At 42.1% G+C, this 57671-nt stretch carries 54 protein-coding genes, 4 tRNA genes and 2 rRNA genes (2 of these 60 only partly in view); 57 read left to right on the plus strand and 3 right to left on the minus strand.

The window, feature by feature from the left end:
* The 14 genes from ACCB35_RS00185 to rsmI form a co-directional block, all read left to right on the plus strand.
* Nucleotides 1–12: transfer RNA gene (locus ACCB35_RS00185), tRNA-Ile, on the plus strand (it extends 65 nt beyond the left edge of the window).
* Nucleotides 13–26: 14 nt separating this feature from the next.
* Nucleotides 27–102, plus strand: a tRNA-Ala gene (locus ACCB35_RS00190).
* Nucleotides 103–260: 158 nt separating this feature from the next.
* Nucleotides 261–3195: ribosomal RNA gene (locus ACCB35_RS00195) — 23S ribosomal RNA — on the plus strand.
* Nucleotides 3196–3295: 100 nt separating this feature from the next.
* A 5S ribosomal RNA gene (rrf, locus tag ACCB35_RS00200) occupies nucleotides 3296–3412 on the plus strand.
* Between the two features lie 715 nt (nucleotides 3413–4127).
* Entirely contained in the window at nucleotides 4128–4328 is a 201-nt protein-coding gene (locus ACCB35_RS00205) for a sigma factor G inhibitor Gin (protein ID WP_044340649.1), read from the plus strand.
* A gap of 153 nt (nucleotides 4329–4481) precedes the next feature.
* Entirely contained in the window at nucleotides 4482–5897 is a 1416-nt protein-coding gene (locus ACCB35_RS00210) for an aminotransferase class I/II-fold pyridoxal phosphate-dependent enzyme (protein WP_374055357.1), read from the plus strand.
* Nucleotides 5898–5915: 18 nt separating this feature from the next.
* Nucleotides 5916–6554, plus strand: a complete 639-nt coding sequence (gene tmk / locus ACCB35_RS00215) for a dTMP kinase (protein WP_044340647.1) — start codon at nucleotides 5916–5918, stop codon at nucleotides 6552–6554.
* Between the two features lie 175 nt (nucleotides 6555–6729).
* Nucleotides 6730–7059: a cyclic-di-AMP receptor gene (locus tag ACCB35_RS00220; protein WP_044340646.1), complete on the plus strand. Its 330-nt coding sequence runs from the start codon at nucleotides 6730–6732 to the stop codon at nucleotides 7057–7059.
* Nucleotides 7060–7074: 15 nt separating this feature from the next.
* Nucleotides 7075–7515 (plus strand): YaaR family protein, encoded by a 441-nt coding sequence (locus tag ACCB35_RS00225; RefSeq protein WP_374055358.1) that lies wholly within the window; start codon nucleotides 7075–7077, stop codon nucleotides 7513–7515.
* A 17-nt stretch (nucleotides 7516–7532) separates the two neighbouring features.
* Nucleotides 7533–8516 carry a DNA polymerase III subunit delta' gene (holB, locus tag ACCB35_RS00230; protein WP_044340644.1) on the plus strand — a complete coding sequence of 328 codons (984 nt, stop codon included), beginning with the start codon at nucleotides 7533–7535 and terminating at the stop codon, nucleotides 8514–8516.
* A gap of 7 nt (nucleotides 8517–8523) precedes the next feature.
* Entirely contained in the window at nucleotides 8524–9351 is an 828-nt protein-coding gene (locus ACCB35_RS00235) for a stage 0 sporulation family protein (protein ID WP_044340643.1), read from the plus strand.
* 14 nt (nucleotides 9352–9365) lie between these two features.
* Nucleotides 9366–9740, plus strand: coding sequence for a DNA replication initiation control protein YabA (yabA, locus tag ACCB35_RS00240; protein WP_299746420.1), 375 nt, complete (start codon nucleotides 9366–9368; stop codon nucleotides 9738–9740).
* Between the two features lie 425 nt (nucleotides 9741–10165).
* Nucleotides 10166–10921, plus strand: coding sequence for a tRNA1(Val) (adenine(37)-N6)-methyltransferase (locus tag ACCB35_RS00245; protein WP_374055359.1), 756 nt, complete (start codon nucleotides 10166–10168; stop codon nucleotides 10919–10921).
* 24 nt (nucleotides 10922–10945) lie between these two features.
* A complete protein-coding gene (gene rsmI, locus ACCB35_RS00250) occupies nucleotides 10946–11818 on the plus strand; it encodes a 16S rRNA (cytidine(1402)-2'-O)-methyltransferase (RefSeq protein WP_374055360.1) in 873 nt (290 codons plus the stop codon).
* A gap of 82 nt (nucleotides 11819–11900) precedes the next feature.
* Here rsmI and ACCB35_RS00255 read toward each other — a convergent pair whose 3' ends face one another.
* On the minus strand, nucleotides 11901–12182 hold the full coding sequence (locus ACCB35_RS00255) for an AbrB/MazE/SpoVT family DNA-binding domain-containing protein (RefSeq protein ID WP_044340639.1): 282 nt from the start codon (nucleotides 12180–12182) through the stop codon (nucleotides 11901–11903).
* A gap of 489 nt (nucleotides 12183–12671) precedes the next feature.
* On the opposite strand from ACCB35_RS00255, the gene metG reads away from it, so the two are divergent.
* The 27 genes from metG to ACCB35_RS00390 all read left to right on the plus strand — a co-directional run bounded on the left by metG (nucleotide 12672) and on the right by ACCB35_RS00390 (nucleotide 39689).
* Nucleotides 12672–14630, plus strand: coding sequence for a methionine--tRNA ligase (gene metG / locus ACCB35_RS00260; protein WP_374055361.1), 1959 nt, complete (start codon nucleotides 12672–12674; stop codon nucleotides 14628–14630).
* A 318-nt stretch (nucleotides 14631–14948) separates the two neighbouring features.
* Complete coding sequence (locus ACCB35_RS00265; protein ID WP_044340637.1) at nucleotides 14949–15716, plus strand: TatD family hydrolase; 768 nt, start codon at nucleotides 14949–14951, stop codon at nucleotides 15714–15716.
* 251 nt (nucleotides 15717–15967) lie between these two features.
* Nucleotides 15968–17200 (plus strand): G5 and 3D domain-containing protein, encoded by a 1233-nt coding sequence (locus ACCB35_RS00270; RefSeq protein ID WP_253275576.1) that lies wholly within the window; start codon nucleotides 15968–15970, stop codon nucleotides 17198–17200.
* Nucleotides 17201–17319: 119 nt separating this feature from the next.
* Nucleotides 17320–17880: a ribonuclease M5 gene (gene rnmV, locus ACCB35_RS00275; RefSeq protein ID WP_374055362.1), complete on the plus strand. Its 561-nt coding sequence runs from the start codon at nucleotides 17320–17322 to the stop codon at nucleotides 17878–17880.
* Nucleotides 17873–18751, plus strand: a complete 879-nt coding sequence (rsmA, locus tag ACCB35_RS00280) for a 16S rRNA (adenine(1518)-N(6)/adenine(1519)-N(6))-dimethyltransferase RsmA (RefSeq protein WP_374055363.1) — start codon at nucleotides 17873–17875, stop codon at nucleotides 18749–18751. Before rnmV ends, rsmA begins: the two co-directional genes overlap by 8 nt.
* Before the next feature lie 357 nt (nucleotides 18752–19108).
* Nucleotides 19109–20002, plus strand: coding sequence for a sporulation peptidase YabG (gene yabG / locus ACCB35_RS00285; RefSeq protein ID WP_374055364.1), 894 nt, complete (start codon nucleotides 19109–19111; stop codon nucleotides 20000–20002).
* Nucleotides 20003–20694: 692 nt separating this feature from the next.
* Nucleotides 20695–20964, plus strand: coding sequence for a biofilm formation stimulator Veg (veg, locus tag ACCB35_RS00290; RefSeq protein ID WP_032085220.1), 270 nt, complete (start codon nucleotides 20695–20697; stop codon nucleotides 20962–20964).
* 129 nt (nucleotides 20965–21093) lie between these two features.
* Nucleotides 21094–21276, plus strand: a complete 183-nt coding sequence (locus tag ACCB35_RS00295; protein ID WP_044340633.1) for an alpha/beta-type small acid-soluble spore protein — start codon at nucleotides 21094–21096, stop codon at nucleotides 21274–21276.
* A 232-nt stretch (nucleotides 21277–21508) separates the two neighbouring features.
* A complete protein-coding gene (gene ispE, locus ACCB35_RS00300) occupies nucleotides 21509–22363 on the plus strand; it encodes a 4-(cytidine 5'-diphospho)-2-C-methyl-D-erythritol kinase (protein ID WP_374055365.1) in 855 nt (284 codons plus the stop codon).
* A 71-nt stretch (nucleotides 22364–22434) separates the two neighbouring features.
* Nucleotides 22435–23271 carry a pur operon repressor gene (purR, locus tag ACCB35_RS00305; protein ID WP_044340631.1) on the plus strand — a complete coding sequence of 279 codons (837 nt, stop codon included), beginning with the start codon at nucleotides 22435–22437 and terminating at the stop codon, nucleotides 23269–23271.
* Between the two features lie 15 nt (nucleotides 23272–23286).
* Nucleotides 23287–23661: a RidA family protein gene (locus ACCB35_RS00310; protein WP_044340630.1), complete on the plus strand. Its 375-nt coding sequence runs from the start codon at nucleotides 23287–23289 to the stop codon at nucleotides 23659–23661.
* A gap of 171 nt (nucleotides 23662–23832) precedes the next feature.
* Nucleotides 23833–24126 carry a septation regulator SpoVG gene (gene spoVG / locus ACCB35_RS00315; protein WP_032085215.1) on the plus strand — a complete coding sequence of 98 codons (294 nt, stop codon included), beginning with the start codon at nucleotides 23833–23835 and terminating at the stop codon, nucleotides 24124–24126.
* 715 nt (nucleotides 24127–24841) lie between these two features.
* Nucleotides 24842–26215 (plus strand): bifunctional UDP-N-acetylglucosamine diphosphorylase/glucosamine-1-phosphate N-acetyltransferase GlmU, encoded by a 1374-nt coding sequence (glmU, locus tag ACCB35_RS00320; protein WP_374055366.1) that lies wholly within the window; start codon nucleotides 24842–24844, stop codon nucleotides 26213–26215.
* A gap of 13 nt (nucleotides 26216–26228) precedes the next feature.
* Nucleotides 26229–27188 (plus strand): ribose-phosphate diphosphokinase, encoded by a 960-nt coding sequence (locus ACCB35_RS00325; RefSeq protein ID WP_044340628.1) that lies wholly within the window; start codon nucleotides 26229–26231, stop codon nucleotides 27186–27188.
* Between the two features lie 222 nt (nucleotides 27189–27410).
* A complete protein-coding gene (locus tag ACCB35_RS00330) occupies nucleotides 27411–28064 on the plus strand; it encodes a 50S ribosomal protein L25/general stress protein Ctc (RefSeq protein WP_374055367.1) in 654 nt (217 codons plus the stop codon).
* An 84-nt stretch (nucleotides 28065–28148) separates the two neighbouring features.
* The gene (pth, locus tag ACCB35_RS00335) at nucleotides 28149–28706 is read left to right on the plus strand and encodes an aminoacyl-tRNA hydrolase (protein ID WP_044340626.1); all 558 of its coding nucleotides are present in this window, start codon (nucleotides 28149–28151) and stop codon (nucleotides 28704–28706) included.
* Between the two features lie 134 nt (nucleotides 28707–28840).
* Entirely contained in the window at nucleotides 28841–29071 is a 231-nt protein-coding gene (locus ACCB35_RS00340) for an anti-sigma-F factor Fin family protein (RefSeq protein ID WP_044340625.1), read from the plus strand.
* Nucleotides 29072–29153: 82 nt separating this feature from the next.
* Nucleotides 29154–32684: a transcription-repair coupling factor gene (gene mfd / locus ACCB35_RS00345; RefSeq protein WP_374055368.1), complete on the plus strand. Its 3531-nt coding sequence runs from the start codon at nucleotides 29154–29156 to the stop codon at nucleotides 32682–32684.
* A 306-nt stretch (nucleotides 32685–32990) separates the two neighbouring features.
* The gene (spoVT, locus tag ACCB35_RS00350) at nucleotides 32991–33527 is read left to right on the plus strand and encodes a stage V sporulation protein T (protein WP_044340623.1); all 537 of its coding nucleotides are present in this window, start codon (nucleotides 32991–32993) and stop codon (nucleotides 33525–33527) included.
* A 175-nt stretch (nucleotides 33528–33702) separates the two neighbouring features.
* Nucleotides 33703–35322 carry an oligosaccharide flippase family protein gene (locus ACCB35_RS00355; RefSeq protein ID WP_374055369.1) on the plus strand — a complete coding sequence of 540 codons (1620 nt, stop codon included), beginning with the start codon at nucleotides 33703–33705 and terminating at the stop codon, nucleotides 35320–35322.
* 13 nt (nucleotides 35323–35335) lie between these two features.
* Entirely contained in the window at nucleotides 35336–36796 is a 1461-nt protein-coding gene (mazG, locus tag ACCB35_RS00360) for a nucleoside triphosphate pyrophosphohydrolase (protein ID WP_374055370.1), read from the plus strand.
* Nucleotides 36797–36818: 22 nt separating this feature from the next.
* The gene (locus tag ACCB35_RS00365; RefSeq protein WP_044340650.1) at nucleotides 36819–37088 is read left to right on the plus strand and encodes an RNA-binding S4 domain-containing protein; all 270 of its coding nucleotides are present in this window, start codon (nucleotides 36819–36821) and stop codon (nucleotides 37086–37088) included.
* An 86-nt stretch (nucleotides 37089–37174) separates the two neighbouring features.
* On the plus strand, nucleotides 37175–37477 hold the full coding sequence (gene yabP / locus ACCB35_RS00370; RefSeq protein ID WP_044340620.1) for a sporulation protein YabP: 303 nt from the start codon (nucleotides 37175–37177) through the stop codon (nucleotides 37475–37477).
* Nucleotides 37474–38127, plus strand: a complete 654-nt coding sequence (gene yabQ / locus ACCB35_RS00375; RefSeq protein WP_374055371.1) for a spore cortex biosynthesis protein YabQ — start codon at nucleotides 37474–37476, stop codon at nucleotides 38125–38127. The genes yabP and yabQ overlap by 4 nt, the downstream gene beginning before the upstream one ends.
* A gap of 44 nt (nucleotides 38128–38171) precedes the next feature.
* Nucleotides 38172–38561, plus strand: coding sequence for a septum formation initiator family protein (locus ACCB35_RS00380; RefSeq protein ID WP_044340618.1), 390 nt, complete (start codon nucleotides 38172–38174; stop codon nucleotides 38559–38561).
* A gap of 74 nt (nucleotides 38562–38635) precedes the next feature.
* Nucleotides 38636–39064 carry a S1 domain-containing RNA-binding protein gene (locus tag ACCB35_RS00385; RefSeq protein WP_044340617.1) on the plus strand — a complete coding sequence of 143 codons (429 nt, stop codon included), beginning with the start codon at nucleotides 38636–38638 and terminating at the stop codon, nucleotides 39062–39064.
* 154 nt (nucleotides 39065–39218) lie between these two features.
* On the plus strand, nucleotides 39219–39689 hold the full coding sequence (locus ACCB35_RS00390; RefSeq protein WP_374055372.1) for a DinB family protein: 471 nt from the start codon (nucleotides 39219–39221) through the stop codon (nucleotides 39687–39689).
* A gap of 55 nt (nucleotides 39690–39744) precedes the next feature.
* On the opposite strand, the gene ACCB35_RS00395 is transcribed toward ACCB35_RS00390, so the two are convergent.
* Both ACCB35_RS00395 and ACCB35_RS00400 read right to left on the minus strand, forming a co-directional pair.
* Nucleotides 39745–39816: transfer RNA gene (locus tag ACCB35_RS00395), tRNA-Glu, on the minus strand.
* A gap of 8 nt (nucleotides 39817–39824) precedes the next feature.
* A tRNA-Met gene (locus ACCB35_RS00400) sits at nucleotides 39825–39901 on the minus strand.
* A 288-nt stretch (nucleotides 39902–40189) separates the two neighbouring features.
* Between ACCB35_RS00400 and spoIIE the strand changes: the two genes are divergently transcribed.
* The 16 genes from spoIIE to folK all read left to right on the plus strand — a co-directional run.
* The gene (gene spoIIE, locus ACCB35_RS00405; RefSeq protein ID WP_374055373.1) at nucleotides 40190–42682 is read left to right on the plus strand and encodes a stage II sporulation protein E; all 2493 of its coding nucleotides are present in this window, start codon (nucleotides 40190–40192) and stop codon (nucleotides 42680–42682) included.
* A gap of 95 nt (nucleotides 42683–42777) precedes the next feature.
* Nucleotides 42778–43518, plus strand: a complete 741-nt coding sequence (locus tag ACCB35_RS00410) for a VWA domain-containing protein (protein ID WP_374055374.1) — start codon at nucleotides 42778–42780, stop codon at nucleotides 43516–43518.
* On the plus strand, nucleotides 43487–44494 hold the full coding sequence (locus ACCB35_RS00415; protein ID WP_374055375.1) for a protein kinase family protein: 1008 nt from the start codon (nucleotides 43487–43489) through the stop codon (nucleotides 44492–44494). Before ACCB35_RS00410 ends, ACCB35_RS00415 begins: the two co-directional genes overlap by 32 nt.
* Nucleotides 44495–44562: 68 nt before the next feature.
* Nucleotides 44563–45969 carry a tRNA lysidine(34) synthetase TilS gene (tilS, locus tag ACCB35_RS00420; protein ID WP_374055376.1) on the plus strand — a complete coding sequence of 469 codons (1407 nt, stop codon included), beginning with the start codon at nucleotides 44563–44565 and terminating at the stop codon, nucleotides 45967–45969.
* A gap of 3 nt (nucleotides 45970–45972) precedes the next feature.
* Nucleotides 45973–46521, plus strand: coding sequence for a hypoxanthine phosphoribosyltransferase (gene hpt, locus ACCB35_RS00425; RefSeq protein ID WP_224945544.1), 549 nt, complete (start codon nucleotides 45973–45975; stop codon nucleotides 46519–46521).
* 103 nt (nucleotides 46522–46624) lie between these two features.
* A complete protein-coding gene (gene ftsH, locus ACCB35_RS00430) occupies nucleotides 46625–48586 on the plus strand; it encodes an ATP-dependent zinc metalloprotease FtsH (protein ID WP_374055377.1) in 1962 nt (653 codons plus the stop codon).
* An 866-nt stretch (nucleotides 48587–49452) separates the two neighbouring features.
* A complete protein-coding gene (locus ACCB35_RS00435; RefSeq protein ID WP_172655809.1) occupies nucleotides 49453–50220 on the plus strand; it encodes a type III pantothenate kinase in 768 nt (255 codons plus the stop codon).
* 19 nt (nucleotides 50221–50239) lie between these two features.
* Nucleotides 50240–51121, plus strand: coding sequence for an Hsp33 family molecular chaperone HslO (gene hslO, locus ACCB35_RS00440; protein WP_374055378.1), 882 nt, complete (start codon nucleotides 50240–50242; stop codon nucleotides 51119–51121).
* A 16-nt stretch (nucleotides 51122–51137) separates the two neighbouring features.
* Nucleotides 51138–52028 carry a peptidyl-prolyl cis-trans isomerase gene (locus tag ACCB35_RS00445; RefSeq protein ID WP_374055379.1) on the plus strand — a complete coding sequence of 297 codons (891 nt, stop codon included), beginning with the start codon at nucleotides 51138–51140 and terminating at the stop codon, nucleotides 52026–52028.
* 307 nt (nucleotides 52029–52335) lie between these two features.
* Nucleotides 52336–53265 (plus strand): cysteine synthase A, encoded by a 930-nt coding sequence (gene cysK, locus ACCB35_RS00450; protein WP_374055380.1) that lies wholly within the window; start codon nucleotides 52336–52338, stop codon nucleotides 53263–53265.
* A gap of 203 nt (nucleotides 53266–53468) precedes the next feature.
* On the plus strand, nucleotides 53469–54872 hold the full coding sequence (gene pabB, locus ACCB35_RS00455) for an aminodeoxychorismate synthase, component I (RefSeq protein WP_374055381.1): 1404 nt from the start codon (nucleotides 53469–53471) through the stop codon (nucleotides 54870–54872).
* Nucleotides 54869–55456: an aminodeoxychorismate/anthranilate synthase component II gene (gene pabA / locus ACCB35_RS00460; RefSeq protein ID WP_374055382.1), complete on the plus strand. Its 588-nt coding sequence runs from the start codon at nucleotides 54869–54871 to the stop codon at nucleotides 55454–55456. The genes pabB and pabA overlap by 4 nt, the downstream gene beginning before the upstream one ends.
* On the plus strand, nucleotides 55457–56314 hold the full coding sequence (gene pabC / locus ACCB35_RS00465) for an aminodeoxychorismate lyase (protein WP_374055383.1): 858 nt from the start codon (nucleotides 55457–55459) through the stop codon (nucleotides 56312–56314).
* Between the two features lie 15 nt (nucleotides 56315–56329).
* Nucleotides 56330–57151: a dihydropteroate synthase gene (gene folP / locus ACCB35_RS00470; protein ID WP_374055384.1), complete on the plus strand. Its 822-nt coding sequence runs from the start codon at nucleotides 56330–56332 to the stop codon at nucleotides 57149–57151.
* The gene (gene folB, locus ACCB35_RS00475) at nucleotides 57144–57503 is read left to right on the plus strand and encodes a dihydroneopterin aldolase (RefSeq protein ID WP_044340601.1); all 360 of its coding nucleotides are present in this window, start codon (nucleotides 57144–57146) and stop codon (nucleotides 57501–57503) included. The genes folP and folB overlap by 8 nt, the downstream gene beginning before the upstream one ends.
* Before the next feature lies 1 nt (nucleotide 57504).
* Nucleotides 57505–57671: the beginning of a 2-amino-4-hydroxy-6-hydroxymethyldihydropteridine diphosphokinase gene (gene folK / locus ACCB35_RS00480; protein WP_374055385.1), read on the plus strand. It continues 358 nt past the right edge of the window; the window shows 167 of its 525 coding nt (coding positions 1–167); it begins with the start codon at nucleotides 57505–57507; its stop codon lies off the right edge, out of view.

A 57671-nucleotide genomic window follows, 5' to 3' on the forward strand; every position in this document is an offset into this window, starting at 1 on the left:
TTAGGCCCACCATATTCTCGATACAAGGGGCCTTAGCTCAGCTGGGAGAGCGCCTGCTTTGCACGCAGGAGGTCAGCGGTTCGATCCCGCTAGGCTCCACCAAGGTTTTTTACGAAGCGTCAGCGAAGTAAAATAACCATCCATATAATCTCTTTTGAGATTATGGTTGTTCTTTGAAAACTAGATAAAGATAAATTGATAGTCAAGAAATTACCGAGTATCGCCATTTTAGGTTTTAAACCTGATGTAACAACCAATTCGGTTAAGTTATGAAGGGCGCACGGTGGATGCCTTGGCACTAGGAGCCGACGAAGGACGGGACTAACACCGATATGCTTTGGGGAGCTGTAAGTGAGCTTTGATCCAGAGATTTCCGAATGGGGGAACCCATTGTTCGTAATGGAACAATATCCTTACTTGAATACATAGAGTATGGAAGGCAGACCCAGGGAACTGAAACATCTAAGTACCTGGAGGAAGAGAAAGCAATTGCGATTCCCTGAGTAGCGGCGAGCGAAACGGGATGTAGCCCAAACCAAGAGGCTTGCCTCTTGGGGTTGTAGGACACTCTATACGGAGTTACAAAGGAATGAAGTAGACGAAGAAGTCTGGAAAGGCTCGTCAAAGAAGGTAACAACCCTGTAGTTGAAACTTCATTCCCTCTTGAGTGGATCCTGAGTACGGCGGGACACGTGAAATCCCGTCGGAAGCTGGGAGGACCATCTCCCAAGGCTAAATACTCCCTAGTGACCGATAGTGAACCAGTACCGTGAGGGAAAGGTGAAAAGCACCCCGGAAGGGGAGTGAAATAGAACCTGAAACCGTGTGCCTACAAGTAGTCAGAGCCCGTTAACGGGTGATGGCGTGCCTTTTGTAGAATGAACCGGCGAGTTACGATCCCATGCAAGGTTAAGTCGATGAGACGGAGCCGCAGCGAAAGCGAGTCTGAATAGGGCGAATGAGTATGTGGTCGTAGACCCGAAACCAGGTGATCTACCCATGTCCAGGATGAAGTTCAGGTAACACTGAATGGAGGTCCGAACCCACGCACGTTGAAAAGTGCGGGGATGAGGTGTGGGTAGCGGAGAAATTCCAATCGAACTTGGAGATAGCTGGTTCTCTCCGAAATAGCTTTAGGGCTAGCCTCATGTGTAAGAGTCTTGGAGGTAGAGCACTGTTTGGACTAGGGGCCCTCATCGGGTTACCGAATTCAGACAAACTCCGAATGCCAAAGACTTATCCATGGGAGTCAGACTGCGAGTGATAAGATCCGTAGTCGAAAGGGAAACAGCCCAGACCACCAGCTAAGGTCCCAAAGTATACGTTAAGTGGAAAAGGATGTGGAGTTGCTTAGACAACCAGGATGTTGGCTTAGAAGCAGCCACCATTTAAAGAGTGCGTAATAGCTCACTGGTCGAGTGACTCTGCGCCGAAAATGTACCGGGGCTAAACGTATCACCGAAGCTGTGGATTGACACCTCTAGGTGTCAGTGGTAGGAGAGCGTTCTAAGGACTGCGAAGCTAGACCGTAAGGACTGGTGGAGTGCTTAGAAGTGAGAATGCCGGTATGAGTAGCGAAAGATGGGTGAGAATCCCATCCACCGAATGCCTAAGGTTTCCTGAGGAAGGCTCGTCCGCTCAGGGTTAGTCGGGACCTAAGTCGAGGCCGATAGGCGTAGACGATGGACAACAGGTTGATATTCCTGTACCACCTCTTTTCCGTTTGAGCAATGGGGGGACGCAGGAGGATAGGGTAAGCGCACTGCTGGATATGTGCGTCTAAGCAGTTAGGCTGATGATGAGGCAAATCCCATCATCGTGAAGGCTGAGCTGTGATAGCGAGCGAATTATAGTAGCGAAGTTCCTGATTCCACACTGCCAAGAAAAGCCTCTAGCGAGGAAAAAGGTGCCCGTACCGCAAACCGACACAGGTAGGCGAGGAGAGAATCCTAAGGTGAGCGAGAGAACTCTCGTTAAGGAACTCGGCAAAATGACCCCGTAACTTCGGGAGAAGGGGTGCTCTGGTAGGGTGCAAGCCCGAGAGAGCCGCAGTGAATAGGCCCAGGCGACTGTTTAGCAAAAACACAGGTCTCTGCGAAGCCGTAAGGCGAAGTATAGGGGCTGACGCCTGCCCGGTGCTGGAAGGTTAAGAGGAGTGCTTAGCGCAAGCGAAGGTGCGAATCGAAGCCCCAGTAAACGGCGGCCGTAACTATAACGGTCCTAAGGTAGCGAAATTCCTTGTCGGGTAAGTTCCGACCCGCACGAAAGGCGTAACGATCTGGGCACTGTCTCAACGAGAGACTCGGTGAAATTATAGTACCTGTGAAGATGCAGGTTACCCGCGACAGGACGGAAAGACCCCGTGGAGCTTTACTGTAGCCTGATATTGAATTTTGGTACAGCTTGTACAGGATAGGTAGGAGCCTTGGAAGCCGGAGCGCCAGCTTCGGTGGAGGCATCGGTGGGATACTACCCTGGCTGTATTGAAATTCTAACCCGCGCCCCTTATCGGGGTGGGAGACAGTGTCAGGTGGGCAGTTTGACTGGGGCGGTCGCCTCCTAAAGAGTAACGGAGGCGCCCAAAGGTTCCCTCAGAATGGTTGGAAATCATTCGCAGAGTGTAAAGGCACAAGGGAGCTTGACTGCGAGACCTACAAGTCGAGCAGGGACGAAAGTCGGGCTTAGTGATCCGGTGGTTCCGCATGGAAGGGCCATCGCTCAACGGATAAAAGCTACCCCGGGGATAACAGGCTTATCTCCCCCAAGAGTCCACATCGACGGGGAGGTTTGGCACCTCGATGTCGGCTCATCGCATCCTGGGGCTGTAGTCGGTCCCAAGGGTTGGGCTGTTCGCCCATTAAAGCGGTACGCGAGCTGGGTTCAGAACGTCGTGAGACAGTTCGGTCCCTATCCGTCGTGGGCGCAGGAAATTTGAGAGGAGCTGTCCTTAGTACGAGAGGACCGGGATGGACGCACCGCTGGTGTACCAGTTGTCTTGCCAAAGGCATCGCTGGGTAGCTATGTGCGGAAGGGATAAGTGCTGAAAGCATCTAAGCATGAAGCCCCCCTCGAGATGAGATTTCCCATCACGTATGTGAGTAAGATCCCTAGAAGATGACTAGGTAGATAGGTCAGAGATGGAAGCATGGCGACATGTGGAGTTGACTGATACTAATCGATCGAGGACTTAACCACAAAGAGTCATTTTTAAATGAACAACATTGGTCGATATTCGGCTTTCTTGACATCAATTCTTTATCTAGTTTTGAAGGAACAACCCTTCAATTGAATATTGTCTGGTGATAATGGCGAAGAGGTCACACCCGTTCCCATGCCGAACACGGAAGTTAAGCTCTTCAGCGCCGATGGTAGTTGGGGGATCTCCCCCTGTGAGAGTAGGACGTCGCCAGGCAAATGTGAAAAGAGTAGCTCTTAGGAGTTACTCTTTTTTGTGTATTAAGTTCTGAGTTCGAGGATTGAACATCAATCCTCTATACAGCTGGGCAGAAAATCTAATTCAGCGGGTATTCACTATGAATAATTAGGTGATAACTGGTGAACGACGCATAAAACGGAAAAACGACGCATAAAACGGAAAAACGACGCATAAAACGGAAAAATGACGCAAAAAAGGCCGAAAACGACGCATAAAATAAAAAATTGACGCAATAACCATCCAAAACGACGCAATTATAACAAATCAAGTCAAAGCCATACCTAAATAAAAGGTAATAGCAGCAATAAAAAGAGGGGGATTGACCAGGTTTGGTCACATTTTTACAAAAAAACAACCTATTTTATAAGCTTCAAAGCTTTCTATCCAACAAAACCAAACATACCACATCCCCTACCCAACCACATTAATGATTAACTTGCCAAATCCCAAACAATGAAAGTTACTAATCCATATCCACTCTTCTTTTGAACTAACTTAGCCCCATACCATTTCCCACTTAAATCTCCCCAGTATCTTTTTCCACAATCTTTTTTATAGAGACATACACAGACTGGGCGATTGTAACATAAGATAAATTACACTTGATTATTCTGTCAGTTCGAAAGTTTGAAATGGTGTATACAATTTGAGGTTTTGAGGCAGAATAGGTTGTATGGAGGTGGAGAGCCCTATGTTAAATCCGGAGCGTAAGGCGGCTTTAGAAGAGTGTATCGTTTGTCACGTTGAAAAGGAAATCGGAATCCATCTATACACATCGTTTATCTGCACAGAGTGTGAGAAAGAAATGGTTCAGACAGAAACGAATGATCCTTTGTATAAAACGTTTGTTCAAAGATTAAAAAAAGTGAATACTCCTCAAATCTATTCATAACCAGGAAGTATACTTGGTTATGATTTTTTTTGATATTAATAGTTTACGTGCAAAGCTTACGTACACCAATAAGTTTTCCTCGTTTCCTCACGCATGGAACTGCACGGTTGTGTTACGATATGAATGAATATTTGTTTTGAGGAGATTTAGAGAATGAAACGAGATCAAACGAGAACCCCTCTTATTGAAGCGATAGAGAAGCACCGGTCTGCCAAGCCGATTTCTTTTCATGTGCCAGGTCATAAAAATGGTTTATTGATGAAAGGCGATCCATTTTATCAATCTGATGTTACTGAGTTAAGCGGATTGGATGATTTGCATGATCCACATCAGGCGATACTTGAAGCTGAGGACTTGTTGTCGGATGTATATGGGACGTTGAAAAGTTATTTTTTAGTGAATGGGAGTACAGTAGGGAATATTGCTGCAGTTCTTGCTTCATGTTCTCCGGGAGATCCCGTTTTCGTTCAAAGGAATTGTCATAAGTCGGTAATGAACGGAATCAAACTTGCGAAGGCTGTGCCTATATTAATAGAAACAGAATGGAACAACGAGGGCACTGCTCTTGGTATTCGTCCCGACGCTTTGAAGGAAGCATTGAAGGCATTTCCTGATGTGAAGGCATGTGTTCTGACCTATCCGACTTATTATGGGTTCACTTTTAATATCGAAAAGATAATCGAAGAATTACATAAACATGATGTGACGTGTATCATTGATGAGGCACATGGAGCTCATTTTACATTGGGTACACCTTTTCCGAAGTCTGCAATTGAATGCGGAGCAGATATTGTCGTCCATTCGGCTCATAAAATGCTCCCTGCCCTGACGATGGGTTCTTATTTGCATATATCAAGTTCCAGAGTGAGTGAACGTAAGGTAAAAGAGTATTTAACTATGCTACAATCAAGTAGTCCATCGTATCCAATTATGGCATCCCTTGATTATGCCAGATCCTATGTTGGAACTTTTACTAAAGGGGATGTGGATCAGAATATTAAAGTGGTCAATGAGTTTGTACAGGCATTAGAGGGGATTCATCCTCAGCTAATTGTATACCGGGCTCATGACCCACTCAAGCTTGTCGTTCAGTTAGAGGGAAGGACAGGGTATTTTCTTCAACAGTTATTAGAGACAGAAGGGATATTCTCAGAGCTTGCAGATCCAGATTATATACTAATGATTCTTCCTTTATTGAAAAAAAATCTTTCGTTTCCTTATAAGGAAGCAATCAGTCGAATACGTAGGGCATTAGGGAATGAACCGATAATAGAAAAGATAACGAATCATGAATCAAATCGATCAAATAGCAATGAGTATTTTACTACCCTGGCATTAAGCTTTGAAGATATGGAGGAGAAAGATGAACTTCTCGTTGCCCTTGAGGAGGCAGAAGGAGAAATTTCTGCAGGAATGGTCACTCCTTATCCACCGGGAATTCCTCTGTTGATTCCAGGAGAACGAATCACCTCTCATGCCATTGAGCGTTTAACAGAGTATGTAAAGAATCAGGCGAATATACAAGGTCATCACCGTTTAGATGAAAACCGTGTGTTTGTGTACCGATAAGCAAGTGGAGGGAAAGATATGTCAAAAGGATTGTTTATTACAGTTGAAGGTCCTGAGGGAGCCGGAAAATCAACGATATTAACTGAGTTATATAATCAATTAGTACAAGACGGCTTCGATGTCATTCAGACGAGGGAGCCTGGAGGCATTTCGATTGCTGAACAGATTAGAGAAGTGATACTAAATACAAAGAACACGGAAATGGATAAACGGACGGAAGCTCTTTTGTATGCTGCAGCGAGACGACAGCATTTGGTGGAAAAAGTGATTCCCGCACTTGATGAAGGAAAGATTGTGATTTGTGACCGTTTTATTGATAGTTCTCTTGCGTATCAAGGGAATGCGCGTGGAATCGGTATGGAAGAAGTCATGAACATCAATCAATTTGCGATTGAGGATAAGATGCCTGATCTAACCCTGTATTTTGATATTGATCCTGAAGAAGGCTTAAAGAGAATCGCGAAACATAATGGAAGAGAAGTGAACCGGCTCGATCTCGAGTCCGTAGACTTTCATGAAAGCGTTCAGGAAGGGTATCAGAAGCTGGTTAAACAATACCCTGATCGAATTCAAATCATAGATGCAAGCAAAAGTAAAGAAGCTGTGTTTTCTGATGCTTACAAAATCGTAACGAATTACCTGAACAAGTCTTCATAGCTCTCTTTTATGCTGCACAATGGTAAAACAACATAGATTGAAAGGCAGAGGCTGACTCTTAAGCAAAAATTGGTGCTAAGAAGTCTGCCTCTTTTTTATACGAAGCGTGTATGCCAGGGCTGTTCAATGATATAATAGAAGGAAGTAAATGGCTTTAAAACGGAGGAATTGATTTATGAAGGTAATTATGGCAGTTGTTCAAGATAAAGATAGCAATCGTTTGTCTAATGCCCTGATGGAACATAATTTTCGTTCGACGAAATTAGCAAGTACAGGCGGGTTTTTGAAGTCTGGAAATACCACGTTCATTATTGGTACAGAAGATATTCGTGTAGATAAAGCGTTACAGGTTATTAAAGAAAACTGTCAGTCACGGGATCAGATGGTGGCTCCTGTATCCCCTATGGGTGGAAATGCAGATTCTTACGTGCCTTACCCTGTGGAAGTAGCCGTTGGAGGAGCGACCGTATTCGTACTTCCTGTAGAGCAATTCCATCAGTTTTAAAGTGAGGTTCAATCTATGAAAATCAACCAGGACCATCGGGTGTCCTTAGATAAAGTAGCAAAAGACCAAAAATCTAACGGGACAGGTCAAGTTAAATTCGGTCAGCTTATTTACAAGCATGATCAGAAAATGCAGATGGACCAGCTCAATAAACTGCTTGTCACAATACAGGACACTGGCAGTCGTTTAGCCAAAGCAAGATCCTTTAAAGATCTTGCTAAATATAAAACATTGGTCAGGAAATTTGTCCGTGAGGCCGTAGATTTCGGGATGGATTTGAAGCAATCTCATACGTGGAATCAGCATGGTGAGGGCAGAAAGCTAAATATAGTAGAAACCATCGATCAACAGCTTGTTGAACTGACGGAAGATGTATTGGATAAAGAAAAGAACTCCATTGATATACTGGGGAAAATCGGTGAAATAAAGGGATTGCTTATTAATCTTTATATGTAAGAGAGTGATGTTAAGACATGTTGTTTGAAGAAATACAACCATTTCAGCCCGTCGTCCTTCAGATGCTTCAAAATAGTATCGTGAAGGATCGTGTCGCTCATGCTTATTTATTCGAGGGTGAAAAAGGGACACGCAAGAAAGAAATGAGCATCCTGTTTGCGAAGGCATTGCTATGTGTAAACCGCGTAGATGGAAAGGCCTGTGAAAGCTGTTCGAACTGCAAAAGGATTAATCATGGGAATCATCCGGATCTTCACGTCGTTGAGCCTGACGGTCTTTCGATCAAGAAGGATCAGATTAAAAGTTTACAAGAAGAATTTTCGAAAACCGGTGTAGAATCCAAGAAGAAAATCTACATTATCGTTCATGGAGATAAGATGACGGCCAATGCGGCTAATAGCCTACTAAAGTTTCTTGAAGAACCATTAGCCGATACAACGGCGATTCTTATCACAGAAAATATTCATCGGATTTTGCCCACCATTCTTTCCAGGTGCCAGACGATATCCTTTAAACCGTTGCCGAAAGAACAGCTGACAAAACAATTATTGGAAGAGGGGGTTCAGCCTCATTTAGCAACCCTTGCATCCAACTTGACGAACCATTATGAGGAAGCTGTAGAAATATGTCAAAATGAGTGGTTTGCACAAGCAAGAATAATAGTGTTAAAATTATATGAAGTCCTCCAGAAAAGTCCCTTCCAAGCAATGGTCAAAATACAAGAGGATTTTGTACAGCACTTCAAAGAAAAAGATCAAGTCGATCGAGCATTAGATCTTTTACTTCTAATATATAAAGACTTACTTCATATCCAGTTAGGAAAAGAAGAACAGCTCGTGTACCCGGACCAAAAGGAAAACTGGAAATCAAACGCACTTCAAGTATCCACAAATCGTCTTTCTACTAATATGACGGCGATACTTGAAGCAAAACGCAAGTTAAACGCCAATATGAATTCGCAGCTGCTAGTAGAACAGCTTATGCTAAAACTGCAGGGGTGATGGTCCTTTGTACGATGTTGTAGGAGTACGCTTTAAAAAAGCGGGTAAAATCTATTATTTCGATCCGGGTGAATTGGATATTCACAAAGATTGCTATGTGATCGTTGAAACCGTCCGCGGAGTCGAATTTGGAAAAGTAGTCGTAGAGAGAAAGCAAGTAGGAGAAAACGATGTTGTGCTTCCATTGAAAAAAGTGATTCGTATCGCTGATCAAAAAGATCGTTTAATCGTAGATGAGAATAAATCATCTGCAACGGAAGCCTACAATGTATGTTGTGATAAAATTAATCAGCATCAATTAGATATGAAATTGGTAGATGTAGAATATACATTTGATCGAAATAAAGTCATATTCTATTTTACGGCTGATGGACGAGTTGATTTCCGAGAGCTGGTAAAAGATCTAGCTTCCATTTTCCGTACGCGCATAGAACTTCGTCAGATTGGCGTTCGAGACGAAGCGAAAATGCTAGGTGGTATTGGTCCTTGTGGCCGCATGCTATGTTGTTCAACCTTTTTAGGGGATTTTGAACCGGTATCCATTAAGATGGCGAAGGATCAGAATCTATCCCTTAATCCAACGAAGATTTCAGGTTTATGTGGTCGATTAATGTGCTGTCTGAAATACGAGAACGATGAGTATGAAGCAGCAAAAGAAGAATTACCTGATATCGGAGAAGTGATTAAGACACCTCATGGAAAAGGTAAAGTGGTAGGTCTTAATATTCTGGAACGTATTCTTCAAGTGGAAATTAAAGAAGAAGAGCGGGTTCTGGAATTCACATTAGATGAAATTATGAACGCGGGTGCCGTATCATTCCAAGCCACAGAGTAACGGGGTGTAGTGTCGTGGATAAAAAAGAGTTCTTTGATTCAGTCAGTAACATGGAACAACAAATTGGTCATCTATATCATCAATTAGGTGAGCTCAAACAATGCCTAGCTGAAATGCTAGAAGAGAATAACTCTCTGAAGCTTGAAAATGAGCATTTGCGCCGCAGACTGGAACAAACAGAGAACTCACCAAAAAAGGTACAAACAAACAGCGATGCGGGTACAACGAGTGAGTCAGACTTAGAAGATAAAACACTGGATATTGGAGAAGGGTATGACAACCTTGCTCGATTATACCAGGAAGGATTTCATATTTGTAATATACACTTCGGAAGTCCCCGGAAGGATGAAGATTGCTTATTCTGTCTTTCTTTCTTAAACAAGAAATAAGAACACTTCATTCTTCTGAAAAGAATACAGATTAGAAAGGACTGATCCATATGTAGTGGGATTGGTCCTTTTTAATCGAAAAGCGTAAGCGGCTCGTTCAGGCCCGACAAGCATAAGATGAAATGGCCAGAAAGGCGCTTTTTGCCTTTTTGGCCAATTTAGCTTATGACCTCGAGGGACTAGCCGCCGGAGCTGGACAAATCGAAAAGCGTAGGGGCTTTGCCCAGGGGCGACAAGCATAAGACGAGTCTGCCGGAAAGGCGTATTTGGCCTTTTTGGCAGAATGGGCTTATGACCTCGAGCCCCTAAGCCCTGGAGCTGGACAAATCGAAAAGCGTAGGGGCTTTGCCCAGGGGCGACAATAGTCCCCCCCATTTAAAAACTTTAGAAACTACATATAATAGAAGAAAAAGTGGAGGAAAGGCATGGTCGAGTTAAAAGAAGATGAACGCTTAGATTATTTATTGGCTGAAAATATGAGGATCATTCAAAGTCCATCTGTTTTCTCCTTTTCAACAGATGCTGTCCTATTGGCCCATTTCAGCTATTTACCGATTCACAAAGGGAAAGTGGTTGATCTATGTTCCGGTAACGGCATCATCCCCTTATTACTAAGTGCGAGAACCAATGTGGACATCACAGGTGTGGAGATCCAGGAACGATTATTTGATATGGCACAAAGAAGTATCGAGTATAATGATCGTCAAAATCAAATATCGATGAAGCTCGGGGATGTGAAGGAGATCGATCGGCTGCTTCATCATTCACATTATGATGTCGTAACCTGTAATCCTCCATACTTTAATACTCCTCCCGGTGATAAAAGAAACGTAAACGAGCACTATGCGATTGCCCGTCATGAAATCTTATGTTCTCTTGAGGATACCATTAAAGCTTCAAGCTATCTCCTGAAGCAAGGAGGAAAAGCTTCCTTCGTCCATCGTCCAGGCCGATTGATGGACATCCTATCGTTAATGAGGAAGCATCGTCTCGAGCCGAAAAGGCTGCGCTTTGTATATCCGAAGCCAGGAAGAGAAGCCAACACCATTTTAATAGAAGGAATAAAAGATGGGAAACCAGACCTAAAAATTCTTCCTCCCCTTTATGTGTATGATGAACATAACAAATATTCACAGGAAGTATATGATATGCTGTTTGGAAAGAATGATGATAAGGACTAACGAAATGAGAAGGTGAGCTATTCAATGAACCAACAAAAAAGCTTTCAAGATAGTGACAAAGGAAGCTTGTATCTTGTTCCTACACCGATCGGGAATTTAGAGGATATGACGTTTCGCGCCATTCGAATGATGAAGGAAGCGACAGTGATCGCAGCTGAAGATACAAGAAACACGAAAAAGTTATGTAATTACTTTGAAATTGATACGCCTATCATTAGTTATCATGAGCATAACAAAGAAACGAGCGGGCCGAAGCTGATTGAACGAATGGAAAGAGGCGAGCTCGTTGCCCTTGTCAGTGATGCAGGAATGCCATCGATCTCAGATCCTGGTTACGAACTGGTAAAAGAAGCAATCGATCACGAAATTGCTGTCATTCCATTGCCGGGGGCGAACGCCGCTCTCACGGCTCTGATCGCTTCAGGTTTAAGTCCCCAGCCATTTTATTTCTATGGATTTTTACATAGAGGTAAAAAAGACAAAAGAGCTGAGCTTGAAACACTAAAATCGTTGGAAGATACATTTATCCTGTATGAATCACCGCACAGATTAAAAGAAACATTAAAAGAATTATATGCGGCTTTAGGAAATAGACATATTGTCATCTGTCGTGAGCTCACGAAGAAGTTCGAGGAATTCATCCGTGGATCCCTGGAAGAAGTAATGGAATGGGCAAACGATGGAGAAGTACGAGGCGAATTCTGCTTATTGATTGAAGGAGCAGGTCCGTTGGAAAAAGAAGAGGAAGACGTCTGGTGGAGCAGCTTCTCACTTCAAGAGCATGTTCAATACTATGTAAATGAAAAGAGCCTGTCCTCTAAGGAGGCAATCAAACAAGTTTCTAAAGAACGATCCCTTCCAAAACGGGAAGTATATCAAGCTTATCATGTTGAATAAAAAGATTCAGGGATGCAAAATCAATAAATAAAAAAAGGACTGAGTCTAAGTCGACTCAGTCCTTTGATATATCAACAACAAATTATTTCGTTTGTAGTGAATCCTGGATTTCTTTTAGTAATTGGTCTGCACCTTCACGGCTAAGAACCAATTTACCGTTAGCAAGCTTGATGTTGTCATCAGAAACTTCACCAGTGATCTGGCAAGTCATGCTTGGCTTATATTTCTTTAAAATGATTCTTTCGTCATCTACATAGATTTCTAGTGCATCTTTCTCAGCAATACCTAATGTACGACGTAATTCGATTGGAATAACGACACGACCTAATTCATCAACTTTTCTTACAATACCTGTAGACTTCATTTGAAAATCTCCTCCAAAAATAAATATTTATATCTCTATCTAGTTCGTCAATATTCGACAAATTTCTTTTGATGTTTCTATCATACCAACGAATAGGAATATCGTCAATAATTATATCTGTAAATTTTTAAGAAAAAATGGATAAAAAAGTGCTGTTTTAATAAGCTTTACGCTTTGTTGTAAAAAAATGTATTACCAATTGAATATTATTGTAATGAAAGTAATAAAGAAGAGAAATGTCGAATTATCTTTATGACATCCATCTATTCGACAAAATAAGACAAAAACCCACACTTGTTTCGACAAAACCAATATTCAACATTGTTTAGTTGCAGAAACCCTATATTTTAGGTATATTTTGATGAGATAAGAGGTTAAGATGATAGGTAAGGCGCAGATAATGGATGTACGTAACAATTATGCCACTATAAACCATACGGATGCCCTTATGGCTTTATGGGGGTAGATAAAAAAGAGGAGGAACAGAAAGTGGAAGAAAAGTTGAACACCTTCTATATTACAACACCGATTTATTATCCAAGTGGAAATTTACATATTGGACATGCATACACCACAGTAGCTGGAGATGCGATGGCCCGTTATAAGAGAATGCGTGGATTCGATGTTATGTACCTGACAGGAACGGACGAGCATGGACAGAAAATTCAACGTAAAGCTCAGGAAGAAGGGATTACTCCTCAGGCATATGTGGACGGGATCGTTAGTGGAATTAAAGATTTATGGGGGAAATTGGATATTTCTTATGATGACTTTATCCGTACTACAGAGAAGCGTCATAAGGATATCGTGGAAAAGATCTTCCATCAGCTTGTCGAACAAGGTGATATTTATTTGGACCAGTATGAAGGTTGGTATTGTACACCATGTGAATCCTTCTTTACTGAGCGTCAACTAGAAAACGGGAACTGTCCTGATTGCGGCAGACCCGTTGAAAAAGTGAAGGAAGAATCGTACTTCTTCAAAATGAGCAAATATGCTGACCGCCTCCTTGCTTACTATGAAGAAAACCCTGAGTTCATTCAGCCTGAATCCCGTAAGAATGAGATGGTGAATAACTTCATCAAGCCTGGTTTAGAAGACTTGGCTGTTTCAAGAACAACCTTCGACTGGGGAGTGAAAGTACCGGGAGATCCCAAGCATGTCATTTACGTATGGATTGATGCCCTTTCCAACTATATTACAGCCCTTGGCTACGGCAGTGAAAAAGATACGAATTACTTAAAGTACTGGCCTGCGGATGTTCACTTGGTCGGGAAGGAGATTGTTCGTTTCCATACGATTTATTGGCCGATCATGTTAATGGCATTAGATCTTCCGCTTCCAAAGAAGGTTTTCGCTCATGGATGGCTTCTGATGAAAGACGGGAAAATGTCTAAATCGAAAGGGAATGTAGTCGATCCTGTTACGCTTATTGATCGTTACGGCCTTGATTCACTTCGTTACTACCTGTTAAGAGAAGTGCCATTCGGTTCTGATGGAGTCTTTACGCCAGAAGGATTTGTTGAACGCATCAACTTCGACTTAGCAAATGACTTAGGAAACCTGTTAAATCGTACAGTGGCCATGATCAATAAATATTTTGATGGAGTCATTCCAACCTATGTTGATTCTAACGGTGAATTCGATCAAGCCCTGGTGGATATGAACGTTGAAACAGTGAATAAATATGAAGAAGCAATGGAAAACATGGAGTTTTCTGTAGCCTTGTCCAGCCTATGGCAGTTAATCAGCCGCACGAATAAATATATTGATGAAACTCAGCCTTGGGCACTTGCTAAAGACGAAAGCAAAAAAGAAGAGCTCGGCAGTGTGATGAGTCATTTAGCTGAATCATTAAGAAGAGTCGCTGTACTTTTACAACCATTCTTAACAAGAACTCCTAAGAAGATTTTTGAACAATTGAACCTTCACGATGAAAAAATGCACACATGGGAAAGCTTGGAGAGTTTCGGAGCTATTCCCGCAGGAACTGAAGTAGTGAAAAAAGGAGAACCAATTTTCCCGAGACTTGAACTCCAGGAAGAGGTTAACTTCATCAAAGAGAAAATGCAAGGGTCGGCTCCTGCTGTTGAAGAAAAGAAAGAGCCTGCTAAAGAAGAATCAGAGGAAATCGGAATCGATGATTTCATGAAAGTTGAACTTCGAGTAGCGGAGGTCATTGGAGCTGAGCCGGTTAAAAAAGCGGATAAACTGCTAAAGCTGCAATTGGATCTTGGCTTTGAAAAACGACAAGTTGTGTCAGGAATTGCTAAATTCTATCAGCCTGACGACCTGGTTGGGAGAAAAGTGATCTGTGTGACAAACTTGAAGCCGGTAAAATTGCGTGGAGAACTTTCACAAGGAATGATTCTTGCTGGTGAAGAAAATGGAACGCTGTCTCTTGCAACGATAGATCAGTCTTTACCAAACGGTACAAAAGTTAAGTAATCATGATTTTACAAGTAAAGGGATGTTCCACGTGGAACATCCCTTTACTATATTTATATAATGAATAAATTGAATGAATATATTAGTTATGGTGATAGTTTTATTGTCTTATTATTCTTATATAACGATGATAGTGTGAGAATCAGATTATTTTGGATCTGTTACTATAATAGATAGAATGAAAAAGAACTGCGAACGAAACAGCATTAATAAAAAATATCCATAGAACCCATAATATGTAATATTAATGTTACATGAATGTGATGCTTGTCATGTTTTTTTATATTAAACTTATCTTTATTACAAGGAGTGTCTTACATGCTATTTGATACACATGTTCATTTGAATGCTGAACAATTTGACGAAGATCTGGAGGAGGTTATTTCAAGAGCAAGAGAAGCTGGAGTTGAAAATATGGTTGTAGTCGGCTTTGATAGGCCTACGATTAACCGGGCGATGGAGCTCATTGAGCAATATGAATTTTTATATGCCAGCATCGGTTGGCACCCAGTGGATGCAATTGATATGAAGGATGAAGATTTAGCTTGGATCGAAGAGCTCTCAAGTCACCCTAAAGTAGTTGCAATAGGGGAGATGGGACTCGATTATCACTGGGATAAATCACCGAAAGATGTTCAAAAAGAAGTGTTTCGAAAACAAATTCACTTAGCTAAAAAGGTAAAGCTCCCAATTATTATACACAACCGTGATGCCACTCAAGATATAGTAGATATCCTTAGGGAAGAAGGAGCAGAGGAAGTTGGAGGGATCATGCATTGCTTCAGCGGAAGTCCTGAAATTGCTCAAGAATGTGTGGATATGAATTTCTACATTTCCCTGGGAGGTCCCGTAACCTTTAAAAATGCGAAAAAGCCAAAAGAAGTAGCTAAAGAAATTCCGTTAGAAAAGCTTCTGATCGAAACAGACTGTCCTTATTTAGCACCTCACCCGAACAGAGGAAAGCGAAATGAACCTGCATATGTGAAGCTGGTAGCAGAACAGATTGCGGAGCTTAAAGAAGTATCATTAAAAGAAGTAGAGAACATAACAACCGAAAATGCGAAAAAATTGTTCAACATAAACTGACAATATTCTTTGTCGAGAATTGAGGGAGCTTGTCCTAATAGCAAGTAAAAACAAAAAGTTCTACATAGGTTTCTGCTTTCATAGGATAATCATGTCGATAACTCTCTCTTTTCTTTTTCTCTTCTTTTGTGGATAATATGTTTTGTGTTCCCCCGGGTTTCAATATTTTGCTAGATTAAGTTAAAAGAAGTAAGGGTTGACAGTCACTGGATTACTCTATATAATCACTCCGAGAAAAGGAGGCGTTTTTCATGAACTTTAAAACCATGAAAAGCCTGTTTTCCAAGTCTTTGAGTCGAAGGAAATGGATTGTTACAATCGGAACATTGGTAACATCTGCAGCTGTATTCGGAATTCTTTTTTATGAAGGATCCAAAAACACTGTGGCATTGACCCTAGACGGCGAGCAAAAAGAGATTAGGACGCATGCAAATACTATTCAAGATATATTAAAAGAATTAGAGATTTCAACCCGCTCAGAAGACTATTTGTACCCCTCGGGGAATACGAAGGTCTCAAATAACATGAACATTGTTTGGGAACCGGCAAAACAGGTAGAAGTAGTAGTAGGGGATCAGACGAAAAAAGTCTGGACGACTGCTGATACAGTAAAGGAATTACTCTCTGAAAATGAAATTAAAGTAGGGGAGCATGATAAGGTCAAACCCGGCTTATCAGAAAAAGTAACAGGGAATATGAATGTCAAGATTGATACCGCATTTTCACTTAAGCTAGTGAACGGTGGAAAAGAACAGAAGGTATGGTCTACTTCGACTACGGTCGCTGACTTTTTAAAGCAACAAGGAATTACACTAAAAGATTCAGACCGTGTTGAACCAAGTTTAGACAAAGTTGTTAAAGCAAATGATGTCGTAAATGTCGTTCGAGTTGAAAAAGTCACCGATGTAGTGGAAGAGACAAAGGATTTCACCGTTATTTCCAAAAAGGATTCCGATCTTTCAAAAGGAAAAGAGAAGGTCGTTCAAGAAGGTAAAAACGGCTTGATCGAAAAGAAATTTGAAGTTGTGAAAGAAAACGGCAAAGAGGTTTCCAGAAAATTAGTTAGTGAAAAGGTAGTGAAAGAAAGCCAGGATAAGATCATTAATGTCGGAACAAAGGTTTTAGTGGCTCAAGTTTCACGTGGAAGTTCATCTTCTAATTCATCTGCCTCAGCTTCAGCCGCCCCAAGTGGAGGAAGAGAATTTTATGTAAGTTCTACAGCTTATACAGCATCATGTAACGGATGCTCTGGGTATACGGCTACAGGAATCAACTTAAAATCAAATCCGAACGTTAAAGTGATTGCAGTAGACCCTTCTGTCATTCCTTTAGGAACAAAGGTATACGTAGAAGGCTATGGGTATGCCGTAGCTGCAGATACAGGTGGCGCAATCAAAGGGAACAAAATTGATGTATTCTTCCCGTCTAAATCAGACGCCTATCGCTGGGGAAGAAAAACAATAAAAGTTAAAATATTAAACTAAGAGCAGGGGTGTTCTCCTGCTTTTTTTTATTTATCGGTTAAAACCGTTATAATAGCTTTAGGTCTTCAATGATTAGACGCAAATGAAAGCAGAAATGTTTCAATTTTTTTGGAGGAATTATGAAAATTAAAGAAATCATCGTAGTGGAAGGGAAGGATGATACAGTAGCCATTCAACGTGCTGTAAATGCAGATACGATTGAAACAAATGGTTCTGCTGTGTCTCCGGCTACTATAGAGAAAATAAAACACGCCCAGGAAAAAAGAGGCGTGATCATCTTTACCGATCCGGATTACCCGGGTGAACGTATCAGGAAGATTGTGAGTGAAGCGGTGCCGGGTTGTAAGCATGCCTTTGTACATAAGAAGGATGCGCTGCCAAAGTCAGGGAGAGGAATAGGAGTAGAACATGCTTCGCCAGATATCATAAGAGAGTCTTTAAGAGAGGCTCATGTGCTTGATGTTGAGCAGGAAGAGGTCATTTCGAAAGAAGATCTCATTGATGCTGGTTTAATTGGCAGTTCCCAGGCGAAAGATAGAAGAATTGCTCTTGGTGAGAAACTTAGAATCGGATACACTAATGGAAAACAGCTGCACAAAAGATTAAGGATGTTCAATATTCAAAAAGATGAATTTAAAAAAGCTTTAATGGAAATTATTCAGGAGGAAGAAAATGCATAAAGATATTGCCACCCCGATACGCACGAAAGAGATATTAGGTAAGTATGGTTTCTCGTTTAAAAAGAGCCTTGGTCAAAACTTCTTGATTGATCCTAACATCCTCAGGAACATAACGGAATATGCAGGGTTATCTGAGAAGACCGCAGCCATCGAGATCGGACCTGGAATCGGTGCGTTAACAGAACATCTTGCGCGTACCTCAGGAAAAGTCGTCGCATTCGAAATCGATCAGCGACTGATTCCCATTCTGGATGATACACTATCCCCTTACAAAAACGTGAAAATCATCAATGAAGATATATTAGAGGCGGATGTCGAAGCTATTATTAACAAAGAGTTTGAAGGGTTCGACGATATTATGGTTGTGGCCAATCTCCCGTATTACGTCACTACACCCATCATTCTTAAGCTGTTGATGGAGCGTCTTCCTATCAGAGGGATCTGTGTCATGCTTCAAAAGGAAGTAGGAGACCGCATTTCAGCTCAACCCGGCACGAAGGCATACGGCTCACTTTCGATTGCTATACAGTACTATACAGAGGCCGAGATGGTCATGACTGTCCCGAAAACGGTCTTTATGCCGCAGCCTAATGTGGACTCAGCCGTCATCCGTTTAACGAAGCGTGAGAAGCCTCCTGTCGAGGTCATCAGCGAAGATTTCTTCTTTACCGTGACCCGCTCTTCTTTTGCTCAGAGAAGAAAGACGATCTTGAACAATTTAAGCAGTCAGCTTCCTCAAGGGAAAGAAAAGAAAGACTTGATCCTTGAAGCTTTATCTGTAGCCGGGGTAGAACCCACTCGTCGAGGAGAAACACTGACGATACAGGAATTCGGGCTATTGAGTGATGCGTTGTACCCGAACTTTAAATAAAGCCTGGCTAGATGGCTAAACGTTCTTATGCGTTTAGTCATTTTTTGTTTTGAGGGCTGAACGAACCGCCTCCGCTTTTCTTGGTGTCCAGCTCCGGTGGTTAGCCCCTCGAGGTCATAAGTCAAGAACACCAAAAAGGCAAAAGGCGCCTTTCCGGTGTTCTCGCCTTATGCTTGTCGGGGCTGAACGAACCGCCTCCGCTTTTCTTGACACCGAATACTCTTGGGTTGCATAGGTTATCACAGGGAATATTTACTTAATTGATGATAAGGAACGTGTTGAGAGGGATAAGACAAACGTTGATTCTCCTCGGCTTATTTATTTCCTTTTTTTGATTTATCAACGAATGTTTAGCCCATGGGAGTGACGGATGTGAATATCGATATCAATGATGTCGTAGGTCGTCTTTCATATCAATGTGATATTTTATTCCGAGTGATAGATATCCGCATGATAGATGGTCAAAAAACGGCGGTGCTGTATGGTGAAGATTTTCGATTAATAGCGGATGCTCCTTTTCACGATTTGAAGAAGATGGACCCTAGAGAGCAGGATCGTATTACACAGGAGTTTCGTTCAAAGGAGGAACAATCTCTTGATCTGTTCCGCCAGGATATAGAGCTTCTCAAGTATAAGCAGGAGTATAGAGTAACGAATGCTTATCGAGACGATTATAACTATTTCCAAGTTCCAGGGAAAGTTCTTCATCTTGATGGAGATCCCAGCTATTTAAGAAAGTGTTTAGATCTTTATGAAAAAATTGGTGTTCCAGTAAAAGGCGTTCACTGTAGTGAGACTGAGATGCCTGAACAAATTGGGCCACTTATCGATAAATATAGACCGAATATTATTGTATTGACGGGTCACGATGCCTATTCAAAAGCTAAAGGGGCCAAAGCTGATATTAACGCATATCGACATTCTAAGTATTTTGTTCAGGCAGTGAGAGAGGCACGGAGCAAATCTCCTCACTTAGACCAGCTGGTGATCTTTGCAGGTGCTTGTCAATCCCACTTTGAATCACTCATTCATGCTGGAGCAAACTTTGCCAGTTCTCCATCCAGAGTTAATATTCATGCATTGGATCCAGTGTATATCGTGGCTAAGATTTGTTTTACGGGGTTTAAGGACTCGGTTAATGTGTGGGACGTCATCCGTAATACGTTAACAGGGGACAAAGGACTTGGCGGAATCGAGACGAAGGGTGTCCTTCGTACTGGGATGCCATATAAAATAACTGAAGAAGAATAGGGAATGTTCGACAAAAATCCAATAGACCTTACAATTTACTGCGTAAATTGTAAGGTCTATTTGGTGTTTAGATGTATATATTGGTAAGGTGGGTTTTTTAGGGAGTTTATCTTGTGGCCTCTGGGCAAAGCCCCTCCGCTTTTATTGTTATCCAGCTCCGGGGCTTAGAGGCTCAAGGTCATAAGTCAAGCATGCCAAAAAGGCAAAGGGCGCCTTTCCGGCATGCTCGTCTTATGCTTGTCGCCTCTGGGCAAAGCCCCTCCGCTTTTATTGTTATCCAGCTCCGGGGCTTAGAGGCTCAAGGTCATAAGTCAAGCATGCCAAAAAGGCAAAGGGCGCCTTTCCGGCATGCTCGTCTTATGCTTGTCGCCTCTGGGCAAAGCCCCTCCGCTTTTATTGTTGTCCAGCTCCGGCGGCTAGTCCCTCGAGGTCATAAGTCAAGTGCATCAAAAAGGCAAAAAGCGCCTTTCCGATGCACTCGCCTTATGCTTGTCGGGCCTGATCGAGCCGCCTCCGCTTTTATTGTTTACATAATTTCTCAATGTCTGGGGAATGTTAGGTGTGTAGAAAAAACGTACTTTTTGTTGAATAAAATATATTGACAGGTGTTCGTGATTCTTGTTAAAATAATAAATTTATTTGACTAAAATTACATAATGTGTTATATTTGATTATAGTGAGGTGGAAGCGAAATGCCAAAAACATTAGCCGACATTAAAAGATCCCTTGATTCTAATCTAGGGAAACGTTTAATGCTTAAAGCAAACGGTGGACGTCGAAAAACAATTGAGCGTTCAGGTGTTCTAGCCGAAACGTATCCTTCTGTATTCGTTGTTCAACTGGATCAAGAAGAGAATGCGTTCGAACGAGTTTCTTACAGCTATGCAGATGTTCTCACTGAGACAGTTCAATTAACATTTTATGATGAAGCAACAGGAAATATCATCTTTAGCCAGCAGTAGACAATCGTTTGCTGCTTTTTTATTTGTCTGATTTTCATGATTTACATAGAGAGCGTTTTCCCCCTTTTTGTTATGTTTTGTCCTTTTGAACACATACTAAACCTGTGGTACATCTTAAGGAGGTAGGCTATGAGTAGAAGAAGAGGAATCATGTCTGATCAATTAAAAGAAGAAATCGCTCAGGAATTGGGATTCTACGAGGTTGTTCAGAAGGATGGATGGGGCGGAATTACGTCACGGGATGCAGGTAATATGGTGAAGCGTGCAGTTGAACGTGCAAGTCAGCAACTATCTGGAGATCGTACTCGCTAACTCTTTTTACACAATAGAATTACATCTTTTATCAGTACCATATAAAGAGGGCCGCCAAAAAAAGTGTAGTGCTTTTTAGGTGGCCCTTGTTTAATAATGGCAAGTCATTCTTTCCTGTCAGTACTTTACGTGATAAAATAACATACTTGTATGAGTATGTTTAGAAGTTAACACCCTCGATAATAAGTGTATGATACAATATAACAAAGAGTATTGGTAAGAAGGTGATGATATGAGGTTATTAGTGAAGGCGCCGGCAAAAATTAACCTATCACTTGATGTTTTACATAAACGTTCAGATGGTTACCATGAAGTTGAGATGGTTATGACTACAATTGATTTAGCAGATAGAATTGAGCTTACGAATCTTTCCGATGACACGATTAAGATTCTCTCGCATAATCGATTTGTACCGGACGATGGAAGAAATCTTGCCTATCAGGCTGCACAGCTTTTAAAGACGAGGTTGAATATCAAAAAAGGGGTAGCCATCTCCATTGATAAAGTCATTCCTGTAGCAGCAGGATTAGCAGGCGGGAGCAGTGATGCAGCAGCAACTTTAAAAGGGTTAAATCGATTATGGGATCTAGGTCTCAGTATGGACGAGCTGGCAGAGCTTGGTTCCGAAATTGGTTCAGATGTATCTTTCTGTGTATATGGGGGGACTGCTTTAGCATCAGGCAGAGGTGAAAAAATCAAACATCTACCTGCTCCACCTAATTGTTGGGTTATTTTAGCGAAACCAACAATAGGAGTTTCTACGGCAGATGTTTATAAAAATTTGGACCTGAAAAACATCACACACCCGAATACAAACGCCATGGTTTCAGCTTTAGAACATGGAAGTTATCATGATATATGCTCCAATCTTGGGAATGTACTTGAATCGGTCACATTGGATATGCACCCCGATGTGGCCCAAATAAAAGACCAAATGGAGCGTTTTGGTGCCGATGCTGTTCTAATGAGCGGAAGTGGCCCAACGGTATATGGATTAGTGCAATATGAATCAAGACTTCATCGAATCTATAATGGTTTAAGAGGTTTTTGTGATCAAGTGTTCGCGGTTCGGATGCTGGGAGATTAAGAGCTCTTGCCGAAATCCGTATATTAATGATATATTTACATTATAATATTCGGATTTAGGAGGTTTCTTTGGTGAAGTTTAAGCGTAGTGAACGATTAATTGATATGACGCATTATTTATTAGAACGCCCCCACCAACTTGTTCCTTTAACTTTTTTCTCTGAACGGTACGGTTCTGCAAAGTCTTCCATCAGTGAGGACTTGACGATTGTAAAGGAAACATTTGAAGGCCGGGGTGTGGGGACGGTTCAAACAGTTCCCGGGGCAGCCGGGGGAGTGAAGTATGTTCCAAAGGTAAACAGTCAGGAAGCGAAAGAAATGATAAATGAGCTTTGTGTTCATCTGGAAAGCTCAGATCGTTTATTGCCAGGCGGATATCTTTACATGACTGACCTGCTGGGTAACCCTCAGCTCATGAAAAGTGTCGGGAAATTACTGGCGTCCGCTTTTGCTGAGAAGGATATTGACGTCATCATGACAGTAGCGACAAAAGGGATACCGATCGCAAATGCAATTGCCTCATACTTAAATGTTCCTGTGGTCATCGTTAGACGGGATAGTCGTGTAACAGAGGGATCGACTGTGAGCATCAATTATGTCTCCGGCTCATCGAAGAGAATCCAATCCATGGTTCTTTCCAAGAGAAGTTTGAAGGAAGGGTCTAAAGTATTGGTTGTCGATGATTTCATGAAGGCAGGGGGAACCATCAACGGTATGAAGAACTTACTGGAAGAGTTCTCGGCTACTTTATCCGGAATAGGGGTTTTAGTTGAATCCAATAGTATCGATGGTCGACTAGTGGATGATTATGTTTCATTGTTAAAATTGTCTGATGTGAATGAAATAGATAAACAGATTTCATTGACGGAAGGAAATTATTTTCAATCAAATTTAACATTTCTACCATAAGGGGAGGCGTTTAATATGCGTGTAGTTTCTACTAAGCAAGCACCAGCTGCAATTGGCCCATATTCTCAGGGGATTGTCGTAAATAATTTATTTTATAGTTCAGGTCAAATCCCTCTGACGGCAGAAGGTACTATGGTGGAAGGGGATGTAGCGGAACAAACGCATCAGGTGTTCCGTAATCTTCAAGCCGTATTATCAGAAGCCGGAGCGTCATTGGAAACAGTGGTAAAAGCCACTGTATTTATTAAGGATATGAATGACTTTGGTACGATTAATGAAGTATATGGGGAATATTTTAGTAACCACAAGCCGGCTCGTTCTTGTGTAGAGGTAGCCCGCTTACCTAAAGATGCCTTAGTTGAGATCGAAGTAATCGCACTCGTGAAGTAATATTCACGGGTGTTTTTTTGTGTCAAAAAGGAAGTGTAGTTCAAATGAAACAGATGAAATGATATAAAAAATAAAACTTTTCAAAAAATTTTACAATTTAAGAAGGAATATCTAAATAATTCGTTGAATACATAGAGTAGATTTCATCTAGGGAAAAAGGTGGTGAACAGAATGGAAGTAACAGACGTAAGATTACGCCGAGTAAACACCGATGGTCGCATGAGAGCTATCGCATCTATTACGCTGGATAATGAATTTGTTGTTCATGACATTCGCGTTATTGATGGGAACAATGGCTTATTTGTAGCGATGCCAAGCAAGCGGACTCCAGATGGGGAATTTCGTGATATTGCTCACCCAATCAATTCGGGTACTCGCGGCAAGATCCAAGATGCCGTTTTAGCTGAGTATCATCGTCTAGGTGAGTTAGAAGAAGTTGAGTTAGAAGAAGCTGGGGCTTCCTAATAGAATCTATTGCATCAAGAGCCTACTTTTGTAAGGCTCTTTTTTTTGTCTTAGAGCCGATCGTTAAAAGTGACGGTTCTTACGTTTTTTGTATACCCCGATGTTTAGAGTATTGAAACCTATAATTATTATTTTTTTTGTATCTTAAGGGAAAGAAAATTCGACATAGATGTTAAAGGACACCTTTCCGGGTTACTCGCCTTATGCTTGTCGGGCCTGAACGAGCCGCCTCCGCTTTTCGATGATGTCCAGCTCCGGCGGCTAGAGGCTCGAGGTCATAAGTCGAACCTGCCAAAAAGGCAAAGAGCGCCTTTCCGGCAGGTTCGACTTATGCTTGTCGCCTCTGAACGAGCCGCCTCCGCTTTTCGTTATGTCCAGCTCCGGCGGCTAGTCCCTCGAGGTCATAAGCTAAATTGGCCAAAAAGGCAAAGGGCGCCTTTCCGGCCAATTCATCTTATGCTTGTCGGGCCTGAACGAGCCGCCTCCGCTTTTCGAATTGTCCAGCTCCAGGGGCTTGGGGCTCGAGGTCATAAGCCAAGTAACCCAAAAAGGCAAAGGGCGCCTTTCCGGGTTACTCGTCTTATGCTTGTCGCCCCAGGGCGAGCCCCTTCCGCTTTTCGTTTGACAAATATATGTACTTTTATATGAATCCTTGAAATGATAAAGTTTTTAGGATATATTCGTTATGGATAAAAAGGTTATTGGAGGACCAAAAATGACAAATAGATATGCCGTTATATTAGCTGCTGGACAAGGTACGAGAATGAAGTCGAAGCTTTACAAAGTTCTTCATCCTGTGTGTGGCAAGCCGATGGTGGAACATGTGGTCGACCAAATTTCAACACTACATATAGAGAAGACTGTCACAATCGTTGGCCATGGTGCCGAGCTTGTGAAGTCGCATTTAGAGGGAAAGAGTGATTTTGCCCTTCAGGCTGAGCAATTAGGCACCGCTCACGCTGTCATGCAGTCTGAAGATGTGCTGGGTGATTTAGAAGGTACTACTTTAGTGGTATGTGGTGACACACCGCTCATTAAAGGGGAAACGATGGAAGCATTAGTGAAGCATCATGAAGGACAGGGTGCTAAAGCGACTATCTTGACTGGTCACACTGAATCTCCAGATGGATACGGACGTATCATCCGTAATCAAGATGGCTTAGTGGAGCGCATTGTTGAACATAAGGACGCAACTGATGAAGAGCGAAACGTGAAAGAAATTAATACTGGAACTTATTGTTTTGATAATAAAGCGTTATTCGATGCCTTGAAAAAGGTTTCCAATGATAACGTGCAAGGCGAGTATTATTTACCGGATGTGATTGAGATCCTTCAATCTGAAGGCGAAATCGTAAGTGCGTACCAAACAAGTGACTTTGATGAGACATTGGGTGTGAATGACCGAGTTGCACTGTCTCAGGCAGAGATCACGATGAAAAAGCGCATCAATGAATACCATATGCGAAATGGTGTAACGATAAAGGATCCAAACACTACGTATATCGATGCCGATGTGACGATTGGCAGAGATACGGTTATCCTTCCGGGTACGGTTCTTACGGGCAGCACCACAATCGGTGAAGACGCTACGATCGGACCAAACTCTGAGGTGAAGGATTGTCAAATCGGCGACCGAACAGTCGTGAAGCAATCTGTTGCTCATGACAGCTCGATTGGATCGGATGTTCATATTGGGCCATTTGCTCACATTCGTCCGGCTTCGACCATTGAGGATGAAGTGAAGATTGGTAACTTCGTCGAAATTAAGAAGGCTTCATTTGGTAAAGCAAGTAAAGCATCTCACTTAAGCTATATTGGAGATGCAGAGGTTGGAAGTGACGTCAACATTGGATGTGGATCGATCACAGTGAACTATGATGGGAAGGACAAGCACTTGACGAAGATTGAAGATGGTGTATTTGTAGGCTGTAATTCAAATCTGGTCGCGCCAGTGAAAGTCGGAAAAGGTGCTTACATTGCTGCTGGTTCTACGATTACTGAGGATGTTCCTGGAGAGTCTCTTTCAATTGCAAGAGCTCGCCAAGTAAATAAAGAAAACTATGTTCAAAATCTAAACCATAAGAAATAATTGGAGGTCCACAATGCCAAACTCTTATATTAATTCCAAATTAAAAATTTTCTCCCTCAATTCAAACTACCATCTTGCAAAGGAAATTGCCGATGAAGTAGGAGTAGAATTAGGGAAATCTTCTGTTAAGCGTTTTAGTGACGGTGAAATCCAGATTAACATTGAAGAAAGTATCCGTGGGTGTGATGTATTCGTCATTCAGTCTACTTGTCAGCCTGTAAATGAAAACCTGATGGAGCTTCTTATTATGGTCGATGCTTTGAAACGGGCATCTGCTAAAACGATTAATATTGTTATGCCTTATTATGGTTATGCCCGTCAGGATCGTAAAGCAAGAGCGCGTGAGCCGATCACAGCTAAATTGGTTGCGAACCTGTTAGAGACTGCCGGTGCTACCCGCGTTATTACGCTGGACCTGCACGCTCCTCAAATTCAAGGTTTCTTTGATATCTTAATTGATCACCTGATGGGTGTTCCGATCTTAGCGGATTACTTTGAAGAAAGAGGATTCAATAATGAAGACCTTGTGATCGTATCCCCGGACCACGGAGGAGTGACAAGAGCACGTAAGCTTGCGGAACGATTGAAAGCACCGATTGCTATCATTGATAAACGTCGTCCAAAACCAAACGTTGCAGAGGTTATGAATATCGTTGGTAATATTGACGGGAAAATCGCCATCTTGATCGATGATATCATCGATACAGCAGGTACAATCACGCTTGCTGCAAATGCGTTAGTAGAAAACGGAGCGAAAGAAGTCTTTGCCTGCTGTACGCATCCTGTTCTTTCGGGTCCTGCGATTGAGCGCATCGAGAATTCAAATATTAAAGAACTGGTTGTGACGAACTCTATCCCATTAGGTGAAGAGAAAATGATCGGTAAAGTGAAGTCGCTGTCAGTGGCTCCACTAATCAGTGAAGCCATCATCCGTGTCTATGAACAACAATCTGTCAGCACGCTTTTTGATTAAGAATTAATATTTGTAGTTTGTGCATATGAAGAAGAGCCTGTCCCTTATATAGGGCAGGCTTTTCTATTTGTTTATCTTTAAGACGCCTATCTGACAAGGTTCTTTCAGTGTCCTTCCCGTCATAAATTGATTTTTCTATGTTTATTTCAAATCATATTAGGGTAATTACTATATATAGAACTTTAACTAACATAAAAGATTAGGGAAGGTGTTGGATTAGACATGGCAACAGAATTAAAGGCAAATACTAGAAAAGATTTTAAACGATCTTCATTAACAAAGCTGAGACATGAGGGGAATATTCCTGGAGTCGTGTACGGCTACAAAGCAGATAATACACCTATTATGGTAGATGCCATTACATTTATCAAAACGATTCGCGAAGTAGGAAGAAACGGAATCATTTCTTTAAATGTAGATGGCAACAAACAAAACGTCATTTTAAGTGACTATCAACAGGACCATCTGAAGGATGCCGTTACACACGTTGATTTCCTTGCTGTGAATATGTCAGAGGAAATTGATGCGGATGTTCGTATCGATCTTGTAGGAGAAGCGGCTGGAGTAAAAGACGGAGGCGTACTGCAGCAGCCATTACATGAGGTTTCTGTTACGGCTAAACCTAAGGATATTCCAGAATCGATTGAAGTCGATATTGCCGATCTTCAAGTCGGAGAAACGGTAACGATCAGTGATATCCGAGACAAATATAGCGTAACGCTTAACGAAGAAGATGATCGTACGATTGCTTCCATTCTTGCTCCTAGACAAGAAGAAGAGATCGATAGTGGTGAAGAGCAGGAAGCAGGTACTCCTGATAATGAAGAGGGAAGAGAGTCAGAGGCCAGTGAAGAAAGTGAATCAACGGAAGAATAAAAATCAATATTTTTTGGCGTAACCTTTTGCAGGTTGCGCTTTTTACGTTATTCTAGAAGTATAAGGTCAGAAGAGGTGTTAGAAATGAAGTTAATCGTTGGACTGGGAAACCCGGGATCGCAATATGAGAAAACACGACACAATATCGGGTTTGTTATTATAGATGCTTTAGCAGATCGACTGGGAGTTTCGTTAAATCAGTCAAAGTTTAAAGGAGTGTACGGGACATACCATTATAAAGGTGAAAAAATCATCTTATTAAAACCCCTTACCTATATGAATTTGTCTGGAGAAAGCATTGTCCCCCTTATGGATTATTTTGATATTGAAGAGGAAGATTTGCTTGTGATCTATGATGATTTGGACTTGCCAGTAGGGAAATTAAGATTAAGACAAAAAGGAAGTGCAGGCGGTCATAACGGCATTAAATCGACAATCGCTCACTTAGGATCTCAACACTTTAACCGTCTTAGAGTTGGAATCGACCGTCCTGTCAATGGGATGAGCGTTCCGGATTACGTACTTGGTAAATTTAATAAGGAAGAGCAGGCGGAGCTTGATAAGGCGATCTCTGCCAGTGTCGAAGCATGCGAAACATGGTTCGATAAACCTTTCCTCGAAGTGATGAATAAATTCAATTAAGGGTTTCATATACTGAACTTCCAAGACAAATAGATCATCTTGGTGAAACCATCCATCATTCCTTTTTAAGAGTTGAATAACTCCCCTCTAACAGGTTCATACTAACTGTATAAATGTGTATGGAGGGAAATGGTATGGCAATCCATTATCAGTGTCGACATTGTGGCACGAATGTTGGAACACTTTCAAACGTATCTGTTCATTCGGAGCAGCTCGGGATTCATACGCTGTCAGATGAAGAACGGTTACACATGGTTCAGTATCGGGACAACGGAGATATCCATGTAAAGACCATCTGTGAAGATTGTCAGGAGAGTCTGGAAAGAAACCCGGACTATCACCAATTAGATCATATCATTCAGTAAGAACGCTTTGGTTCAGAACCAAAGCATTTTTCTGTTTACAACCTGAGATATATAGAAAGATCCGTAGGGGAGGAGCGTACACTTGAAAGGTATTCTAAAACAGGTTCATCAAAGTGAAGAAATCCAGTCCATCATCACTGGAGTGGAAGAACAATTATCAGAACAACTTGTAGCAGGATTGTCAGGCTCATCTCGAACAGCCTATATAGCGGATGTGTATTTACAAACAAAGAAATCCACTGTAGTGGTTACACATAATTTGTTTCAAGCGCAGAAAATCTATGACGATCTCATTCAATTTTTATCCGAGGATGAAGTATATTTATATTCTGCCAATGAATTAATCGCAGCAGAATTAAGTGTGGCCAGTCCGGAACTGAGAGCTCAACGAATTGAAGTATTAAACAAGCTATCCCAGAATCATAAAGGTGTCTACATTGTTCCTGTTGCAGGGTTAAGAAAGATCCTTCCTCCGAAATCAATGTGGGAAACGAATCAAATTCGTTTTAAAACGGGGGAAGATATCGACTTGGATGAAGTGTTAAACCAATTGGTTCAAATGGGATATCAGCGGACGGGAATGGTCAGTACACCTGGCGAATTCAGCCTTCGTGGGGGAATCGTCGATGTGTTTCCTTTAACGTCCCAAAATCCTGTACGGATCGAGTTATTTGATACAGAAATTGATTCCATCCGATTATTTTCTGTAGAGGATCAGCGATCGATTGATAAACTGGATTCCATGGAAATAGGTCCTGCCACAGAGGTCTTATTGAAATATGAGAATATCGAAAGATTGATCCGTGAAATTGAATCCGGACTTTCTTCCAGTTTAAAGAAAGTCAAAGCAGCTGCTGTAAAGGAAAAGTTAACAGAGTACATAGGACATGAGATGGATCAGCTTGAAAATGGCCAGGTCCCTGAGCAGATTTTCAAGTACTTATCGCTGGCATATGAAAATCCTAGTAGTTTGCTAGATTATTTACCTGAGGACGGGGTCATTTTCTTTGACGAATTCAGTCGTGTACAAGAAATGAGTGAATCTCTTGAGAAAGAGGAAGCCGAGTGGTATACCTCTTTGTTACAAGAAGGACAAATCATCCATGACGTACCGGTATCTCATGCCTTTTCCAGGTTGATTAGTTCTACGAAGCTCCCAAAGGTGTATTTTTCACTATTCCTGCGTCATATTCCCAATACAAGCCCACAGAATATCTTTAATGTTTCTACAAAACCCATGCAGAATTTCCATGGGCAGATGAATGTATTGAAGGCGGAACTGGATCGCTGGAAAAAAGGAAAATATACCGTCGTTTTACTGGGACCCGATGAAGAACGGGTGAAGAAGCTTCAACGGGTGCTGGACGATTATAAAATTGAGATCGCCTTCGTGGAAGATGAAGATAAGCTGTTACCCGGAACGATTCAAATGATTAACGGAAGCCTGACGAGCGGATTTGAGCTTCCCCTTCAGAAGCTTGCTGTCATTACGGAAGAAGAGTTGTTTAATAAGAGGACCCAAAAGAAGCCCAGAAGACAAAAGCTTTCAAACGCTGAACGCATCAAAAGTTATTCTGAGCTGAAGGTTGGCGACCATGTTGTTCATGTGAATCACGGGATAGGTAAATTCCTGGGGATTGAGACACTAGAAATCAACGGGGTCCATAAAGATTACCTGCATGTGAAGTATCAGGGGAATGACAAACTCTATGTTCCCGTCGATCAAATTGAGCTCGTCCAAAAATATGTAGCTTCAGAAAATAAGGATCCCAAGCTATATAAATTAGGCGGAAGCGAATGGAAAAAGGTTAAGTCGAAGGTACAGTCTTCTGTTCAGGATATAGCCGATGACCTGATCAAACTCTATGCTGAACGTGAAGCGGCAAAGGGCTATGCCTTTTCTCCTGATGGGGATATGCAACGAGAGTTTGAAATGGCCTTCCCTTATGAGGAAACAGACGATCAGCTGCGTTCTATTAGTGAGATCAAGCACGACATGGAAAGAGAACGTCCGATGGATCGCTTATTATGTGGAGACGTAGGCTATGGGAAAACAGAAGTGGCCATTCGTGCGGCCTTCAAAGCCATTGCCGATGGAAAGCAGGTCGCCATTCTCGTACCGACCACAATCCTTGCTCAGCAGCATTATGAAACGATTAAAGAACGTTTTCAGGACTTTCCGGTTGAGATCGGGTTACTGAGCCGTTTCAGAACAAGAAAACAGCAGCAGGAAACGACGAAGGGTCTTAAGAATGGTACGGTTGATATCGTAGTCGGGACTCACCGTCTTCTGTCTAAAGACATTCAATATCGTGATATAGGTTTATTGATCATCGATGAAGAACAGAGATTCGGGGTTACACATAAAGAAAAGATCAAGCAATTAAAGACGAATATTGATGTGTTGACTTTAACGGCTACCCCAATTCCGCGAACACTCCATATGTCGATGCTTGGAGTAAGGGATCTATCTGTCATTGAAACACCACCGGAGAATCGTTTCCCTGTTCAGACATATGTGATGGAATACAACGGTGCCTTGATAAAAGAAGCCATTGAAAGAGAAATGGCCCGTAACGGTCAAGTGTATTTCCTCTACAACCGGGTGGAGGATATTGAAAGGAAAGCAGACGAAATCTCCATGCTTGTACCGGATGCGAGAATTGCCTACGCACACGGTCAAATGAGTGAAAATGAGCTGGAAGCGGTAATTTTAAGCTTCCTTGCTGGGGAATACGATGTATTGGTCACAACGACAATCATTGAGACGGGCGTAGATATCCCGAATGTGAACACATTAATTGTCTTTGATGCCGATCGGATGGGCTTGTCTCAGCTCTATCAATTAAGAGGACGGGTAGGACGATCAAACAGGGTGGCCTATGCCTACTTCACCTATCGTAAGGATAAGGTGCTGACGGAAGTCGCAGAAAAACGATTGCAGGCAATAAAAGAATTTACTGAGCTCGGTTCAGGGTTTAAAATTGCCATGCGCGACCTGACGATCCGTGGAGCAGGGAATCTCCTGGGAGCACAGCAGCACGGCTTTATTGATTCTGTCGGATTTGACTTGTACTCTCAAATGCTGAAAGAAGCAATCGAGGAACGAAAAGGAGATCTGCCGAAGCAGCCGGAGTCGAGCTTTGAAGTGGATATCGAAATCGATGCCTATATTCCGGATGATTATATTAAAGACGGCCATCAGAAGATTGAAATGTATAAACGGTTCCGTTCTCTTTCTTCCCTTCCGGAAATCGAAGAACTGGAAGAAGAGATTCTTGACCGATTCGGAGAGTATCCAGAGGAAGTCGGCTATCTATTCTTAATCTCTGAAATGAAAATATATGCTAAAAATACAAAGCTTGAATCCATCAAGCAGGATAAGAAATCTGTGAACATCTTCATGTCGCCAGACGGAACGGCACAGATCGATGGATCCAAAGTCTTTAACTTATGCAATAAACACGGCAGGGCTGTCGGGCTTGGTATGGAAGGTTCTAAGCTTAAAATATCCATCAATACCACACGCTTGGAAGCATCCAAATGGTTTAATATGGCTTATGACATCATCAAGCACTTAGATGAAGCATTAAAAGTAGAAGAAAACGCTTAAGAATGAAAGCAGCCTCACCCATCAGAATGAAAACGGAAATTCTTCCCTTCGTTATAATACTGTAACCAAAATGTAAACGCGCTGATTGTTTTACTTTACTATGATAAGGGTATTAGTATTTATGCAGCTGCCAACAATGGAAAAAGATACCTGCATTAGAATTTTAGTGAAATTACAGAAAAAATAACTGAATGTGTATAGAACTTCTAAGTTGTAAGATACTAAACTCAACACTGGTAAAGTATTCAATAACAAGTTGGTACATTGCCAAATAAAAATCATCTGATGAAAGTGAGGCAACTATAGATGAAAGCAACTGGTATTGTTCGTCGTATTGATGATTTAGGGCGTGTCGTCATTCCGAAAGAAATTCGTAGAACATTAAGGATTCGCGAGGGAGATCCCCTGGAAATCTTCGTTGATCGTGACGGAGAAGTCATCTTAAAGAAATACTCCCCAATCAGTGAACTTGGTGACTTTGCTAAGGAATACGGCGAAGCATTATACGACAGCCTTGGGAGTGCTGTGTTAATTTGTGATCGAGATGCTGTAATCGCAATCTCCGGCGCTTCAAAGAAAGAATATTTAAATAAGAACATCAGTGAACTGGTTGAAAAGGTAATGGATGACCGTACGTCTCTATTACACACTCAACAAGGACAAGCTGAGCTTGTCGAAGGACACGGTGAGGATCTTGCTTCCTATACGATTGCCCCGATTGTCGCAAATGGTGACCCGATTGGTGCCGTTGCGATCTTCTCGAAGGAACGTACAGTAGGCGAAGTGGAACAAAAGGCAGTAGAAACGGCAGCTGGCTTTTTAGCAAGACAAATGGAGCAATAACCTGAAGGAGCGGCACATTGCCGCTCTTCTTTTTTGTTTTGTGCTTTAAATGATGCTATTGGAGAAAACAGACAGCTCTTTATGGTAAAATGTCCAGTACATAAATGATTTTTTCTCTGTCGGATCAGACAATTCAGGGCATAGAAAAAGTGGTACAGAAAGGCAGGAAAGCTGGTTGAGTAAGAAGTACTCGTCCAACCAATTTTTGAAGGGGGCAATGGTATTAACGGTTGCCGCATTAGTGACGAAGATATTGAGTGCAGTATATCGAGTGCCGTTTCAAAATATTGTTGGAGATATTGGTTTTTATATCTATCAACAGGTGTATCCCTTCTACGGAATTGCCATTGCATTATCCACCTATGGATTCCCTGTGATCATCTCGAAGTTAGTAGCCGAGAAATTAGAAAATGAAGATGAAGAAGGAGCGAAGAATATAGTTGTCACCTCCTTCCTGTTTCTATGTCTCGTTGGATTAAGCTGGTTTCTTCTCGTGTACTTTGGTGCGGGGGTCATTGCCGATTGGATGGGAGATCCACTCCTTAAACCGTTGATTCAAGTCATTTCTTTATCCTTTCTATTGTTAGCTCCCCTCTCTGTTATAAGGGGGTACTATCAAGGAAAAGAAGATATGGTGCCAACCGCCGTTTCACAGGTGATGGAGCAGACGATAAGAGTGACGACCATTCTCGTATTTTCCACGATATTGGTATCACAAGGATATTCCCTGTATATCACCGGGAACGGGGCGCTATTCGGTTCGATAACCGGTGGTCTTGGAGGCTTGCTGGTTTTACTTTTCTTTGTGTCTGCACGAAAGGAAAAGCTGTTTTCACGGAAAACCCTTAGATTACCAGGAGATTATTTACATATTTGGTCGCGATTATTAAAGAACGGAACAGCTATTTGTGTAAGTGCCATGCTGCTGGTCCTTCTTCAGTTTGTTGATTCCTTAAATGTATATTCCCTCTTAACCTCATCAGGTATGGAAGCGGAAAGTGCGAAAACGTGGAAGGGAATTTATGACCGGGGACAACCCTTTGTCCAGCTGGGAACGGTAGTGGCGACCTCGATTTCCCTGACCATCGTTCCATTGGTGACAAGCGCTTATCTGAAACAGAAAGATGATTTAGTCAGGGAGTACAGTCAGCTGTCCCTTAAAATTAGCATTACCATCGGATTTGCTGCTACATTGGGGCTCATTAATATCATGGTTCCCACCAATACGATGTTATTTGAAAATGCCCTTGGCTCCAAGGTAATAGCTGTTTTTTGTGTATCGATTTTCTTTAGCTGTCTCATACTTACGTTTGCAGGCATTTTCCAAGGAATCGGAAAAATCTATTATCCTGCTTTCTGTATTTTGATGGGCATTATTTTAAAATATATCGGCAACGCCTATCTCATTCCCATCATGGGGATCATGGGAGCTTCCATCGCCACTGTTGGCTCTTTAATTGTGATTACCGGAATGATGATCGGGAAGCTAAGAAGGCTATTCCCTATTGGTTTTTTTCCTTTTTCTTTCTACAAAACCTTACTTTTTAGCGGTGGATCCATGACCATCGGGTTACAGGTGTTTTTGCGGATATATGATACACTTTTAGACAAAGGAATGCCTGAGCGGGAGCTTTCCGTCCTCTTTTCTTTAGGAGGGGTTTTTATCGGTGGCATCATCTTTCTTATCGTATTTTTAAGAGGGAATGTCCTATCAAGAGAAGAGATCGGTTATTTACCTTTTGGTAGTAAATGGGTTTGGCTAATGGAAAAAGTACAACCAATGAATAAAAAGTAGCGAGGAGATCACTATGCATACAATTACAATTGTGGGTTTAGGTGCAGGAGATATTGAACAGCTCCCTTTAGGAGTGTACCGATTAATAAAGAGCAGCTCACATCTATATTTACGTACGAAGGAGCATCCAGTCGTTAAGGATTTAACAGCAGAAGGAGTCGAGTTTCACTCCTTTGATGCAGTATATGAAAAGCATGAACAGTTCGACCACGTGTATGAAGAAATTGTAGGTGAGCTGGTCAGGGCATCTGAAAAGCATTCACTCGTCTACGCCGTTCCGGGTCATCCATTAGTGGCTGAAAAGGCTGTTCAAATGCTTCTGGACCTTCATGAAAAAGGGAAGATACAAGTGTCGATCGGCGGGGGACAGAGCTTCATTGATGCTCTGTTCGCTTCAGTCGGAGCGGATCCCATCGATGGCTTTCAGTTATTGGACGGTACCAGCTTAAAGCTTCATGATATCCATATGAATCAACAGCTTATCATCGGACAGGTGTATGATGCCTTTATTGCGTCTGAGGTGAAGATTACCCTGATGGAGCTCTATCCTTATGATTATGAAGTCATGCTTGTAACGGCGGCAGGCAGCAAGGAAGAGAAGGTGGATAGAATCCCCCTGGTTGAACTTGATCGTGTAGCCCATCTCAGCAATTTAACAAGCCTGTATGTCCCGGCTGTTAAAGAACTGGCATCCACTTATAAACAATATGCAACACTAAGAGAGATCATCTCGACACTAAGGGGACCGAATGGGTGTCCTTGGGATAAAGAGCAGACGCATCATTCCCTCAAGAAATACTTACTCGAAGAAACGTACGAGTTACTGGAAGCCATTGAGGAAGATGATATTGATCACATGATTGAAGAGCTGGGAGATGTTCTGCTCCAGGTCATGCTTCATGCCCAAATAGGTGAGGATGAAGGAATGTTCACCATGGAGGAAGTGATTGGAAGTCTTGCTTCCAAAATGGTCCGAAGACACCCTCATGTATTCGGTTCGGTTCAAGTGGAAAATACGGAACAGGTGAAAGCGAACTGGGATGAAATCAAGAAGCAAGAAAAGCCGGTTGAACATGAACCGATGCTTAAGTACGTGGCGAAAGGAATGCCGGCTCTCATGAAGGCATATGAATACCAGAAGAAAGCAGCAAAAGTGGGCTTTGATTGGTCGGACCCACGAGGTGCCTGGGAGAAAGTATGGGAAGAATTAAAGGAATTTGAAAACGAGGTCGAGAATAATAGTGAAAACCAAATAAAAAAAGAATTTGGTGATATTTTATTCGCACTTATCAATGTAGCCAGATTCTATAAGGTATTCCCAGAGGAAGCACTCGCCATGACCAACACCAAATTTTATCGCCGCTTCTCTTATGTGGAAGAGCAGGTTTTGAAAACGGGTAAGGGCTTTGAAGATTTCACTTTAGAAGAGTTAGACCAATTTTGGAACGAAGCCAAAAAGATGAATATCGAATAAGGGGAAATGTATAATGGTATCAATGAGATTAGATAAATTTCTAAAAGTATCAAGACTGATAAAAAGAAGAACGATGGCGAAAGAAATTGCCGACCAGGGCCGTATAACAGTGAATGGACTGCAAGCGAAAGCGAGCTCTAACGTGAAAGTCGGGGACGAATTAAGCGTGAGGTTTGGTCAAAAGATTATGAGGGTAAAGATAGAAAGGCTTCTTGAAACAACCAAAAAAGAAGAAGCGAGTGGACTTTATTCCGTCCTTTCAGAAGAAAGGGTTCAAGAAGAAACGGAGTAAGGATTACATAGTCAGAGGTTCTATTTCTCTCCCGAAAACATAAACATAGTTACAAAGCTTGTACTATGGGAATGTGAGGGATGGATATGAATCAATATTATGATGGAAACAAAGATAAAACGACTTTTCAAGAACATGACGTGATGATGAGGGGACGCAAGCTTCTTGACATCACCGGTGTTAAACAAGTGGAAAGCTTTGATAATGAAGAGTTTCTCCTCGAAACCGTGATGGGCTTTTTGTCTGTCAGGGGCCAAAATCTTCAAATGAAAAATTTAGACGTAGACAAAGGCATCGTCTCCATTAAAGGAAAGGTGTTTGATCTCGTATACCTGGATGAACAAAATGGGGAGAAGGCTAAAGGCTTCTTTAGCAAGTTGTTTCGATGACGCTCTCAACCCAGTTCTACACCATGCTTTCCATGATCGGAATGGGAGCTTTATTTGGTGCGACCTTGGATACGTACAATCGTTTCTTAAACCGGTCTGAAAGAAAACGGTGGCTTGTATTCCTAAACGACATCATGTTTTGGGTTTTACAAGCCCTGTCCATCTTTTACATTTTATTTGTCGTCAATTTTGGTGAGATCCGCTTTTATATTTTCATTGCTTTGCTGTGTGGTTTTGCTGGTTATCAAGCTCTCATCAAGCAGTTTTATCTTGCCTTTTTGGAACGGCTGATCTTATTTTTTATCTCCCTTTATAATTTCGGTGTGCAAATGGTGAAAAAATTAATTTATTCACCGATTAAATGGATAATCGTGCTTCTCATTACAATGGTATTATCTATAGGAAAAGGGCTCTTATCCGTCATAATCTTCCTATTAAAAGTCATTTGGAAGGTAGTGCATTGGGCGATTAAGCTCGTAACTGCTCCAATATGGTGGATATTAAAGGGTATTTGGAATTTATTGCCGAAAAATCTTACAAAAAGAGTCGAGAAGTTATATAATAAACTGGCAGGGATTTTTAAAGCGTATATCAAAAAAGTATATAGAGTGGTAAAAAAGTTTAACAAAAAACCTAAAGATAAAGAATAGGGCTTACGGCTTTTTCCACTCCATATTGTAAAGGAGGTTTGGGAATGAGAAAAAACGTGACACCAATGGAAAATGAATATGTCCGCCATCAGGAGCATATGCATAAATCGTCTTCTAAGAGAAGAAAGCGTTTAGTCCGTCGATTAGCAGTATTTTTTGTATTAGTTTTGGCAATTAGTGGATTTTTAGTTTCGACTCTCATTTCCAGAGCCCAAGTCTTAGAAGATAAACGTACTGAAAAAGCACAATTAGAAAAAAAGTTAGAACATCTTAAAGATAAGCAAACCGCGTTGGAAGAAGAGATTGTGAAGCTTAACGACGATGAATATATAGCCAAACTGGCACGCCGGGATTACTTTTTATCAGATGATGGTGAGATTATTTTCAACATACCTGAACCAGATAAAGAGAAAGAAGAAGAGGTGTCTTATTGACACTCTTTTTTTTAATTGGCTATAATATATAATAAGGTTTATCTTTTATCATTTTAAGGAGGAGCATTTCTTTTATGTCAATCGAAGTAGGCAGCAAGTTACAGGGTAAGGTAACAGGTATTACAAATTTTGGAGCGTTCGTGGAATTATCGGAAGGTTCAACAGGTTTAGTTCACATTAGTGAAGTTGCAGACAACTATGTTAAGGATATTAATGAACACCTTAAAGTTGGCGACGAAGTAACGGTTAAGGTTATTAATGTTGAGAAAGATGGAAAGATCGGTTTGTCCATCCGAAAAGCGAAAGAGCAACCACAACGCCCGCAGCGCCCTCAGCGTCCTCAACGCCCGCGTAGTAATAATAACAAACAGAACGACACACGCACTAAAGAGAGTTTCGAACAAAAGATGGCACGTTTCTTGAAAGACAGTGAAGATCGTTTATCATCTTTGAAGAAGAATACTGAGTCTCGTCGTGGTGGAAGAGGGGCGAAAAAAGGTTAACTTGCTGTCTATTAACTCATATAGCAGGTTGTGAACGGAAAACAGGCATACTCATGATGATGAGTGTGCCTGTTTTTTTATATAGTGGAGACAGGAAAATGACACGCCACCATCGAATTAAATAGTCTCAACTAACTTTATGGAGGCAGCCATTATGAAAAAAGAACAGATAATCGATCATCATGAATCGTTTAAGCTGTGGCTTAATGAATTGAAAAGGATTAATGATAAAGAGTGGTTTCAGCCAATGGAGGAAAGCAAGTGGTCGATTGCTGCAAATGTTTCTCACATGATCAAATGGGACCAACATTCCTTGGAAGAGATTCTTCCAAATGTATCAGAAGGAGCGCAGCTGTCTCCTTTTCCGGACTTTCAACGTTTTAATGAAGAAGCTGAAAAATATGCGCACGATGGGCTTAATAAAGAAGTTTTGATTGAAGAGGGTATCAAAACACGCGATTCAATTATAGCTTATGTATATAGTTTATCTGAAACTGATTTGCAGCACTCGTATAGAGTAGGAGATCAAAGCTTTACACTTGAAGAGTTTTTTGAAGACTTTATCGGTCACGATAAACATCATCAGGAGCAAATTGAAGAAGTGGTGTCTGCAGAAAAAGCTTGATGTGCCTCTTTATACAAAAAAAAAGACTATCATATTATGATAGTCTTTTTTGCTATGACCCGTACGGGATTCGAACCCGTGTTACCGCCGTGAAAGGGCGGTGTCTTAACCGCTTGACCAACGGGCCTCAAAATATGGTAGCGGCGGAGGGGATCGAACCCCCGACCTCACGGGTATGAACCGTACGCTCTAGCCAGCTGAGCTACACCGCCATATTGTATGCACCTTTTAGGCACAAAATCTATGATACATAGAAAGAATTATCTTGTCAATATACTCTCGTAAAGAATTTGTCAAAATTCCCTTAAGTCTGGTTGCATAAGCGTTTATAACGAAAAAATAAGTAAAGGAGAATGAATAAGGCTAGAATATTCTGAATATTTTACCGGAATCCATAGAAAGTCGTCGAAACTTTCTTGGTATGTATTCCCTCATTTTGACAAAGTTTTAAGCCTGTACCATTTATACTGAACAAAAAAGAAATGGGGAGTGTTTCATACATGGGGAAAGTCGATCAGTCGATCATCGAACCTGTTCAGAACGTGGACATTGAACACACTAGGGTGGAGCTATCCAAGGGGATCAAGTCTATTTATTCGAAGCTGGAGTGGCTATTCGTAGAAAAGGGGATCGCCTTATTCGTTATCGGATTTTTATTGGGGAGAGCGTTAATCCTTTCTCACTTAACACCTTTTGCATTACCGTTCTTCGCCTCTGTTTACATTATCCGGAGAGAAAAGTCTCCCATTGCACTGATCGGATTGCTTGCGGGAGCTCTTACCTTATCTCTGCCTAGTATCAGTTATACGTTTGTCAGTGCGATAATATTCCTATTAGCGTTTCGATTATCCCAGAAATATCATAAGAATAATTTGAGGGTCGTCGCTTTTTATGTCTTCTTCACTGTCATGGCAGCGAAGCTTTCATTCGATTATATCCAGCAAGGACAAGCCCTGACGGTTTACAACGGGGTGATGGCTTTAATAGAAGCGAGCCTTGCATTTCTCTTAACCTATATATTCATTCAAAGTGTACCCCTCGTAACGGTTCAGCGCAGAAGAAGATCTCTGAAGACAGAAGAAGTGGTCAGTTTGATTATTTTATTGGCATCGATCATGACGGGGACGATCGGGTGGTCTGTGTATAATTTGTCTGTGGAACATGTGTTATCAAGATACTTGGTGCTGCTATTTTCCTTTATAGCCGGGGCTACAGTGGGCTCTACAGTAGGGGTTGTAACCGGGCTTGTTTTCAGTTTAGCGAACGTTTCAAGCTTTTATCAAATGAGCTTGCTTGCTTTTTCGGGACTTCTGGGAGGTCTTATGAAAGAAGGGAAGAAATTCGGAGCGGCAATCGGTTTGTTAATTGCTACCTTATTAATGGGAATGTACGGAGATACAGATACGGTCATAATTCAAACCTTATATGAATCTGGGGTAGCGATATTACTCCTATTCTTAACCCCTCAAAGCTTAACGTCTAAAATTGCCAAGCATATACCGGGAACAGCTGAATATCAGCAGGAGCAACAAGGATACATGCGCCGGGTGAGGGATGTGACAGCACATAGAGTCACACAGTTTTCCTCGGTGTTTCAAGCATTATCAAATAGTTTTCAACAAATAGAAGAGCGTTTTGAAGAGGAGGAAGATAAAGAATTCGATTATTTCTTAAGCAATGTGACAGAGAAAACATGTCAAACCTGTTTTAAGAAAGATCAATGCTGGGCGCGTAATTTTGATAAAACCTATAATCTAATGAAAGATGTGATGACTGAGTATGATCAGGGCAGGGTCCCATTGTCTCCAAGACTTGCTAGAGAAGTAGAGAAGCATTGTACTAGAGAGAAAAAACTGAAAGAGACGATTTATCAGGAGCTGACCTTCTATCAAGCCAATTTAAAATTAAAGAAGCAGGTCCAGGAAAGCAGGAAGCTGGTCGCCGATCAATTACTGGGAGTATCCGAGGTAATGGGGAACTTTGCGAAAGAAATTCAAAGAGAAAGGGAGAATCATCATATACAGGAAGAACAAATCTTATCGAGTATTGGAGAATTTGGAATCGAGATAGAAAACATTGAAATCTATAACCTGGAACAGGGGAATGTTGATATAGATATGACGATGCCTTATTGCGGAGGGCACGGACAGGGTGAGAAGCTTATTGCTCCGATGCTATCGGATATATTAGGTGAAAATATCATTGTTCAAAAAGAGGAGTGTGCTCAATTTCCGAATGGACAATGTCATGTGACCTTCCAGTCTGCCAAGAAATTTGTGGTAGACACAGGAGCTTCCCATGCTGCTAAAGGGGGAGGACTGGTATCAGGAGACAGCTATTCGATGATCGAATTAGGAAGGGGGAAGTATGCCGTAGCCATCAGTGATGGGATGGGGAACGGTGAACGGGCACACTATGAAAGCAATGAGACACTGAGGCTTTTGAAAAAGATATTGGAATCGGGTATTGAAGAACAAGTAGCAATCAAATCCATCAATTCGATACTGTCCCTCAGAACGAACGATGAAATCTTCTCAACACTGGATTTAGCCATGATTGATCTGCAAAATGCGTCATCAAGGTTCTTAAAAATTGGTTCAACCCCAAGTTTTATTAAGCGGGGAGATAAAATCATAAAGGTGGAAGCAAGTAATTTACCAATGGGGATGCTCCAGCAGGACTTCGATGTTGATGTCGTTTCTGAACAGTTAAAAGCAGGAGACCTTCTTATTATGATGAGTGATGGTGCCTTTGAAGGTCCAAAACATGTAGAAAATTATGATTTGTGGATGAAGAGAAAAATAAAGGAACTTGAAACGGAGGAACCACAAGAAGTGGCCGATATTCTAATGGAGGAAGTGATCAGGTCGAGCTCCGGTCTAATTGAAGATGATATGACAATTGTGGTTTCAAAAATCAAACATAATATACCGAAATGGTCCTCTATCCCTGTGCAAAAACCGAAAACCAAAGATAATAAAAGGATATCCTAGGACGAATATTCACCTATAAAAATAGTTAACTAGAGTATAATTTCCTCCTCATTCGGCGAAGATGGTAACAACTTTAGAATGAGGAGGGGAGTCTGATGAAGCCAGGTACACTTCGTCAAGTCCTATTAATTACGGATGGTTGCTCGAATCAAGGTGAAGATCCAATTGCGATGGCGGCCCTTGCGAAGGAGCAGGGAATTTCAGTTAACGTAATTGGTGTCATGGATAATGATGTGATAGATGATAACGGAATGCAGGAAATTGAAGGGATTGCTCAATCAGGGGGTGGAGTAAGTCAGATTGTATATGCTCAACAACTTTCTCAAACGGTGCAAATGGTTACACGTAAAGCGATGACACAAACTTTACAGGGGGTTGTGAATAAAGAGCTGAAACAAATCCTTGGTAAATCCGCATCCATGGAGGAGCTTCCTCCCGAACAACGCGGAGAGGTCATGGAGGTTGTCGATGAACTAGGGGAATCCGTTGATATGGATGTGTTGATTCTTGTCGATACGTCTGCAAGTATGAAACATAAGCTTCCCACGGTAAAAGAAGCTCTACTAGACCTTTCATTAAGCTTAAATGCTAGAATGGGTGATAATAAATTTTCAGTCTTTGTATTTCCCGGGAAACGACAAGATGTCGAAAAATTGCTAGATTGGACACCGAAACTTGAAACATTAACGAGTATATTCTCTAAATTGTCTCCAGGCGGGATTACTCCAACAGGTCCAGCGATCTCAGAAGCTATCACACACTTTAAGAAAAAACGTTCATTAAGGGGATTGCTCTCTCGTGGCGATGATGAACAATACTTCGAAGAAACCATTTAATTTTCCCCCTGGAACAGTTATAAGAGGAAAATGGTATAAGCACATCTACACCATTGTAAAAGAATTAGGGTATGGTGCGAATGGTATCGTATACCTTGTACAAGGATCATCGGGATATCAGGCATTAAAGATGAGTGACAGTAATGTATCGATTACCTCTGAAGTCAATGTTTTAAAATCTTTCTCAAAGGTCCAAGGTGCTCCCCTTGGGCCAAAGCTTCTTGATGTGGACGATTGGGAGTATCGAGGACAGAAAATACATTTTTACGTGATGGAATATATTCAAGGTACGGACTTACTGTCATTTGTTCAATCAAAAGGATTTTCGTGGGCAGGTGTACTCATTGCACAACTCCTTACAGACCTGGAGCGAATTCATAAGGAAGGGTGGGTATTTGGGGATTTAAAACCTGAAAACTTGATCGTCACAGGCCCTCCTTACCGAATTCGCTGTATTGATGTTGGGGGAACGACCATCAATGGACGGGCAATCAAAGAGTTCACGGAGTTTTTTGATAGAGGATATTGGGTAGGAGGTTCACGGAGAGCGGAACCTTCATATGATCTTTTCTCTGTAGGGATGATCCTCATTAATTTAGCCTACCCCGGGCGTTTCACCAAGTCCGGAAATGGGAATATGCAACAATTAAGGGAAGCAATCGGTTCCAAAGACCAATTGAAGAAGTTTGAAGGGACGATTCTGGATGCGTTGGAAGGGAAATTTCAATCTGCAAGTGATATGAGGGTCAGCCTCCTGAATGGACTTTCTCACTCCCAACCAGTACAGAAGCCCAAACCAAAACCTAAAGTCAGTAGACCTGTTCCTGCGAATTCCCATGTGAATTCCTCCACTTCGCATACAAGCAGATATCAAAATCACCGAAATAAAAAGTCAAGTCACTTTCTTGAGACTGTGCTCGTGGTGATTATTGTTTCGTTATTATATGTTTTGTATATTTATGGAGAATTGATGTAGCGTAAGAGTGTGAGAATTCTTCAGATATTGATACAATGGGGAAAATGGTTTTAGGAAGAGGAAGCGTTATGTTAGAGCATACTACAAAAGAGTTTATTCACGACCGTGGGCTAATTGAAGAGGGAGATCGAATTGTTGTGGCTGTGTCTGGAGGCCCCGATTCCTTAGCGCTTCTCCATTTTCTCGCTGCGAACCGTAATGAGTGGGGAATAGAAGTGATCGCTGCTCACCTTGATCATATGTTTCGAGGAGAAGAGTCTTACCGAGAGCTATTGTTCGTCGAAGAATTCTGCAACAGTCGGCACATCCCTTTTTACGGTGGACGAATGGATGTGTCAGCTGAAATGGAAAAGACGAATAGAAGCCTACAGGAACAGGCCCGACACATTCGATATGAATTCCTGGGGAATGTAATGGAGGATGTATCAGCTACCAAATTAGCCCTCGGTCACCATGGGGATGATCAGGTAGAAACCATCTTGATGAAGATGACAAGGGGAGCGTCGGGAGCCGGCAGAGCGGGAATTCCATTCAAGCGCCCTTTTTCTACAGGAGAGATTATCCGTCCTTTCCTCTCAATCACAAAGAAGGAAATCGAAAGCTATTGTGAGAGATACGACCTTTCTCCGAGAAGGGATCCAAGTAATCATAAGGAAGATTATACGCGGAACCGATTCCGTAAAAAGGTTCTGCCATTCTTAAAGGACGAAAACCCTCATGTTCATCTTCAATTCCAACGATTTAGTGAAGAATTGGAAGAAGATGAGGCGTTTTTAGAGGAATTAACAAGGATTAAGTTGAATAAGGTATGGAATAGCTCTGAAGATTTCTCATCTTTAAATATCGAAGGTTTTCTTGCAATGGCTCAGCCTTTACAAAGAAGAGGGATTAATCTAATATTAAACTATCTTTACAAACTTAGACCATCTTCCTTATCGTCTATACATATTTACGATGTATTGGGTATATTAAAAGGAAAAACGCCTAATGCCAGCCTGAATTTACCGAAAGGGCTTAGGGTAACAAGGGCGTATCATACATGTTATTTTCATTTTGGGGAATTAGCGTTAACCGAAGCTCCTTATTGTCACGTGATAGAGGTTAATGAAACGCTTGAACTTCAAGGTGGATATCAGTTTCGTCTCTATAGTTCCTCCTCGTCAGTAGAGGATCGTACCGCTGATAGGATCTATCTGGATCCGGACGAGGTCACCCTACCTTTATATGTGCGTACGAGAAAGAGCGGAGATCGAATGAAAGTGAAGGGGTTGGAAGGCTCAAAGAAGCTAAAGACACTCTTTATTGACGAAAAAGTTCCTGTACACCTCCGTGACGGGTGGCCGATTGTAGTGGACACAGATGATCACATACTTTGGGTACCGGGAATGAAAAAGTCCATTTACGATTTGGGAGAAGAGCAAGAAAATAGTTTAGTACTACAATTTAAGAGCAATCATCTTCTAGGAGGCAGTTGAACATTGTTAAATCAAGATATTGAGAAAGTGTTAATTTCAGAAGAAGAACTTCAAGAAAAGATTAAAGCATTAGGTGCACAATTAACAGAGGAGTATCAAGATCGATTTCCTTTGGCCATTGGAGTTTTAAAAGGCGCGATGCCATTCATGGCGGACCTTTGTAAACGTATGGATACACATATGGAAATGGACTTCATGGATGTATCCAGCTACGGAAACTCTACTGTCTCTTCAGGAGAAGTAAAGATTGTGAAAGATTTAGACACGAAAGTGGAAGGACGGGATATCCTGATCATTGAAGATATTATCGACAGTGGTCTGACACTAAGCTACTTAGTGGAACTATTCCGTTACCGTAAAGCAAAATCCATAAGCATTGTCACGCTTCTTGACAAGCCATCTGGACGTAAAGCCGATATCAAAGCGGACTATGTAGGCTTTATTGTTCCTGACGAATTCGTTGTCGGGTATGGCCTGGATTACGCTGAAAGATATCGTAATCTACCGTATATCGGTGTTTTAAAACCAAGAGTGTATACAACAGGAGAATAAGTATATTCTAAAGAGGAATCTTGTAAGTGCAATTTGTTGTAATGCCATGATTTTCTATGATACTATTTTACTTAGTTTGTTTACCCGTGGGAGGAGGTAAGGGATGAACCGGATCTTTCGAAACACCATATTCTATTTACTGGTCTTTTTAGTGATTATAGGTGTGGTGAGTTATTTCAGTAACAACAACGAGCCAACCAAAAATATCGAGTACAGTACGTTTATTAATAACCTTGAAGATGGAGACGTTTCTTCTTTTTCAATTCAGCCTGGCAGAGGCGTTTATGAAGTGAAAGGACAGATGGAAGGGGCTAAAGAAGGAGAGTACTTCTTAACCTATGTCCTTACCACAGATGGAAAGTTAATGGAGAAGATCAATACGGCAGCATCGGAGCAAGGCATTGATGTAGAAGTATTGCAAGCCAAAGAAACAAGCGGCTGGGTATCTTTCTTCACGACGATCATTCCGTTTATCATTATCTTCATTCTGTTCTTCTTCTTACTTAACCAAGCTCAAGGCGGCGGAAGCCGTGTCATGAACTTTGGGAAGAGTAAAGCGAAGCTATATAGCGAAGAGAAGAAAAAGGTTCGCTTTAAAGATGTAGCTGGAGCAGATGAAGAAAAGCAGGAGCTTGTAGAGGTAGTGGAATTCTTAAAGGATCCACGCAAGTTCTCTGAAGTGGGTGCCCGTATTCCGAAGGGTGTCCTTCTAGTAGGACCTCCAGGTACAGGTAAAACCTTACTTGCACGAGCAGTAGCAGGAGAAGCAGGAGTTCCTTTCTTCTCAATCAGCGGTTCCGACTTCGTTGAAATGTTTGTCGGTGTCGGTGCATCTCGTGTACGTGATTTATTCGAAAACGCAAAGAAGAATGCACCATGTATCATTTTCATAGATGAGATTGATGCAGTTGGTCGTCAACGTGGAGCAGGCTTAGGTGGAGGTCACGATGAACGTGAACAAACCCTGAACCAGTTACTAGTTGAAATGGACGGTTTTGGCGCTAACGAAGGTATCATCATCGTCGCTGCAACGAACCGACCGGACATTCTGGATCCTGCATTGTTACGTCCAGGTCGTTTTGACCGTCAGATCACAGTTGATCGTCCTGACCTTAAAGGGCGTGAAGCGGTTCTTAAAGTTCATGCACATAATAAACCGCTTGATGAATCTGTTGATTTAAAAGCAATTGCCATGAGAACACCAGGTTTCTCTGGCGCTGATTTAGAAAACCTTCTAAACGAAGCAGCACTTGTGGCAGCTCGTGAGGATAAAAAGAAAATTGATATGCGTGACATTGATGAAGCAACTGACCGTGTCATTGCCGGTCCTGCGAAGAAGAGCCGCGTCATATCTGAAAAAGAACGTAAAATCGTGGCATTCCACGAAGCGGGTCATACCGTTATTGGATTAGTCCTTGATGAAGCGGATATGGTACATAAGGTGACCATCGTTCCTCGTGGGCAAGCAGGCGGATATGCCGTTATGCTACCTAAAGAAGATCGTTACTTTATGACGAAGCCTGAGCTCCTTGATAAGATTACCGGTTTACTTGGTGGTCGTGTAGCAGAAGAAATCATCTTCGGTGATGTTTCAACTGGTGCCCATAATGACTTCCAACGTGCAACTGGAATCGCCCGTAAAATGGTCACTGAATATGGTATGAGTGATAAGCTTGGACCGCTTCAGTTTGGTCAATCTCAAGGCGGTCAAGTGTTCTTGGGACGCGACATCAATAGTGAGCAAAACTATTCAGATGCCATCGCATACGAAATTGACCTGGAAATGCAGCGTCTAATTAAAGAGAGTTATGATAGAGCGAAGAGAATTCTTACAGAGAATCGCGATAAGCTTGAACTCATTGCCAAGACTTTATTAGATGTAGAAACATTAGATGCCGCTCAAATCAAGCATTTAATGGATCATGGCAAATTACCGGAACGTACGTATGAATCCGACCAGGATAATAGCGACGTGAAAGTAAATATCCAGAAGAAAAATGAAGAAACTGTGATCGAAGAAGATACGGCTTCAAAAGAAGACGATTCTAACTCTGATCGCACATAATATTGAGGGATGCATCCATTTATGGTTGCATCCCTTTTTGTTTTGGTTAGTTTTTGATTTTATGGTGGACTATGCTCAGCTCGTGAAATCAAATGGAATTTGGGTATTATTGTAAAGTGGCTGGATTTTGTTCGGTTTCGGCCGGATTATCATCATTTTCGGCTGAATAAAGTAGTTTTTTGACCGGATTTTCCATAGAAACAACTTGTGATGGTTCAACATGAAGGCAAAGAACGCCTTCCCGGCCCATTTATCTTATGCTTGTCGGGTCTGACCAAGCCGGTTCCGCTTTTGTCTCATCCAGCTCCAGGGCTTAGAGGCTCGAGGTCATAAGTCAAACCGTCCAAAAAGGCAAAAAGCGCCTTTCCGGCCGGTTCGTCTTATGCTTGTCGCCTCTATTCAAAGCCCTTGCGCTTTTGTACTCATCCAGCTCCAGGGCTTAGAGGCTCGAGGTCATAAGTCAAAGCTGCCAAAAAGGCAAAGAGCGCCTTCCCGGCAGCTTCGCCATATGCTTGTCGCCTCTGTTCAAAGCCCGTGCGCTTTTGTACTCATCCAGCTCCAGGGCTTAGAGGCTCGAGGTCATAAGTCAAAGCTGCCAAAAAGGCAAAGAGCGCCTTCCCAGCAGCTTCGCCATATGCTTGTCGCCTCTGTTCAAAGCCCTTGCGCTTTTGTACTCATCCAGCTCCACCGGCTAGACCCTCGAGGTCATAAGCTAAATGGTCCAAGAAGGCAAAGAACGCCTTCCCGGCCCATTCATCTTATGCTTGTCGGGTCTGACCAACCCGGTTCCGCTTTTGTACCTATTCTAAATAAATTATGGTATGATGTTGGCAGTGTGAAAACAATTGGCTTAGTAGGTGAGGATATTGATTTTTGTAATGGATGTAGGGAATACCAATATTGTATTTGGTGTGTATGAAAATGACCATTTAAAATATCATTGGAGAGCTGAAACGAATCGACATAAAACAGAAGATGAGTTTGGGATGCTTGTGAAGAATCTGTTCGAGCATGTGAAGCTGACGTTTGACGAGATTGACGGAATCATCATTTCCTCCGTTGTCCCTCCAATTATGTTTAGTTTGGAACGTATGTGTGAGAAGTATTTTAATATCACTCCGCTCGTCGTTGGACCTGGTATTAAAACTGGTTTAAATATCAAGTACGAAAATCCAAGGGAAGTCGGAGCGGATCGAATCGTAAATGCTGTCGCTGGTATTCACGAGTACGGTGGTCCTCTCATTATTGTGGACTTCGGTACAGCGACGACGTATTGCTATATCAATGAGGAAAGACAATATATGGGTGGAGCGATCGCCCCTGGTATAGGCATTTCAACTGAAGCCCTGTACTCCAAGGCTGCTAAATTACCAAGGATCGAAATTGCCCGTCCTGAGCACATCATTGGCAAGAATACCGTAACGGCTATGCAAGCGGGTATTCTCTATGGATATGTTGGACAAGTAGAAGGTATCGTTCAAAGAATGAAAGCACAAAGTAAGAAGGAACCAACGGTCATAGCAACTGGAGGATTAGCGACATTGATTTCCAAAGAATCCAATAGCATTGACGTGGTAGATCCTTTTCTGACATTAAAAGGATTAAAACTAATCTATAAGAGAAACATGAACTAAAGTGAAAGGAGCTTCAACCATGAGCGACTATTTAGTAAAAGCGTTAGCCTATAATGGCCAAGTACGTGCTTATGCAGTAAAAAGCACGGATACAGTAGGAGAAGCACAAAGAAGACATGGAACATGGCCGACTGCATCAGCTGCATTAGGCAGAAGCATTAGTGCCGGAGTGATGATGGGGGCAATGCTAAAAGGTGAAAATAAATTAACGATCAAAGTAGAGGGCGGTGGCCCGATCGGTGCCATTCTTGTGGATAGTAATGCAAAAGGTGAAGTTAGGGGTTATGTGACGAACCCGCATGTACACTTTGATTTAAACGAGCACGGGAAGCTTGATGTCCGTCGTGCGGTTGGTACAACCGGAACTTTATCGATTGTTAAAGATATCGGTATGAGGGATCATTTCTCCGGTCAGGTTCCGATTGTTTCAGGAGAACTTGGAGAAGACTTCACGTATTACTTCGTCACTTCAGAACAGGTCCCTTCTTCTGTAGGTGTAGGTGTACTGGTGAACCCTGACAATTCAATTCTTGCAGCGGGTGGATTCATCTTGCAGCTAATGCCGGGAACGGATGATGAAACGATTACGAAGATTGAGGAACGCTTAGCTAAAATTCCTCCAATCTCTAAATTAATCGAAAAGGGCCTCACGCCTGAAGAGGTGTTAGAAGAAGTACTTGGAAAAGGGGAAGTCAAAGTACTTGAAACGCTTCCTGTGGCATTTAAGTGTCAGTGCAATAAAGAACGTTTTTCAAATGCCATCATCAGCTTAGGGGAGCAGGAAATTCAAGAAATGATTGATGAAGATGGAAGTGCGGAAGCTAGCTGTCACTTTTGTAACGAAACCTATGTATTTTCTAAAGAAGAATTAGAAGAACTGAAAGCAAACGCGAAGCAGTAAATCATATCCAGGGAGAATGGGAGAAATGAGAATTAAACGGTCTGTACTCATGGTTTTGGTCGGGGTACTACTTGTCACAAACATCATTACACTTGTGTGGAGTCGCTCTTCAGGGGTGAGCGGAGCCCCTGAAGTAGTGGCAACGGTTGGCGGAGAATCAGTAACCCGGGAGGACTGGTTGTATTCCCTTGAGCAAAAACATGGCAAAGAAGAGCTAAAAGCACTGATCAATCAACAAGTGATCGACCATTTAGCTAAGAAATATGATATCTCGGTTTCAGATAAAGAAGTAGAGCAGGAATATTACTTCATACAATCTGTTTATAATGCGTACGATGAAGAAATTCTTGAAGATGAAGATTCACTAAAGGCTCAAATCAAATCTGAATTGTTATTAGAGGAGCTTCTCACGAGGGATGTCCAAGTACCTGAAAAAGAGTTGAAGAGCTTCTATGATCAAAACGAGCATCTATATTCTATTTCTAAAATGTATAAGCTGAAGCAGCTGAAGGCAGCTGATCAATCAGAGGCAGAACAAGCACTGGAAGAACTTGAAGCCGGCTCGGACTTTGAAGCATTGGCCATGGAGCGTTCAAACGATGAGCAAAGTGCTCATTTAGGGGGAGACATCGGGTATGTCCCTCTGGATGGAGATTTCCTATCTTCAAAAGCGGCAGAAGAAATAGAGTCTTTATCACCAGGGGAATGGACAAAGCCGATTCAGCAGGATTCAGAGTACGTCATTTATTATGTAGACGATGTTTTAAAAGAAAGACATTTTTCATTCAAAGACGTAAAATCTCAAATTCGCAGACAAATTGCTTTAGAGCAAGTAGAGACGCCGCTGCAGCCTGAGTCCTTTTGGGACGAGGTAGAGGTGGACTGGTTTTACGGAAAACAGAAGTAGAAAGGGGCTGGCCTATTATGGGCCAGCTTCTTTTACATAGAGAGATGCTTTTTAACGTAACATAGGATAAATGAAATGTGCATACATATAACCTAGAGTGGAGGCGGTTTGGCCGTTTTAACTAGAGGAATTAACAGAGGAGTTGGATGAGACATCCATCCAATATGTACTGAATTTACTTCAATCCGGGCCATTTAGATTGAACAAGGGGATCTCCCGCTTATACTTATCAATTGACAAATATATTGAATATTGTTACATTTTTATAAAACCAACAAATTTACTTGGAATTAGGAGTGATGGATGAATGGTGAGAGTAGCCAATTCAATTTCAGAATTAATAGGTCAGACTCCAGTGGTAAAACTGAATCGATTAGTAGATGAAAATAGTGCGGATGTTTACTTGAAATTAGAATATATGAACCCGGGCAGCTCTGTAAAAGATCGTATCGCATTGGCGATGATTGAAGCAGGTGAAGCCGCAGGTACGATTAAACCTGGTGATACGATTGTCGAGCCAACGAGTGGAAACACGGGTATCGGTCTGGCGATGGTGGCTGCGGCAAAAGGATACCGTGCCTTACTGGTCATGCCTGACACAATGAGTATGGAGAGACGCAACCTGTTACGTGCTTACGGAGCAGAATTAGTATTGACGCCAGGAGCAGAAGGTATGGGAGGCGCGATTCGCAAAGCTGAAGAGTTAGCGAAAGAAAAAGGCTATTTCATGCCGCAGCAATTCAAAAATTCAGCCAATCCGAAAGTGCACCGGGAAACAACCGGACCAGAGATCGTCGAGCAAATGGGTGATCAGCTGGATGCCTTCATTGCCGGGATTGGAACAGGCGGAACGATTACAGGTGTTGGGGAGGTGCTGAAGAAGCATTATCCAGCCATTGAGCTTTATGCTGTGGAGCCGTCAGATTCACCTGTATTATCAGGAGGAAAGCCCGGACCTCATAAAATCCAAGGAATCGGTGCTGGTTTTATCCCCGATATCTTAGATACGAGTGTCTATAATCATGTCGTTCAAGTTGAAAAAGATTCAGCCTTCGACTATGCAAGGAGAGCAGCTAAAGAAGAGGGAATCCTGGGTGGGATTTCTTCCGGGGCAGCCATCTATGCAGCCATTGAAGTGGCGAAAAAGTTAGGGAAAGGTAAAAAAGTACTCGCGATTATCCCTAGTAACGGAGAACGTTATTTAAGTACTCCTCTTTACCAATTTGATGAAGAATAATATTGAAGTGCCGGATCCTGGAGAGTGGAATCTTCAGGATCCATTTTTTGTGTTTCGCTATTAAAATCTTACTATTTATTATCCCTTCAAAATCAATCCATTCTTCATCATCCCACTCACATAATTTCAAGTTTTTAACGATGAAACCTTCCCAAAGTTCATGTATCATGAAAGTAGATAAAGATTAGGAGTGTGAGGGGTAAGTGCAGCACCTATATTTTCATAAAAACCATTCAACCAAAGAACAATTTTTTGCAGCATACGAACAACTTAGTCAACATCAGCCACATCATATTTTGTTAGAGAGTGGACGGGGTGGACGATATAGCGTTGCTGGACTACAACCTGACGCAGTTTTACAAAGTGTTCCTGAAGGGTTGCGCATACAAGACTCTTCTGGAGTTGAAACAATAAATGGAGACCCGTTGATTCAAATGGAGAAATGGATGGAGCCGCTTCGGAGGGAAAGAAGAAAGGATCTTCCGGATTTTCAAGGTGGAGTGATCGGGTTTATCAGTTATGATTATGCAAGAAAGATTGAGAGACTTCCCGCTTTGGGGCATGATGATCTGGAGATTCCTGACCTTTATTTCTACTACCTGGAGGAATGGGTGGTCTTCGATCATCAGGAAAATACTTTGTGGACGATGATCCTTTCCGATAAAGAATCTGAAGCGGTCGAGGAGAAGCTTGCCAAATGGACATCCACTTGGACGGACGCCCTGTCCCCGATGAAAGAGGATGCAGAAGATCCTGTCCATCATGGGACGGCAAGCATTGAGGTGTCCATGGATGAGGAAGAATTCTCAGGTGCCGTGAAACAAATCCAATCCTATATCTCTCAGGGAGATGTCTTTCAGGTGAATTTATCTGTCCGACAATCGCAAGAGTTGAAGGCCGAGCCATTCACGGTCTATAAAAAACTTCGGGAATTAAATCCCTCACCTTACATGAGTTATATTCAAAGCCCGGACTTCCAGATTGTCTCCGGGTCACCGGAATTACTAGTGAAGAAAAAAGGAACGGAAGTAAGCACAAGACCGATCGCAGGCACACGCTCCCGTGGAAAAGATGCTGAAGAGGATGAGAAACTGGCTCTTGAGCTGATCAATAATGAAAAAGAAAGAGCAGAGCACGTGATGCTTGTGGACCTGGAACGAAATGACCTGGGCAGGGTTTGCCAATACGGGACAGTTGAAGTGAATGAGTTTATGGTCATCGAAAAATACTCCCACGTCATGCACATTGTTTCAAATGTAAGAGGAACACTAGATGAAACCAAAACGGGTGCGGATCTTATTCGATCTGTTTTTCCAGGTGGGACCATTACGGGAGCCCCCAAGGTGAGAACGATGGAAATCATTGAAGAGCTCGAGCCTGTAAGAAGGGGGATTTACACAGGATCCATTGGCTGGATTGGCGTCAATGGAGATATGGAATTGAATATCGTCATCCGGACGATGCTTGTAAAAGATGGAAAAGCCCATATCCAAGCGGGAGCGGGAGTCGTGATCGATTCCAACCCTAAGTACGAATACAAAGAATCCTTGAAGAAAGCGAAAGCCCTTTGGGTAGCGAAAGCCAGGGCGGAAGGAGAAACCCTATGATTCTCATGATTGATAACTACGATTCATTTACCTATAATCTTGTGCAATTTTTAGGAGAGCTAGGGGAAGAGCTGATCGTGAAACGAAATGACGAGATTACATTAGCTGAGATTGAGGCATTGTCTCCGGATTACCTGATGATTTCCCCAGGGCCGTGCAGTCCGAATGAAGCGGGTGTGAGCCTCGAGGCGATCAGAACCTTTGCCGGAAAGATTCCGATCTTCGGCGTATGCCTGGGTCATCAATCGATTGCCCAGGTTTTCGGAGGGGATGTTGTTCGCGCAGATCGGTTAATGCACGGTAAGGTCTCACCCATGATCCATGATGGGAAAACCATTTTCAAAGACATGCCCAATCCTTTCGTGGCAACAAGGTACCACTCCCTGATCGTTAAAAGAGAAACCCTTCCTGAATGCTTTGACATTTCAGCCGAAACGAAAGAAGGGGAAATCATGGCGATCCGTCATAAACAGCTGCCGATCGAAGGGGTGCAGTTCCATCCGGAATCCATCATGACGGAACAAGGGAAACAGCTGCTCCTGAACTTTTTAACGACATATAAAAAAATCGAGATGGTTTTATAAATGTACCTATATCTTAACGGTGAAATCGTCCATGCATCAGAGGCGGTCATTTCCCCTTTCGATCACGGATATTTATATGGATTGGGCGTGTTTGAAACCTTTCGGACGTATGATGGTCATCCGTTTTTGCTAAAGGATCATTTGAAGAGGCTTTCTCATGGATTAAAGGAATTGAATATTGCAGCAGACCTGGATGAAGAAAAGATCAGGAATGCAATAAAAACACTTTTAAATAAAAATGACTTGAAGGATGCATATTGCCGGTTCAATGTTTCCGGTGGAGCAGGTGAGATAGGTTTACAAACGACCCCCTATGAGGATGCGACGGTGATCCTATTTCAAAAAGAATTGCCCCCTTCTCTGCCATTAAAAGAAAAAGAAGGTGTGCTGCTTCAATTAAGAAGGAACACACCGGAGACAGGGGAACGATTGAAATCCCATCATTACCTGAACAATATGGCGGCTAAACGGGAAATCGGACCATCTCCTCACCGGGAAGGGATATTCCTTACAAAGGAAGGCTACCTCTGTGAAGGGGTAACGTCCAATCTTTTCTGGGTAAAAGACGCAGAATTGTATACACCAGCTACAGAGACGGGGCTCTTAAACGGGATAACTCGTCAGTGCATCCTTGCCCTGGCAGACCAAATGCAAATGCCTGTGCGGGTAGGGTTGTTCGGGCAAGAGCGATTACTGGGGGCGGATGAAGTTTTTTTTACAAACTCTGTGCAAGAAATCATACCGGTAAACAGAATTGACTCTAAGAGCTACCCGGGCCGGAACGGAGAATACACCGGGCTTTTACATGAACGATACAGCAAATATACTGGACACTTGAATTCAATAGAGGAATTATAGCAGGGGGGGCATGTAATGAAATGCGGAGAATACGAACTTAATTTTTCAGAGAAAACCCTTATTATGGGGATTTTAAATATCACACCTGATTCATTCTCGGACGGCGGGTCTTTTAATGAGTTAAACCGTGCAGTGGAGCATGCGAAAGAAATGGTTGAGATGGGGGCTGACATTATAGATATAGGCGGGGAGTCCACTCGGCCAGGGCACCAAATCGTAGCTGCTGAAGAAGAAATTTCACGAGTCGTGCCGATTATAGAGGCAATATCCCGGGAAGTTAATGTACCAATCTCCATCGACACGTATAAGGCAGAGACGGCACGAAAAGCTCTGGAAGCAGGAGCGAGCATCATTAATGATGTATGGGGAGCGAAAAAAGATCCTGAAATGGCACAAGTAGCGGCGGAAACGGGTGCCCCGATCATCCTCATGCATAACCGGGATAACCTGGAGTACAACCACTTCGTTCGGGATGCGATACAAGATCTGCAGGAAAGCATCTTCCTGGTAAAAGAAGCAGGGGTGAAAGACGACCAAATCATCCTGGATCCCGGAATCGGATTTGCCAAAACAATACAATTAAACATAGACATGATGAGACACTTGGAGGTCCTTGTTTCACTGGGATATCCTGTACTCTTAGGAACGTCACGGAAGTCTATGATTGGACATGTGCTTGATCTGCCTGTAGAGGAACGGCTGGAAGGCACGGGAGCGACGGTGTGCTACGGGATTCAAAAAGGCTGCCATATCGTGAGGGTCCATGATGTAAAGGAAATGGCACGCATGGCCAAGATGATGGATGCCCTTGTTGGAAAGGAGAAAGCGTATGGATAAGATCCTATTGAACGAAATGGAATTCTACGGCTATCATGGTGTATTCCAGGAAGAAAACAAACTTGGACAACGTTTTCGTGTTAGTGTAGAGTTGCATGTAGATTTAAAGAAGTCCGGCCAAAGTGATCAGCTTGAGGACTCCGTAAACTATGCGGAGATTTATTCCATTACCAAATCTGTTGTAGAGGGAGAGCCGAAGAACTTGGTCGAAGCGGTGGCCGAAGACATCTCTTCCCGCATCTTAGAAACCTTCCAAATCGTAGAGAGTTGTAAAATTACACTAATAAAGCCTGATCCACCTATCCCAGGTCATTACCAATCGGTGGCGGTGGAGATTAATAGGAGTCGATAGGATGAATACTGCTTACATTTCCCTTGGATCCAATATTGGAGACCGGGAGTATTATTTAGAAAAAGCGATAAACATCATTGGCAGTCATGGTAAGATAGAGGTAACGAAACAATCCTCTCTGTATGAAACAGACCCGGTAGGATTTATAGAACAAGGTAAATTTTTGAA

The organism is Rossellomorea sp. FM04394 (assembly GCF_041889765.1).
Taxonomy (GTDB): Bacteria; Bacillota; Bacilli; order Bacillales; family Bacillaceae_B; genus Rossellomorea; species Rossellomorea aquimaris_B.

Coding starts and splice junctions, on each gene's coding strand:
- ACCB35_RS00205 (WP_044340649.1), top strand. CDS start 4,128: ATGTTAAATCCGGAGCGTAAGGCGGCTTTAGAAGAGTGTATCGTTTGT.
- ACCB35_RS00210 (WP_374055357.1), top strand. CDS start 4,482: ATGAAACGAGATCAAACGAGAACCCCTCTTATTGAAGCGATAGAGAAG.
- tmk (WP_044340647.1), top strand. CDS start 5,916: ATGTCAAAAGGATTGTTTATTACAGTTGAAGGTCCTGAGGGAGCCGGA.
- ACCB35_RS00220 (WP_044340646.1), top strand. CDS start 6,730: ATGAAGGTAATTATGGCAGTTGTTCAAGATAAAGATAGCAATCGTTTG.
- ACCB35_RS00225 (WP_374055358.1), top strand. CDS start 7,075: ATGAAAATCAACCAGGACCATCGGGTGTCCTTAGATAAAGTAGCAAAA.
- holB (WP_044340644.1), top strand. CDS start 7,533: ATGTTGTTTGAAGAAATACAACCATTTCAGCCCGTCGTCCTTCAGATG.
- ACCB35_RS00245 (WP_374055359.1), top strand. CDS start 10,166: ATGGTCGAGTTAAAAGAAGATGAACGCTTAGATTATTTATTGGCTGAA.
- rsmI (WP_374055360.1), top strand. CDS start 10,946: ATGAACCAACAAAAAAGCTTTCAAGATAGTGACAAAGGAAGCTTGTAT.
- ACCB35_RS00255 (WP_044340639.1), bottom strand. CDS start 12,182: ATGAAGTCTACAGGTATTGTAAGAAAAGTTGATGAATTAGGTCGTGTC.
- ACCB35_RS00265 (WP_044340637.1), top strand. CDS start 14,949: ATGCTATTTGATACACATGTTCATTTGAATGCTGAACAATTTGACGAA.
- ACCB35_RS00270 (WP_253275576.1), top strand. CDS start 15,968: ATGAACTTTAAAACCATGAAAAGCCTGTTTTCCAAGTCTTTGAGTCGA.
- rnmV (WP_374055362.1), top strand. CDS start 17,320: ATGAAAATTAAAGAAATCATCGTAGTGGAAGGGAAGGATGATACAGTA.
- rsmA (WP_374055363.1), top strand. CDS start 17,873: ATGCATAAAGATATTGCCACCCCGATACGCACGAAAGAGATATTAGGT.
- yabG (WP_374055364.1), top strand. CDS start 19,109: ATGGGAGTGACGGATGTGAATATCGATATCAATGATGTCGTAGGTCGT.
- veg (WP_032085220.1), top strand. CDS start 20,695: ATGCCAAAAACATTAGCCGACATTAAAAGATCCCTTGATTCTAATCTA.
- ACCB35_RS00295 (WP_044340633.1), top strand. CDS start 21,094: ATGAGTAGAAGAAGAGGAATCATGTCTGATCAATTAAAAGAAGAAATC.
- ispE (WP_374055365.1), top strand. CDS start 21,509: ATGAGGTTATTAGTGAAGGCGCCGGCAAAAATTAACCTATCACTTGAT.
- ACCB35_RS00310 (WP_044340630.1), top strand. CDS start 23,287: ATGCGTGTAGTTTCTACTAAGCAAGCACCAGCTGCAATTGGCCCATAT.
- spoVG (WP_032085215.1), top strand. CDS start 23,833: ATGGAAGTAACAGACGTAAGATTACGCCGAGTAAACACCGATGGTCGC.
- glmU (WP_374055366.1), top strand. CDS start 24,842: ATGACAAATAGATATGCCGTTATATTAGCTGCTGGACAAGGTACGAGA.
- ACCB35_RS00325 (WP_044340628.1), top strand. CDS start 26,229: ATGCCAAACTCTTATATTAATTCCAAATTAAAAATTTTCTCCCTCAAT.
- ACCB35_RS00330 (WP_374055367.1), top strand. CDS start 27,411: ATGGCAACAGAATTAAAGGCAAATACTAGAAAAGATTTTAAACGATCT.
- pth (WP_044340626.1), top strand. CDS start 28,149: ATGAAGTTAATCGTTGGACTGGGAAACCCGGGATCGCAATATGAGAAA.
- ACCB35_RS00340 (WP_044340625.1), top strand. CDS start 28,841: ATGGCAATCCATTATCAGTGTCGACATTGTGGCACGAATGTTGGAACA.
- spoVT (WP_044340623.1), top strand. CDS start 32,991: ATGAAAGCAACTGGTATTGTTCGTCGTATTGATGATTTAGGGCGTGTC.
- mazG (WP_374055370.1), top strand. CDS start 35,336: ATGCATACAATTACAATTGTGGGTTTAGGTGCAGGAGATATTGAACAG.
- ACCB35_RS00365 (WP_044340650.1), top strand. CDS start 36,819: ATGAGATTAGATAAATTTCTAAAAGTATCAAGACTGATAAAAAGAAGA.
- yabP (WP_044340620.1), top strand. CDS start 37,175: ATGAATCAATATTATGATGGAAACAAAGATAAAACGACTTTTCAAGAA.
- yabQ (WP_374055371.1), top strand. CDS start 37,474: ATGACGCTCTCAACCCAGTTCTACACCATGCTTTCCATGATCGGAATG.
- ACCB35_RS00380 (WP_044340618.1), top strand. CDS start 38,172: ATGAGAAAAAACGTGACACCAATGGAAAATGAATATGTCCGCCATCAG.
- ACCB35_RS00385 (WP_044340617.1), top strand. CDS start 38,636: ATGTCAATCGAAGTAGGCAGCAAGTTACAGGGTAAGGTAACAGGTATT.
- ACCB35_RS00390 (WP_374055372.1), top strand. CDS start 39,219: ATGAAAAAAGAACAGATAATCGATCATCATGAATCGTTTAAGCTGTGG.
- spoIIE (WP_374055373.1), top strand. CDS start 40,190: ATGGGGAAAGTCGATCAGTCGATCATCGAACCTGTTCAGAACGTGGAC.
- ACCB35_RS00410 (WP_374055374.1), top strand. CDS start 42,778: ATGAAGCCAGGTACACTTCGTCAAGTCCTATTAATTACGGATGGTTGC.
- ACCB35_RS00415 (WP_374055375.1), top strand. CDS start 43,487: ATGATGAACAATACTTCGAAGAAACCATTTAATTTTCCCCCTGGAACA.
- tilS (WP_374055376.1), top strand. CDS start 44,563: ATGTTAGAGCATACTACAAAAGAGTTTATTCACGACCGTGGGCTAATT.
- ftsH (WP_374055377.1), top strand. CDS start 46,625: ATGAACCGGATCTTTCGAAACACCATATTCTATTTACTGGTCTTTTTA.
- hslO (WP_374055378.1), top strand. CDS start 50,240: ATGAGCGACTATTTAGTAAAAGCGTTAGCCTATAATGGCCAAGTACGT.
- ACCB35_RS00445 (WP_374055379.1), top strand. CDS start 51,138: ATGGGAGAAATGAGAATTAAACGGTCTGTACTCATGGTTTTGGTCGGG.
- cysK (WP_374055380.1), top strand. CDS start 52,336: ATGGTGAGAGTAGCCAATTCAATTTCAGAATTAATAGGTCAGACTCCA.
- pabA (WP_374055382.1), top strand. CDS start 54,869: ATGATTCTCATGATTGATAACTACGATTCATTTACCTATAATCTTGTG.
- pabC (WP_374055383.1), top strand. CDS start 55,457: ATGTACCTATATCTTAACGGTGAAATCGTCCATGCATCAGAGGCGGTC.
- folP (WP_374055384.1), top strand. CDS start 56,330: ATGAAATGCGGAGAATACGAACTTAATTTTTCAGAGAAAACCCTTATT.
- folB (WP_044340601.1), top strand. CDS start 57,144: ATGGATAAGATCCTATTGAACGAAATGGAATTCTACGGCTATCATGGT.